The sequence below is a fragment of the Nitrococcus mobilis Nb-231 genome (genome assembly GCF_000153205.1).
Classification (GTDB): Bacteria; Pseudomonadota; Gammaproteobacteria; order Nitrococcales; family Nitrococcaceae; genus Nitrococcus; species Nitrococcus mobilis.
The window spans coordinates 3,134,842-3,189,286 of record NZ_CH672427.1; the positions used below are offsets into that span (position 1 = coordinate 3,134,842).

Genomic DNA, 54,445 nt, shown 5'->3' on the forward strand with positions numbered 1-54,445 from the left:
CAGCCGTGAACAGGCCGACTCCATCCTCAGAGCCGTGCAACGGGCCGTGATCCGCAACGCGTTGAAGCAGGAATTCGGCCTGGAGACCGAACAAATCAATGATTTCATGGTCCGTGAGCTGCGCGAAGCCGCCATGGGCAAGGGGCAAGGTGCCCCGGAATCGGCGAAGCTACTGAAACTGGACGATGCCGCTGAGGAGGCGTTCATCGCTCGCCTGCGTGAGGCCTACCGTATCAATCCGAGCATCGTTCAGTTGCAGATGGAACGACTCGGGCGGCTCGGCTTCAGTCTGGACGAACAGGCCGGCTTCGTGGGTCAGGCTCTGCGCTCCATAGGGCTGACAGAGAACTTTTCCCGTTTCATCCTGCTCGTTGGACACGGGAGTACGTCGGAGAACAATCCCTATGAATCGGCGCTCGATTGTGGTGCCTGCGGAGGCAATCCCGGGCTGGTCAGCGCGCGGGTCTTGGCGCAAATGGCAAACAAGCCGGAGGTGCGGCGCAAGCTGCGGAGCCAGGGCGTCGAGGTTGCCGACGACGCCTGGTTCGTTCCCGCTCTGCACGACACAACCACGGATAAGTTGCAGTTGTTCGACCTCGATCGCCTGCCTTCTTCGCACGTGGTCTATGTCGACCGCCTGCACAACGGCTTGGCAGCGGCTTCGCGACTTTGTACCGGAGAGCGCATGCCCACGCTGCTGGAGAAATCGGCCCGGCTGGAACCGGCGGAGGCATTCAAGTACGCGCAGCGCAACGCCATGGATTGGTCCCAGGTTCGCCCCGAATGGGGGCTGGCAGGCAACGCCTATTTTGTCATTGGGCGGCGCGCGTTGACAGAATCCTTGTCTTTAGAGGGGCAGGCCTTTTTGCATTCCTACGATTATCGCCTCGACCCCAAGCGGCGACTGTTGGGCAACATTCTTGGTGGCCCGCTCGTCGTCGGGCAATGGATCAACATGGAGCATTACTTCTCTACCGTGGATAACGAGCGATTCGGGAGTGGCAGCAAGGTCTATCACAACATTGCGGGGCGCTTTGGGGTCATGACCGGAAACTTGAGTGATTTGCGCACAGGCCTGCCCGCACAGACGGTCCTCGAGAATGGTCTACCTTACCACCAGCCGCTGCGGCTCATCACGGTAATCGAGGCCCCGTTCGAGCATGCCCGACGCGCCGTGGAGGAAGTGACGTCCGTGAAGTTCCTGGTGCGCAACGGCTGGATCCGGCTGCTGATCATCACCCCTGAGCAGGGCACCGTGTACGTCTACGCGGACGGGCAGTGGGAGACCCGACGCACTGCGTCCGCCCCCGAACAGCCACTGATCGAGGAGTCTACTGTTTCATGAAAGACCTGAATTTGAGCCCGCTAAAAAAGCTCGAGATCATTGTTGGGGGCGAGCATCAGGAGTTCGCCACCGATATTCTGGATCGGGCCGGGGTCAAAGGTTATACAATCATCAACAATCTTTCCGGCAAGGGCAGACACGGCTTCCACGAAGGGCACCTCATGTTTAACGAGGATGACGTACTCATCATGATCATCGTGGCCGTGCCGAAAGAGTTGGTCAACCCGATCCTGGAGGGGCTAGCTCCATTCTATAACGAGCACTCCGGAGTCGTTTTCATATCCGATATTCAGGTGACCCGGCTGGTGAAGTTCAGCGCCTGATCCTATCCAAGGAGCCGCGGGAGCGCGAGTGTAGTAGTGTAGCAGATGATTCAGCTTCGAACCTATGTGTATATCGATTCATTGCAGCCGCAGCTTGCAGAGTACATGGCCACGGTATCGCAAGGATTCCTGCCCGTGCCCGGCGACTCCTGTCTGTGGGTGGAAGTGTCTCCGGGTATGGCGATTCACCGTCTGACCGACATCGCCCTGAAGGCGACTCGTGTGCATCTGTCGCAGCAGGTCGTCGAGCGCGCCTACGGTTCGATGGTGATTCACCACCGTGACCAGAGCGACGTGAAGGAAGCGGGCAGAGTGATTCTTCAGCGCCTCGGCGTTGACGTAAGCGCCCGCCAGCCCTGTCAGATCGCGTGGCAGGAAGTGATTCGCGGCATGACGCCCGATCACACGGTGCTGATCAATCGGCAGAACCGTCGCGGGTCTATGATTCTGCCCGAACAGAGCATGTTCATTCTGGAGACCGAGCCGGCCGGCTACATCGTGTATGCCGCTAATCAGGCGGAGAAAGCCGCCAGCATCACGCTCATCGATGTGCCTGCCGTCGGTGCCTATGGACGCCTGATCATGGCCGGCCGCGAGATGGACATTGACGAAGCGGCTGCCGCGGCGATCACTGCGGTCAAGAAGCCGCCTGGTACCTAAGCTCCCATGCACCGTCAGAAACTCCTCGATTTGCTCGATGGGCATCGCACTCGGTTCATGGACGAAGCCGCATATATCGATCAGGCGCGGACCTTCGTGCAATTGCATCCGGATTGTTTTCACCGTGACCTCCTGCCGGCCCATGTGACAGGCTCCGCTTGGGTGGTCAACCTGGATCGTTCGCTGGTGCTGCTGATGCACCACCGGAAACACGACCAATGGTTTCAACCGGGCGGGCACGCCGATGGCGAGGCGGATATCGTGGCGGTAGCCCTGCGGGAGACCTCGGAGGAGAGCGGCATCGATCCCGAGCACATACGTTTGGTCGACGGCCGGATCTTCGACCTCGATATACACCGCATCCCGGCAGGTCTGCACAGCCCGGAGCACGAGCACATCGATGTCCGCTTTCTGGTGGAAATCGACGAGCAACTGCCCGTGCCGGGCAACGACGAATCCCACGAGGTGCGATGGGCGCCGCTGAATCAGGTATTGCGATTCAACAACAATCGCTCGACTTTTCGCATGGTGGAGAAGACCCGACAACTGCGGCCGCACTTCGGTAACACTTCATGACCTGGAAGGTTAATGGCTAGTGTCGCATCACTCATAAAGCGTCGCATGTAATCATGGTGTAATAGGCTCAGAAGCTGTCGTAACTTCTCATTAAGTCCGGGCAAGAAGACATTGAAGAGAGTGGTTCGTTGCTTACCATCAACAATAAGCGCTTGATAATTTTGCATTTAATGCACGACCGTAATCTTACCTCCGCCACCCCGCACACATTACGCCCGGACTTAATGAGAAGTTACCGCGGCACGGGATAAACCACGCCCTGAACGCAAAGGGTAACTTCGGCTTCGATCGGACAATCCCGCTCGACCGTTCCCGTTCTGTGCTTGATTTGCGTCTCAGGAGGTAATATACGTATGTCATATGTCGCGATCGACCGATACGCAGAAGGCGCAACGTCTCAATGCGGCCTATGGGTTGCTCGCGCGTGGGCTGAAGGTGGCGGAGGCTGCCGTGTTGTTGTCGCGCCAATTCACGCTGTCCCGACGTCAGGCCTATCGCTACATCGAGGCGGCCCAGGCAATCGGCCGGCCGGTGCCAGTGACCGAGCCAACGACGGCCGTGACGTTCAAGCTTCCGCCCAGTTTGGTCGACGCGATTCGAACGCGGGCTGCGGCCGAGGAGACGACGATCAGCGACATGGTCAGTCGGGCGCTGCGCGCGTTTCTCGACGAAGCCGGCGGCAATGGCTGACCGGCGCGGCGCCAGTGATCGCAGCGTCCGTCTCGAGCATGCGTTTGACCGTCTCCTCGCCGTCAAACTGGAACAGGTCTATGGGATTTTGGTACCGGAGCGGGTCCGTGTCGCCGGTGTGGGACCGTGCGTAAGGGAGGGGAGCGATGAAGATCGCCGCGATTTATGCCCGGGTATCCTCCGACCAACAGAAGGGAGCGAACACGATCGCCAGCCAAACCGCGGCATTGATCGAGTTCGCCCGCGAGCAGGGGTTCACCGTACCCGATGAATGGATAATCGAGGACGAAGGTTTCAGCGGCGCCAGCCTGCTGCGGCCCGGCTTGGAGCGGCTGCGCGACCTCGCGGCCGAGGGCCAAATCCAAGCAGTGCTCATCCACTCGCCGGATCGGCTGAGCAGAAAGTATGCCTATCAGGGTTCTGCTGACCGAAGAGTTCGCCCGCCATGGTGTCGAAGCCATCTTCATCAAGGCGCCGCATTCCGCCACGCCCGAAGATCAGCTCATGCTGCAATTCCAAGGGATGATCGCCGAGTACGAACGCGCCCAGATTCTCGAACGCTCCCGCCGTGGCAAGCGTCACCGCGCCAAATCGGGCGAGATCTCTGTGCTTGGCGGGGCGCCCTACGGCTATCGCTACATTCGCAAGATGCCCGAAACGCCGGCGCGTTACGAGATCGATGCCGCCGAGGCGGCAGTCGTGCGGCTGGTGTTTGAGAAATACACCGTCGACGGTCTGAGCATCGGCGCCATCGCCCGGCTGTTGCGGGAGATGGGCCCTCCGACACGCCGGCGAGTGACCCGTTGGGAGCGTTCGGTCGTGTGGGGGATGTTGCGCAATCCCGCCTATAAGGGCACCGCCTGCTTCAACAAGACACAGGTCGGGCCGAGGCAAAAGGTGACCAAGCCATTCCGTCTGTCGGGTCGGTCGGTCCATGGTGAAAAGACCCAGCGCACATGAGCGGCCGCGCGAGGAATGGATCGAAGTGCCGGTCCCCGCCCTTGTCAGCGAGGAAACTTCGCTTTGGCGGCCGAGCGCTTGGCCGACAACAAGCGTTTCGCACCGCGCCGGACCATCGAGCCCAGCCTTGTGCAGGGCTTGGTCTCGTGCCGCAAATGCGGCTACGCGCTCTACCGCGCGTCGACCCGCACGAGTGCACGCAAAATCCACTATTACCGCTGCCTGGGTTCGGATGGCTGGCGTCATCTCGGCGGATCCGTGTGCGACAGTCGCCCGATCCGCCAGGACCTGCTCGACCACATCGTGTGGCAGGAGGTGATGCGGCTGATCGCCGATCCGGGGCTCATCAACGCCGAGCTTGACCGCCGCCTGGATGCGGCCCGTGCGAGTGAACCGACGAAGAAACGCCAGGACGCTGTCGAACGCGACCTCACGCGCCTGAGCAAAAGCATGGACCGCCTGGTGACCGCCTACCAGGAAGACCTCGTGTCTTTGGACGAACTGCGAGGCCGCATGCCCGAACTGCGGGCCCGCGAACAGGGATTGAAATCCGAGCTGCAGGCAATCTTCAGTCAGGCCGCCGACCGCATGTCGTTCCTGCGTTTGGCCGAAACATTGACCGCTTTCCTCCAGCGACTGCGGGAATCGGCAGAGACTTTGGAAATCAGTGACCGCCAGAGAATCGTCCGCTTGCTGGTTAAGGAGGTCTTGGTTGATGATGATACTATCACCATCCGCCACTCGATCCCGGCGCAACCAACTACGCCTTCGGCCAGCACCCAACCGCCACCCTCCAATGGCAATGTGACGATCCCCGACCAAAGTTACCTTTTGCGTTCAGGGTGTCAATGCCCCACCCTGAAGGGCTTTTCCGGCGATGCGGGCTATCGTGCACGGCCGTTGACTTTGTCGAGAAGACGTTGGGATTGAAGCGGCACATCGCCCAGAAGATCAAAAATACCTTTGCCATTTTGCCAATGCCCTGGATCGTCGAGCGAACGTTTACTTGGCTCGGCAATTACCGCCGCCTGTCCAAGGACTACGAAATTCTGCCGCTCACAGCCGAGAATAGGGTGCGAATCACTATGCTGCGCCTCATGCTCGCAAAATGCGTATAGCATTTACCCAGACAGCTTCTGAGTCTGCGCCCCGGTGTGATCGACGCCACCCTTCATGATTTTGCCATCCATGGCCAACGCCTCGTCTGATGAGTTGAGCTGAGCGGCCTGCCAGGCTTGTAGGCGCCGATCCAGAGCCTTTGGGCCGAGGCGCACCAAGCAATCGCGGATCACATACAGGCTGGGTACGAGGTAATGCCCATTGACGCGCCGGCAACCGAAACGCTGGCGGGCCGCTTGACCCAATGAACTCGCCCATTCGGCCATCGCCTTGTAGCCCTGCATACCGCACAGGGAGGCGCCGGCGGTGAGTGCCGGCACCACAGGCAGGCGATGGCGCCGGCCTTGGGCGCGGCGTGGATCGGGTAGATCGGTAAAATACTGGGGCAACGCGCGCATTTGTGCGGCGGAAAGTGCCATACGAGGGTCTCCGAATAGACCAGGGGCTGCGCGATCGGGATGGTTCAACAGCCTCGCAACGTTGCGCTGTAGCGGATAGACAAACACCCGCTTGGGGCGCTCGGGGGTGTTGCTGTAGCCACCTCGGATGCGGCGAAAGCCGCGGGTCAGGCCCAATTCGAGCCAGTTCGCGGCGCGCTAGGCGCCGCCGTGGAAACGATAGGGATCGACAAAAGTCTCCAACAACAACAGCCGATGCCCGAAGCGCTGCGGCCAATCCGCGGCCGTGCGGCGGGCCACAAGAGCGAGCACGCGTGAGCCGAGGTTCGGACAGTGGCCTTCAGGAAGAATCAGGCAGCGAGTGTTGTTGGCGATGAGCTTGAGCCGGTCGAGCTGGGTGCGAAAACCCCAGCCGATCCAGTCATCTCGCACGCCACACTTGAGCGCGGCCGCCGATAGACCGATCTGGGCTAGCCACCGCCCGCGCCAGGTCGCGACGTACCGCAGCGTCTCGCCGATCTTGGGCAATGCGCCGAGGTAATGATGCGCCGCCATCTGAGCCTGATAGCGAGACTCCTCATGGCGTTCGACCGGGCGGACGATGAAATCGGATAAGATGGATGCGACGACTGGAAAGGGTTGTGTCATGCGGTCTTTGTAGCCGCCTGCAATCCAGCAACTGGCCTTAACTCTTTGCTAGGACTAGCACTGCCTGTGCAGAACAAATTAGTCCTGGATTCTATTGAGCAGCGGGTCTGGCGTGTCACCGGTCTGTGCTACGATTGACGGTACCGACGTCGATTCGAAGGTTGTCATGGGTTTGCGGCTGCGAGATTCCCAGCGCCACAGCTATGGCAATACTGCACCTGGCCGGAAAATGTGCGCTATGAGTTGATTGACGGGGTGGCTTATGCCATGTCGCCAGCGCCCGCGCGCGTACATCAGCGGCTGGTGGTAGAGCTGTTGCGCCAGATTGCCGATGCCCTGGAGGGCGGCCTATACGAGGTTAACGTGGCGCCCTTCGACGTGCGCCTGCCGGAAGCGGACGAGGCCGACGAGGACATCGTCACCGTCTTACAATCGGACATCACCGTAGTGTGCGATCCCACTAAACTCGACGCTGCGGGCTGCCGCCGGCGCCCCGGACTGGGTCGTCGAAGTGCTCTTGCCTTATACCACCGCCCACGACCAAACGGTAAAATTGGCCGCATTCGAACGGCACGGCGTAAAGGAATGCTAGTTAGTACACCCCACGGATCGCGTGGTCAGCGTTTACACCCTGTTCGATGGCGAGTACGGGCGCCCTGCGATCCGCGAACTGGAAGGGCAACTGGTATCCACGGCGGTTCCCACTGTAGAGATTAATTGGGCTCGGGTGCGGGCGGGTTTGCCTGGTACTGACGAGCAGTCCCTACAGGACCGATCCGGCGCTGGCCGACACGGAGATCGACCACATCGTAGCCCCGGATGATCAGTGCCAGATCGATCGCCGAGGCCGGAGCATAGCGCAACGGCCCCTCCGCCAGGAGGGGATGAGGTATCCGGCCAAGCGCCGGCGGCTGCGCACCGTCATCCAAGAGCTGATGATGCTCGCCGCCGCGGTGAGCGCACACGCGCGGCAACGCTTTCTCGTCTTCGGCGCGCACTGCCCGGCGCTCGGCATAGACTGTCTTGTTGCTTGCCCGCCTCGAATTTGAGGAACGGGTGAGGGGTGATCATCACATTTTTATTCGAGATGGTGCGACCGAAATTATCAATCTGCAGCCCAAGGGCAAGAAGGCAAAACCCTATCCGGTCAGACAGGTCAGGGATATTCTCGTGAAATATCGTTTGGGAGAAAGCGATGTCGATTAAATACGAACTGGTCATCTACTGGAGCGAAGAAGATCAGAGCTTTGTGGTTGAAGTGCCTGAACTGCCGGGATGCATGGCGGATGGCGAAACCTACGAGCAGGCACTCGTTGATGCGCAAAAGGTGATCGAAGAATGGATCGACACTGCTAAGGAGTTCAATCGCCCAATTCCAGAACCGCGAGGCCGCCTGATATATGCATAGCCCGCGTCCACCCCCTACCAGAACTCCTAGGGCTCGGCGAGCGCGGTGGATGGCTTGGATACGGTGATGTCCTTTGAAGGCGGTTTTAACTCGGCGGTTCGATAGATAGACGAGTCGCAATGGTTACTGGCAATCGAGGACACCACGACGGTGAGCTACCGGCATGCGCTAGCCGATGAGCTGGGTGGCACGGGAAAAGATAAATCGGCCAAGTCACGGGGTTACCTGGTGCACTCTGTTCTGGTGGTAGACCATGATACCGAATTCACCCTGGGCCTGAGCGATCAGCAACGCCGGTGCCGTGATGCGAGCAAGAAGCACAAGCGCAAGCAACGCGATTATCTCGATAAGGAGAGCTTTAAATGACAACGCTCCTCGGAGCAGATGACGCAGCGCCTGGGGAACAGGCGATGAAGCAACTCATCTCGCTCTGTGACCGGGAATCGGATGTCTATAAATACTTGCACTACAAATGTAGTGCAGGGGCAACGTTTGGTGATACGCGCCAGTGTGAACCGTCGCATCACAGAGCACACACAGCGGCTGTTTGCGACGTTGGAAGAATAGGCTGAGCACCTGGGCTGCAAAAGCGTGTCGGCCCCCGCTCAGGCTCAGGTATCGTCGGAAAAGGCTGGGGCTTGGCGCGCCACCGGCCGAAGCGCTCTAATGGAAGCGGTAATGGGTTATACGCTGAGCGATGGGTGCCGCTTTGTCTTTACGGCTCGCTGAAGCAGCGTAGCGGGGGAGGAGCACGATGGCACTGATGGATGCGGCCCGGTCCTTTTTGCTGATCGTGGACGTCCAGGAGCGGCTGATGCCGGCGGTGCACGGCAATGAGCAGGTGGTTGCCAATGTCGCCCGTCTGCTCGGTGTAGCTCGGGAGCTGGGTGTGCCGGTTCGGGCCTCAGAGCAGTATCCTAAGGGCTTGGGCCGGCTGGTCGCGCCGTTGCGGGAGCACATCCCAAACGAGGCCATCAGCGAGAAGGTTCACTTCTCCTATGCTGAGGCACCAGCCTGTCAGGCTGTGCTCGCGCAGCTCGAACAGCCACAGGTGATCATCGTTGGTGTCGAGGCGCACGTTTGCGTGCTGCAGAGCGCTATTGGGCTGCAGCAGGGCGGCCGTGATGTTTTCGTGGTGGCCGATGCCGTCGGCTCGCGTAATCCACGCGATGCGCAGCTCGCGCTCGAGCGTCTGCGAGCGGAGGGCGTAAGTGTCGTCAGTCTAGAGATGGTGGTTTTCGAATGGTTGCAGCAGGCCGGCACGGCCGAGTTCAAACGCATCAGCCGGCAGTATTTACGGTAGCCCGATGAGGTGCGTGCTGTTGGTGCTGGCCCATGGCAGCCGCCGGCACGGTTCGAACGAGGAGGTCCGCCGGTTGAGCGGGCGCCTCGGGGAGCTTCTCGGCGAGCGCTATGCGCGTGTCGCCCCCGCCTTTCTGGAGCTGGCCGAACCGCCTATTCCGGCGGCTATCGATGCGGCGGTGAGCGCCGGAGCGGATGAGGTGGTGCTGTTCCCGTATTTTTTGGCGGCCGGCCGCCACGTTTGTGACGATATTCCCCGGCTGGTCGCCGAGGCGCGTCGCCGCCATCCGCGTGTGCGCCTGGAGTTGCGGCCGCATCTGGGCGAACTGCCGGGATTGTTGCCGTTGCTCGCGGAGTACCTGCGTTAGCGAGCGGTGCAGTATTTTGCGTTTGTGGCGTGCATGGCGGCGGATATCTTGAGGAATCCGGTCCGCTTACTTCGCGCTATCGGTGCGGTTACTTGTCAGCATGGCCCGATAACCTTCCCGATAGGTCGGGAAGCGCAAAGCATAGCCGCTGGCTTTAAGGCGTGCGTTGCAACAACGTTTGCTGCCGGCACGTGGGGTGTCTTTGGCGGCCGTGGTGCGCGCTGGTTTGGGCCGGTCCAGTTGTTCGGCGAGCCAGTCCATGAGTTCGCACTGGGTGCAGGGTGCGTCATCGACCGCGATATAGATGTCCTTCGGAGAGGCGAGCCGGCCAAGATGGCACAATACACCGACGCAGTCGTCCTCATGGATGCGGTTGGTGTAGAGCGATGGCTCAGCATGGCAAGGCTCACCGGCCTGCACTTTGCGGAGCATGGCATTGCGGCCTCGGCCGTAGATACCGCCGAAGCGCACCACCAGCCCGGGAAACCTTCCTCGTTGGAGGAGGCGTTCGGCTTCCAGTAAGCGCTGCCCCGAGAAGCCGGTTGGCTCGGTAGGCGAGGCTTCGTCGACCCACTCGCCACTTTGTTGTGCGTACACGGCGGTGGACGAGACGAAGATCACCCGACGGGGAGTCTGGCCCTGATCGGCGAGCGCCTGCAAGAGATTGCGCAGCCCGTCGACGTAGGTCATCCCATAGGCTGCATCTGTGTAGGCGTTCGGTGTCGCCAGATAATAGACGCGAGTGATTCCGGCCGGAATGGCTTGCAGCGACTCCGGCACGCCTAGGTCGGCCGTCAAGCTCTTCAAGGGCGAGGGCAGTTGGACGCGCTGACGGCGTAGGCCCCACACTGCTTCCCCGCGGCTCGCCAGTTCCTCGCCCAGGCGGGTGCCGATTTTACCGCAACCGGCGATCAGAACGCGCTCATAAGAATCGCCGCTCATGTTTGCCACCTCATTTATCAAAACGGTATCCGCTGTGGATGTTGCCCTACGGTTGTGTGGCTATACAATAGCCTACCTTTGGCAGCAATCTAGGCAATGACTGCAAAACGAGTCGCACGCATGCGCGAAGCCCTGGAACGGCGGCAACCTGATTTGAGGGTTCTGCTGGACCAGGTCAACAAGCCACACAACCTTGCCGCCATTCTCAGGACTTGCGATGCGGTCGGTGTGTTTCAGGCCCACGCCGTCTGGCCGGGTGGCGTGCCAGCGGTGCATCACCATAGCTCTGCGGGTGTCGGTAAATGGGTGAACGTCGTCGCGCACCCGGATGTGTGCAGTGCCATTCAGGCACTGCATAATGAGGGTCTGCGCGTGTATGCGGCGCATCCTGTGGCAGGCGCCGTCGATTATCGGCAAGCGGATTACACGGTGCCCTGTGCCGTGCTCATGGGTGCAGAGCTTTGGGGAGTGAGCGAGGCCGCGTGCCAGCGGGTGGATGAGTTCATCACGATTCCGATGTTTGGCCTCGGTGCCTCGGTGAACGTATCGGTGGCGGCGGCCGTTATTTTGTACGAGGCACAACGCCAGCGCCTTGCCAAGGGGATGTATAATCACCCACGCTTGGCCCCTGAGGTGTTACACCGAATACTGTTCGAATGGCTCCAACCCCGCATTGCGCGCCGGTGTCGTGAGCAGGGGTTGCCTTACCCCGAGCTCGACGAGGCGGGACATCCCGCGCGCAGTCAATAGCGGGTGTGAACCGTCCATTTTTTCGTATGGTGGTGCGGGGAACGGGTCCGGTGCGCCTTGGCAAGGCTTTCCCGTTCGAATAGCAAGAGTGTTGGATGCGCGTGCTGCGTGGCCTTAGCGGCCAGCGCGGCGGTGCCCGTCTCCGGGGCTATTGCGCGAACCAACGTGTTGCGAGTGCCCTGAAGATCAGACCCGGATAGCGAGCGCTGCCCAAGCTGCCGTTATAGCGCGCGAGAGCCCGGGCGAGGTCGTCGTGCTCCTGGTCCAGGTAATAGCGCAAAATGGTGCATCCCAGCCGCAGATTGGTCTGGATATGGAAGAGATTATCCTCGGGGTGACCGATTGCCTCCAGCCAGAACGGCATCACCTGCATCAGCCCACGGGCACCGGCCGAGGAGATCGCGAATCGATTGAAACCGCTCTCAACATCGATCACGGCCAGCACCCACTCCGGTTCGAGTCCGGCCCGCCGGGCTTCGGAGTGTACCAGTCGCAGCAGGTGCAGCCGTTGGCCGGGATCGGGAATGCGATTGCGCAGCCGGCTCGACATGTCCATGAGCCAGACCTCGGCGTCGAAGCGGTTGGCGAAGCTATCCGTACTCTCGATGGCCTGTTTCAGGGCGGCTCGAAGGTGAGGATCGGGGGAGGCGGCCCGAGCACTCGAGATCCCGCCGGCAACCAAACTCACTATTAGCAACGTGATTAGCAACGTGCCTGCCAGATAGCGCAACGTTCTCGATCCGCTCATCCGCTGCCGGTTTCAGACTTCCTGGTGGAGGTCGCGCAGGAACTCGACTACCCGCTCGCAGGGCAAATGGCGGCTGGTGGGCTCGCTACGGCCGCGATATTCAACCGTGCCGGCCGATAGTCCGCGATCGCTGATCACGAGGCGATGAGGTATGCCGATCAGTTCCATGTCCGCGAACTTGACTCCCGGCCGCGCTTCGCGATCGTCCCAGAGCGGCTCCAGCCCGGCGGCGCCGAGTGCTTCATGCAAGCGTTCGGCCTCATTATGAACGGCCTCGGAGCGGTGCGCGTTGATGGAGACAATAGCGACCTGGAAGGGTGCCAGGGGAGTCGGCCAGATAATCCCGCGCTCATCGTGATTCTGCTCGATGGCGGCGGCCACCACCCGGGAGACGCCGATTCCATAGCAGCCCATGATCATGGGAACCTGGTCGCCGTGCTCGTTCAGAACGCGGGCGTCCATGGATTCGCTGTACTTAGCGCCGAGTTGAAAAACATGGCCCACTTCGATGCCGCGCTTGATCTGCAAGCTTCCCGCGCAGCTCGGACACCCCTCGCCGGAGCGGACCGTGCGCAGGTCGGCCCGCTCGGGAAGCGCGGCATCCCGGCCCCAGTTGAGATCGATCCAGTGCCAGTCTTGGCGGTTGCTGCCACTGGAGAAGTTGGGTATGGCCGCGGCCCGCTCATCGACTCGCACCGTCAGCTCCTCGGGTAGACCCTTGGGGCCGATAAAACCCCGCGGAACCCCGGTGGCGGCTTGCGCCTCCTCCGGTTCAGCCAGGCGCACCTCGCCGGCGTCGAGTGCCGATCGAGCCTTGGTGAGGTTGAGTTCGTCATCGCCGGCGAGGAAGAGCACGGCCGGTTTGCCGTCGGCGAGCACTACGATGCTCTTGACGATACGATCCGGCGTCAGCCCCAGCATTTGTGCTTGCTCTGCGACGGTCCGAATGTCCGGTGTAGGCTGCTCCTGCGCTGCTCGTTGCGGCTCTTGGCGAGGCGGAGCGGGACGGGATTGCGCGAGTTCCGTGTTGGCGGCATAGTTGCAGTGCCGGCATACAGCGATGGCGTCCTCGCCCGAGTCGGCAAGAACATGAAATTCCTCCGAGACGCTGCCGCCAATGGCCCCGGTATCCGCCCGCACGGCACGGAAATCGAGATTCAGACGCTGGAAGATACGGCTGTAAGCCGCGTGCATGGCTCGGTAGGTGGCTTCCAGCGAGGCTTGATCGAGGTGGAACGAATAGGCGTCCTTCATCAGAAACTCGCGGGCGCGCATCACGCCGAAACGGGGGCGAATCTCGTCGCGGAACTTGGTTTGGATCTGATAGTAGGTCACCGGCAACTGGCGATAGCTATGGATCTCGCGGCGGACTAAGTCGGTAATAACCTCCTCGTGCGTGGGCCCGAAGCAGAATTCGCGCGCATGACGGTCTTTGAGGCGCAGCAACTCCGGTCCATACTGTTCCCAACGGCCCGATTCCTGCCAAAGTTCGGCGGGCTGCACCGCCGGCATCAGAACTTCCAGCGAGCCGATCCGGTCCATCTCTTCTCGAACCACCCGCTCGACATTGCGTAGCACCCGCAGCCCGAGCGGCAGCCAGGTGTAAAGCCCGGCACCCAGCCGAGCGATAAGGCCGGCACGAAGCATCAGCTGATGACTGATGATCTCGGCATCAGCTGGAATCTCCCTTGAGGTAAATAGGGGAAAACCGGTTACTCGCATAGCTACCACTTGTCTCCGCACGCCGCGGCCGGGATTTGCGCACTAAAGGCAGTAAAGGGTATCTCATGACGTGTCCGGAAGCGACGGCAACCGTCCAGCATCAGGGGCTGCTCGGTGGGCAGTACTCCTCGAGGTAACGCTTGGTGGCGGCGATCTTCGCCTCCCGCTGCGCCTGGGTATAGCGCACCACCTTGCCGGAGGCATCGCGGAACCGGCGATTGCTGCCGCCTGCTTGAAGATAAAGTAGATTTTGTCGTGCGGTCGGGCACGCGAGTTGCTGATTGTGGACGTTCGGCTGGACGCGCGGATCACTTCCGCTCGGTTGAGCAGTGGTTTTCTGGCCGTTGGAACTCAGCGGTGTTCCCGGGAGGGGGGTAGGCTGGCGCGGCGCCGGCGGCGTATGTTCGGGCGGTGTTTGGATGTCGAGCGTTTGCGCACCCCGTCCTACGGGGGGGAGTTCGCTGTAATGGGTTTGTCCCTGGGAGTCGCGCCATTTATAGATTTTCGCCGCTATGGCGGCCGAAGCTGTCAGCGCTGCCAATACTGCCGTAATCCATACGATTCGCTGCATGCGCGCCTCTCCTCGAGATAGAGCGGGTATCCCGCAAGGGAGTATGAAGCATGCACAGGGGGTACGTACTAATGAGGCCGACGAACGGCGGTATTCCGCCGATGCTTGTTTGGCGCTTGATGCGCCCCTTCGTACCCAATACAATTTAGCGTTCTAATTATTTTGCGGACCATTTCGAATATCCCGCGTAGGCTCGGGACGTCGCGTCTGCTCGCGTTCCAGTATCGGGCACGCAATCTGGGTAGGGGGCCAATGCGGCATATCATCTCCATTCTCGTGGAGAACGAGTTCGGCGCTCTGTCGCGGATCGCCGGTCTGTTCACTACCCGCGGTTACAATATCGAGTGTCTTACGGTCGCCCCTACGGATGACCCTACGCTCTCGCGCATGACGTTGGTGACTTTTGGTGACGAGCGCATCATCGAACAGATCATCAAGCAGTTGAACAAACTGCTGGATGTGGTCAAGGTGCTGGACATCACCGAGGCAGCGCACATCGAGCGAGAGATCATGCTGGTAAAGGTGCAGGCCGTCACCGCGGAGGCCCGTGAGGAATATAAGCGTCTGGCGGATATTTTCCGCGGACGCGTACTCGATGTCACCGGCAAGACCTACACCATCGAGCTCATCGGTACCAGCAGCAAGCTGGACGCCTTCCTCGAGGTGATCGAGCGGCGGACGCCACTCGAGGTCGTGCGCTCCGGGGTGATCGGAATTGCGCGAGGTGACAAGCAAATGCGGCTCTAGGGCCTGTTGGCCTTAGTGCTATAGCAAGGCCGTCGCGCGGCAACAACGCCGAGGAAAAACGATGCAGGTTTACTATGACAAAGACGCCGAGCTTTCCCTAATCCAGGGCAGCCGGGTGGCTGTTCTCGGCTACGGCTCGCAAGGCCATGCCCACGCGAATAATTTGAACGAATCGGGCGTTGCGGTGGTGGTCGGCTTACGCGCGGGCTCGAGCTCCATGGGCAAGGCCCGCCAAGCCGGTCTCGAAGTCGCGTCGGTTGAGGAGGCGGTTCGGCAGGCGGACCTGGTCATGGTTCTCACTCCGGACGAGCATCAGGCACGTCTCTATCATGAGCAGATCGAGCCCAACCTAAAGCAAGGGGGCTGCCTCGCTTTTGCTCACGGCTTCAATATCCATTTCGGCCAGATCGAGCCGCGGGCGGACCTCGACGTCATTATGATCGCCCCCAAAGGGCCGGGCCATCTGGTGCGCTCGACTTACGTGGAGGGGGGGGGCGTGCCCAGCTTGATTGCCGTTCAGCAGGATGTGTCAGGGCAGGCGAGAGAACAGGCATTATCCTACGCGGCGGCCATCGGGGCGGGGCGGGCCGGAATCATCGAGACCAGCTTTCGAGAAGAGACCGAGACCGACTTGTTCGGTGAGCAAGCGGTGCTCTGCGGTGGTATGACCGCGCTGATTCAGGCGGGGTTCGAGACGTTGGTGGAAGCCGGCTATTCACCTGAGATGGCCTATTTCGAGTGCCTGCACGAGACCAAACTCATCGTCGATTTGATCTATGAGGGTGGCATCGCCAACATGCGCTACTCCATCTCCAATACGGCCGAGTATGGCGACCTTACCCGCGGTCCACGGGTAATCAACGAAACGTCGCGTCGAGCCATGAAGGAGATTCTCGCCGAGATCCAGAGTGGTAATTTCGCCAAGGAGTTCGTCTTGGAGAATCAGGCAAACGCGCCCAGTCTCAAGGCCATGCGGCGTCAGACGGCGCAACACCCTATCGAGAAGGTGGGCGAAAAGCTGCGCGGTATGATGCCTTGGATTCAAGCCAAACGGCTGGTTGACCGAAATAAAAGTTGATTTCTGTGCAGCGCTCATTCATCCAGATGGGCCGGCCGATCGCGAGGCCGCATCGTTACGAGCCAGCCACTGCGGCGCCTCTTTGGGCTTGCTGCCAGTGTTGTCACCGGCTTGGCCCGATACGCTGCGGCCGACCGACGCCACCCTATCACTCGCATGTGTTCGCCGGTCATCTATTTCTCCAGGCAGAGCGGTGTTGCGCCGCAACCGACGGTTGAACCGATGTCAGACCCGCGCGCGTTTCCATGAGTGAACCCAGCGATAGCCGCAATGGTAGGGCTGCTCGGCAGCGTCGGGGCATCTATCTGCTGCCTAACCTTCTGACCACGACGGCCTTGTTTTTCGGGTTTTATGCGATGGTTGCGGCGATTAACAATGCGTTCCAAAGTGCCGCCATCGGTGTGCTGATTGCCATGGTAATGGATGGACTCGATGGCCGTGTGGCCCGGCTGACCAACACCCAAAGCGCTTTCGGGATGCAATACGATAGCATCGCCGATATGGTTTCCTTCGGTGTGGCACCGGCGTTGGTAATGTATCAGTGGGCGCTGGCAGATCTGGCCACATGGGGCCCCGTGTGGGGCAAGCTGGGTTGGTTGGGCGCGTTCATCTACGCCGCTTGCGCCGGTTTGCGGTTGGCGCGTTTCAACACCCAGTTCGGAGTAGTCGACAAGCGCTACTTTCAGGGCCTTCCCAGCCCTTCGGCCGCCGCTGTGGTCGCCGGTATGGTCTGGGCAGGCAACCGGCTCGATATGGGCGGCGTTGGCGTTGGTCTTCCTGCTTTAGTATTGACGGTGTTGGCCGGGATTCTGATGGTGAGTAACGTTCGTTATTACAGCTTCAAAGAGATTGATTTTCGCTATCGAGTCCCGTTTATTGCCATGGTATTGCTGGTTCTGGTGCTTGCGGTGACCTCGGTGCATCCTCCTCTGGTGCTGTTTTTGGTGGCGCTCGTGTATATGGGTTCTGGTCCGGTGCTGACCGTGGTGCAACGCCGGCGGCGGCGCAATCGTGCCGTCGCCGAGCGCTCCCCGTTGGAGAAGTAAATGGGTTGTCCGGTCACGAATGGGCGTTATATAGTTAAACTTCAAAATTAGGGTCCACCGAGCGGGTGATGCAGTATGAATCATGATGATGGACTGCTCCTCACCCACTGCTCCGGCGCCTTCACTATGGGGCTGTCGCGGGTAGCTTCGTCTATCGTTATCTACGCCGATTCGCGCCGGCTGCCGTAAGGTAAGGCAGTAACTCTCCCAACTCACAATCACCCGCTGTTTCGAAACCGCGCCCAAGTCGATCCTTATAAGTTCGGTGGGGTGGGCGGATTGGCATCTATGGGATAACCAAGCGGAGCCTAAACATGAACCAGGCCGAACGTCTTATCATATTTGACACCACCCTTCGCGATGGCGAACAAAGCCCTGGGGCTTCCATGACCAAGGAGGAGAAACTGCGCATCGCCATAGCGTTGGAGCGGATGCGGGTCAATGTGATCGAAGCCGGGTTCCCGGCCGCGAGCAGCGGTGATTACGAGGCCGTGCGAGCGGTGGCGGAGGGTGTTCGAGAAAGCCGGGTTTGCGCACTGGCCCGGGCGCGCGAGGCGGATATCGATCGGGCCGCAGTGGCAATCGAGTCGGCGGCGGCGGGGCGTATTCACACCTTCCTTGCCACCTCGCCGATCCATATGCAGATGAAGCTCAAGATGGAGCCGCAAGCGGTATTGGAGCAGGCTGTGTGGGCGGTTCGGCATGCTCGGCGCTATTGCGATGACATCGAGTTCTCGCCCGAGGATGCCGGACGCTCGGAGCCGGATTTTCTCTGCCGGGTGCTAGAGGCAGTGATCAAGGCCGGGGCTACGACGGTTAATATACCCGATACCGTGGGTTACAGTGTGCCTGAGCAGTTCGGAGCGCTGATTGCGGATTTGCGAGCACGCGTGCCCAACTCGGACCAGGCCGTTTGGTCGGTGCACTGTCATAATGATCTCGGTTTGGCGGTGGCGAACTCGCTGGCAGCTGTCATGAGCGGAGCCCGCCAGGTGGAATGTACGATCAACGGGTTGGGTGAACGAGCGGGCAATGCGGCTTTGGAGGAGCTCGTGATGGCCGTGCGCACACGGCAGGATTTTTTTCCATGCGATACGAGTATCAACGCGCGCGAGATCGTTCCGACCTCAAAGTTGGTAGCCAATATTACCGGTTTTGCGGTCCAACCCAATAAGGCCATTGTTGGCGTCAATGCCTTCGCTCATGAGTCGGGCATCCACCAGGACGGCGTGCTCAAGATGCGTGAAACCTACGAGATCATGCGCGCCGAGGACGTCGGCTGGGGTACCAACCGCATGGTGCTGGGTAAGCACAGCGGTCGTAACGCCTTTCGGAGTCGTTGCCAAGCGCTGGGGATTGGCTTCGCTACCGAGGCGCAGCTCAACGAGGCCTTCGCTCGGTTCAAGGATCTCGCCGATAAAAAGCACGAGATATTCGACGAAGATCTGCAAGCGCTTGCAAGCGAGGCGAGTGCCGCATTGGTCAACGAGCGAATCCGGTTAATTTCCTTCCGGTGTTGCTCGGAAACGGGAGAGCGCCCGTTCGCAGAGATCACCCTTGTGCTCGGCGAGGAAGAGCGCAGGGCCAGCTCGAGCGGGGATGGGCCCGTGGACGCCGCTTTCAAGGCGATCGACAGTGTTGTCCAAAGCGGTACGGAATTGCTGCTGTACTCCGTGAACAATATTACTACTGGCAGCGATGCTCAGGGGGAGGTAACGGTGCGGCTGGACAAGGCCGGGCGGGTCGTCAATGGCCAGGGTTCGGATACCGATATCGTGCTTGCCTCGGCAAAGGCTTACATCAACGCGCTCAATAAACTGGAACAGGCCGATCTGCGCACGCATCCGCAAATCGCGCTGCTTTGAGGCGAGTCGCCGGAAAGGCTCGCGCAGGCGCTCTCAAATTGGTTTGAACAGAGCAGGGGAGCCGCACCGATTGTATCGAGGAGCGGGACGATTCACTGTGGCGGAGCAAAGCAGCTAGAGTTACTGTGAAGACAGGCTCAGCTCGAAGATTTGATAATGCCGAGGGTCGCGGTTCGCTGCGAAGCACGATTATGAAGACGCGCGATGGTTTATTTCGGCTGCAGTATCTTCAGCGTTTGGGTATCGACGTATGGGTTCGACGACAAGGCGGCGCGGCCGAGCAAGCGCCCGTGGAAAACACTACCGGTAGGGCGTCGATCGAGCGGCTGGTTCAGCCAGGCGTTGTGGTTGAAGACACGGCCGATACGAATCCGGCACGGCTGATAACGGCTGAGGCCGAGATTGCGCGCCTGGACTGGGAGGCTTTGCGCGAGCGGGTGCAGCACTGCGAGCGTTGTCTGCTGCATCAGACGCGAATGCAAGGGGTCTTCGGCATCGGCAACCCGCAGGCGCAATTGATGTTGATCGGCGAAGCACCCGGGGCGGAGGAGGATCGCCGGGGTGAACCCTTCGTCGGGCGTGCCGGCAAGCTACTCGATGAAATGTTGCGTGCAATCGGCCTCTCACGCGAGAGGGTCTACATCACTAACGTGTTGAAATCACGGCCTCCGAACAACCGGGATCCAACGCCGGATGAGGTGGCGGCCTGTGAGCCCTACCTGCGGCGGCAGCTGGAGTTGATCGCGCCCAGCCTGATCCTCGCCCTAGGCCGGATTGCGGCGCAGTATCTGCTCAAGAGCACCCAGTCATTGGGACGACTGCGCGGCGCCTGGCACCATTATGGACCACGCGCAACGCCGTTGCGGGTCACCTATCACCCGGCCTATTTGCTGCGCAGCCCCGCAGACAAGCACAAAGCCTGGCAGGATCTCAAGCAGGTCCGACAGTGCTTACGCCACGCGAGTCCGTCCACGGGAGTCGTGCCATGAGCGCTGAGCCCCGCGAGTTTTTCACTCTCATCCGGCCGATGCGCGAGGCCGACCTCGGCGAGATCATCGCCATTGAGCTGGCTGCCTACGAGTTTCCCTGGACCCGCGGTATATTCAGAGACTGCTTGCGCGTGGGCTACGATTGTTGCGTGCACATGTTCGCCAATCAGATCGTGGGCTATGTCGTACTGCGCTACGGCGCCGGCGAAGCTCACATACTCAACATCGCGGTTGGTCCGCAATGGCAGAACCGCGGGTTTGGTAGAAACCTTTTGCAACGCACGTTGCGCCAATCCGCTCGGTTTGGCGCGCAGACGTTATTCTTGGAGGTGCGCCCCTCCAACGCTGCGGCGTTGCATCTTTACCGCAGCGTCGGATTTTGTGTCGTAGGGCGACGACGGGATTACTATCCGAGCCGCCGGGGGCGAGAAGATGCCCTCATTCTGGGGCTCGAGCTTGTAACGCCCGCCACGGGTTGAATCGGGCCATGGCGCATGAGGACCACTCGGGTATGCGTGCTCAGGGTGGGCCAGATACCCTGGGAGATGTGGTGCCCTTCCTGCGGCCAATAAACGGGTTTTCACTGTGGTCGCGAGCGGTGTGGGGGTGGGCGCTTTACGATTGGGCCAATTCTGCGTTTGCGACCGTGGTGCTGGCCGGGTTCTTTCCATTGCTGTTCCATGATTTCTGGAATATTGGCCTCAGTGGGGCCGAGTCCAACCTCCGTTTAGGTTGGATTAACGCCGTGGCCGGCCTAGGTATCGCCTTACTCGCGCCGGTGCTTGGTGCCGTGGCGGATCGCGCCGGGGCTAAAAAGCGCTTTTTGGTTGTCTTTATGGTCTTGGGGGTGCTCGCGACCGCTCTGCTGAGCTCGGCACCGGGCGGCGCCTGGGTGCCGGCCGCAAGCCTTTATATTTGCGCCATGATCGGCTTTGCGGGGGCGAATGTGTTCTACGATGCGCTGCTGCTTGCGGTCGCTCCCCCTGAGCGCTGGCATTTCGTTTCAGGGCTGGGTTTCGCCATGGGCTATTTGGGAGGCGGGCTGCTTTACCTCGGTTGCGTACTGGCCGCCTTGAACCCGCAAGCATTCGGTTTCGCCGATGCCACAGCGGCTGCCACGACGGCTTTTCTTGCCACAGCGCTTTGGTGGGGCGTCTTCTCGATACCACTGATTCTTTTCGTTCGAGAGCCGGCCCGGGCCGCACGTGCACGTCGGCGGGTATGGGCCCGTGGGTTTGCTCAGCTCGTCGAGACCATTCGCCACCTGCGCACTTTCCGCGTGGTTGGGATTTTTTTGATCGCTTACTGGCTCTATATCGACGCGGTCGGCACGGTGATCCGGATGGCGGTGGCTTACGGCCGCTCGCTCGGCTTTGCGCAAAGTGAGCTTATCGTGGCGCTGCTTATCACCCAATTCGTTGGGTTCCCCGCGGCGATCCTATTCGGCTGGCTTGGGCAGCGCATCGGTCCTCGGCGCGGAATTTATCTCGGCTTGCTCGTCTACGTCGGGGTGTGTCTCTGGGGTGCGCTGATTCGTGAGCCTTGGGAATTTTTTTCTATTGCCGTGCTGGTGGGATTGGTACAAGGAGGTGTTCAGGCGCTGAGCCGTTCCTTCTATGCGCGGCTTATTCCGGCCGATGCAGCGGGAGAGTTCTTCGGCTTCTATAATCTCATGGGTAAATTCGCCGTACTTATCGGCCCCCCACTGTTTGGGTTGTTCGGAGTCTGGTTTGGTAATCCACGCTATTCTATGCTGGCCTTGATCCTCCTCTTGGTGGCCGGTGGCGTGCTGCTCGCACGCGTCCACGAATCCGAGGCCCCGGCGCGGGCCTTGCGCTAGTTTATGCCGCTTGGCCGGGTTAGCGGGAGCCACTCGCCGGGTAGCACCAAGCGCCAACCGAGCCGAGCGTGGCGAGTGTCTGGATCCACGGAAAACGCTATACTAATATGTAATTTGAATGAAATGCATGAGGAGGGTTACCATGAACGCGGATACCCAGAAGCAAGCCGTTCCAGCCGAGCAACCGAGGGTGAGTACCTGGCAGGTGATCAAGAGCACCCTTGCGGCTGGCTTTGGCGTGCAGTCGGAGGCGGCGCGGCAACGTGACTTTACCCACGGCCGCCCGCTCCATTTTATCATCGCCGGTGTCGTCGGCACGATTCTCTTTGTTCTGACGGTCGCTATGATCGTTCGTGTGGTCCTCCATATGGCCGGTGCTTGAGCCCTCGGGTAGGCGCCTTTTGATTTCGCTCATGGAGGAGTGCTAGTTCATTTCGGCAATGAGTTCGACGCGTTGCGCGAGCGTCGTCGACGGCCAAACGGTCAGCCATTCGCTGTGGTAGGGCTGGGCATAATGCGGGGTAACTGCACCGGCGGTGTTGGGTCGATGCTCGAAGTAGGCCACCACGTAGCCGTCGGGATGTGCCTGTGCCCAGCTCAGAACTTCGGTGGATCCAAGCACGGTGATCGGTCGGGTCAGGCGCCCGAGAAATTGGAAGCGGTTGTGGTATTTACCGACGTGAGCTACCGGTGCATCGCGGGCTTGGATCGCCGCAATATATCGTGCGGCGTCGCTGAGATCGTAATAGGGCGCGGCCGCGCGGCCGATCCCGATCAGCAAAACGGCGATTAGAGCAATGGCGGCACCGGTAAGTAGCCGTGTTTGCTTTTCAAGGCTACCCATCGGTAACAAAGTGATCAGTGCGCAGGCCACCACCAGCAGCGCTGTGTAGGGCGATATGGTGGCTACCCAGGCGGGAAGATCGTGATGGGCGGCGTTTTGCGCCGGAACCCAGAGTAGGATCCCCGCGACGATCAGTAATACCGCGCCAACGGGCCATTGATCACGCCAGCCGCGGTGGTTCGGTTCATCGTCGAGGCCGCGACTGGTCAATAAAGCAAAGCCGGGCAGCAGCGGCAACAGGTAGTGGGCCTGTTTGCCGCTGACGAGGCTGAAACCGAGGAAGGCCGGGATCAGCCACGCAAGCAACAGCCGTGTCTGCCACTCGCTGCCGTGGCGTAATCTCATCAGCGCTCGCCACACCGGCGGCCACACTGACCAAGGGAAAAGCACCAGGGGCAACCACGGCAGATACCAATAGAATGGGTGGCTGTGGGCGAAAGAATCGACTAAGCGTCCCGCGCTTTGTTTCCAGAAGATCGTCTGGGCATAGTCGCTCCCGCCCTGCAAGGCCGCCGGCACGGCCCAGGCTAGTGCAATGGCGGCACCGATCGCAAGCGCTCCGAGTAATCCCATATACCAGCCTCGCCAACCGATACGGCCACGTTGTGGATGCCAATACGGCGCGAGTACTGCCAGCGGCAGAGTGTGGAGTAGAACGACCGGCCCCTTGGCGAGGACGCCAAGCCCGATACCAAGGCCTGCCAGCAACCAACTGCTGGGCGTTTGGTCGCGCGCCGCTGTCACGATCCCGGTGACGGCGAGGAGCACGCAAGCGGCGAGTAGGACATCGAACATGACGATCGGGGTCCACAGACTCCAGAGCAGGCTCCCGAGCAGGATCGTCGGTGCCAGATAGGCGATGGTTTCGCGCTGCGGCCACAGCCGCCGCGCCAGGCGCATGGTGAGGAACAGGCTGAGCAGCGAGCACAGCCCGGTGGCTAGGCGTGGCCACCAATCGCTGACCCCGAATGCCAGCCAACCGGCCTGGAGGAGCCAGAACAGCAGTGGCGGTTTTTGTGCATACGGTGCGCCGTTGTTGAGCGGCACGAGGTACTCGCCGCGGTGAAACATCTCCCAGGCGACGCCGGCATAACGGGTTTCATCCACGGGCAGCAGGGTAAAGCTCGACAGCATAGCAGTGAGTAGAACACCCCCGCCTGCAAGCCATAGAGCGGGATAGTCGACGCGGCGGCTCATTCGCTCGCCTGCTTCGTCTCGGCTGCTGGGTAGCGCTCGCAGTGTAGGAAATAGAGGTTGCGGGCATAGATGAACAAACCGCCGAGCTGTCCGACGATGAACACCGGGTCCTGGCGGTGCAGCGCGTAGGTGAGTAAAGTCGCCCCGCCGGCGATGCTGAAATACCAGAACTCCACCGGAACCACGCTGCGGCGGACTCGTTCGCTGCGCAGCCACTGAACCAGAAAGCGCATGGAGAACAAGGCTTGGCCGGCGAAGCCGACCGCCAACCAGGCCATGGATTCGTTGCTCACGGCGTTTCCTCCTCGATCGCGGCGATGCAAGGCCGATGTTGGAGCCACAGCACACCCGCCAGATCCACGAGTCCGACCCACAGCCGATCGAACAAACCATATTTGGAGCAACCGTGCAGCCTGGGTCGATGGCGCACCGGCACCGTGATCACCACGCCGCCGTCCCGGCGGATCAAGGCGGGGAGAAAACGGTGCATGTGGTCAAAATGGGGTACGTTCAGCAGCGCATCACGGCGAAACAGTTTGAGTCCACAGCCGGTGTCCACAGTGGCGTCGGCGAGGATGCGTCGGCGTACCGCGTTCGCTAGCCGGGAGGCGAAGCGTCGCCGCCAGCTGTCGGCTCGGTTCAGGCGTTGGCCGGCGACCATTCGCAGCTCGCCCGGCAGATTCTGCACGCTATCCCGTACCCTGATGAGCTTTGGGATATCGATCGGATCATTCTGGCCGTCGCCGTCCAAGGTAACGATCCAGTTGGCGCGAGCGGCACGAATTCCACTAAGCAAAGCCGCACTTTGGCCGCAGTTGCGCAAATGACGGATTACGCGCAGCCGTGGATAATGCAGGCGCAGGGTACGCAAGCGTTCACGGGTGCGATCAGTGCTCGCGTCGTCGACGTAGATCACCTCATAGTCACCGCAGACAGCCAAAGCAGTGGTCACTTCCCTGAGCAGCACTTCGATGTTGTCCTCTTCATTGTATACGGGGATAACGACACTCAGGTCCATGCCTAGACCTCGATTACGGGTTTTGCACTCCATTGGATCAGGCCGATCCGGCTCGGCGAGGACGCGTCGTTGCAGAGCTTGTTATCGGGTCATGACTACTATCTTGATGTGGCAGATTGCCACCGTGGCGGTTGCGCACGTTCGCCTGTCAACCTTTGGTTTAAATGGCGCGCACGCGCTGATACTGTTGGTCGAGCCGGCTCAGCGCCGAGCGCAATTCAGCGAGCTTGGTGCGTTCCTTTTGCACCACCGCGGCTGGTGCTTTGGCCACGAAGTGCACGTTGGCCAATTTCTGCTCGGTTCGATCGAGATCTCGGGTTAGCCGTTGCCGTTCTTTGTCCAAGCGTAGCAGCTCGGCCGATTTGTCGATCAGCCCGGCCATCGGCACCAATATCTCCAGCTCGCCGACCAGTGCCATGGCGGATTCCGGAACGGTGTCCTCGTGTGTCAGATAGGTGATGGACTCGAGCCGAGTCAATGCATCTACGAAGGCGCGGTGGTCGGTCAATCGCTCCCGCTCGACTCGGTTTGCATGGCGCAGCAGCACTGGCACGGCTCGACCCGGTGGTATGTTCATCTCACCGCGAATACGACGCACACCGAGGATAAAGGATTGCAGCCAGGCAAGCTCGGTTTCGGCCGACTCGTCTAGGCGCTCGTCCGCGGGTTTGGGGTAGGGTTCCAGCATAATAGTTGTGCCGGTTCGCCCGGCCAGGGGTGCGACGCGTTGCCAGATCTCCTCGGTAATGAAGGGTATGAACGGATGCGCCAGGCGCAGCACGGTTTCCAGCACGCGCACCAGAGTGCGTCGGGTCCCTCGCAGTTGGGCTGGGTCATCCGAATGCTGGAGGGTGGCTTTGGATAGTTCCAGGTACCAATCGCAATACTCGTCCCAGACAAACTCGTAGAGCGCTTGGGCGGCATGATCCATCCGGTAGCCGTGGATGCCGTCGATGATCTCCTGTTCCGCTCTTTGCAGTCGTGAGATGATCCAGCGATCGGGCAGCGCAAGCTTGATTGCGCCACCCTCGAGCCCGGCATCGTGGCCTTGCGTGTTCATGAGCACGTAGCGAGCGGCATTCCAGAGCTTGTTGCAGAAGTTGCGGTAGCCTTCCACCCGGCCCCGATCGAAGACTATGTCACGGCCGGTCGTGGCGAGCGAGGCGAAGGTGAAGCGCAGCGCATCGCTGCCGTGCGCGACGATACCACTCGGATAATGCGTTCGCGTAGCGCGTTCGATCATGGGCGCGAGCTGCGGCTGCATCAACCCGGTGGTGCGTTTGGTGATCAGCGCGTCGAGCTCGATGCCATCGATGATATCCAGCGGATCCAGGACGTTACCCTTGGATTTGGACATCTTCTGGCCGTCGGCATCGCGCACCAGCCCATGGATGTATACTTCCCGGAAGGGTACGTCGCCCATGAACCGCAGGCCCAGCATGATCATGCGGGCCACCCAGAAGAAAATGATGTCGAAACCGGTGACCAGCACACTGGTGGGGTAATAACGCCGCAAGGCCTCGGTCTGCTGCGGCCAACCCAGGGTAGAAAACGGCCAGAGGGCGGAGGAGAACCAGGTATCCAGAACGTCCTCATCCTGGCGCAGTGCAATGTCACCGAGCTCGTGCTTGTCTCGTACCGCCGCTTCGCTGTGACCTACGTAGACGTTGCCCTCGGCATCGTACCAGGCGGGTATCCGATGGCCCCACCAGATCTGGCGGCTGATACACCAGTCCTGAAGATTGCGCATCCATTCGAAGTAGGTTTTGCTCCAGCTCTCCGGTAGGAAGCGGATCCGTCCGGATTCCACGGCGGCGATGGCGGGACCGGCCAGTGTCTCGGTCTTCACATACCACTGATCGGTGAGATAGGGTTCGAGGACGGCACCGCTGCGGTCACCGCGCGGGACCGTGAGCCGATGGGCGTCGACGCGTTCCAGCAGACCGAGTGCCTGCAAGTCGTGCACGATTTTCTCGCGCGCCTGGTAGCGATCCAGGCCACGATAAGTCGCGGGAGCAGTGTCGTTGATCTGTGCCGCCGCGGTGAAGACGTTAATTAACGGCAACGCGTGGCGCTCTCCTACGGCGTAATCGTTGAAGTCGTGCGCCGGGGTGATTTTCAAGCAGCCACTGCCGAATTCGGGGTCGACATAATCATCACCGATGATCGGGATCTCGCGTTCGGTAAGCGGCAGGCGCACAGACTCGCCAATAAGGTGTCGATAGCGGGGATCCTGCGGATGCACCGCCACGGCAGTGTCACCGAGCATTGTCTCCGGGCGAGTGGTCGCCACCACGAGATGGGCTCCGCCCCGCGCCAATGGGTAGCGGATGTGCCATAGATGCCCCGCCTCCTCCGCTGCAACCACCTCGAGGTCGGAGACGGCCGTGTGCAATACCGGATCCCAATTGACCAGACGCTTGCCGCGATAGATGATTCCTTCGTCGTACAACTGCACGAAGACCTCACGCACGGCGGCGGAGAGTCCGGCGTCCATGGTAAAGCGCTCGCGTTGCCAGTCCACGGAGGCGCCCAACCGGCGCAGCTGTTGAGTGATGGTGCCACCGGATTGTGCCTTCCACTGCCAGATTCGGTCGATGAAAGCCGCGCGGCCGAGGTCGTGGCGCGTCATGTCCGCGGCGTTGAGCTGGCGTTCAACCACCATTTGCGTTGCGATGCCGGCGTGGTCGATGCCCGGCTGCCAGAGGGTATCTCGACCTTGCATGCGATGATAGCGGATCAGGATATCCATGATGGTATCCTGGAAGGCGTGCCCCATATGTAGGGTGCCGGTGACGTTGGGGGGCGGGATCATGATGCAATAGGGCTCACCCTGACCTGACGGCGCAAAATAGCCACTGGATTCCCACAGTTCGTACCAGCGTGCCTCGATTTTGCTAGGGTCGTACGTCTTCTCCATGGATGCCCCGGTTGCCTTTGTGTTCGAGGAAAGCAGTACTATAACCCACTGTTCCCGGTAGCGGGCGCCAATAGGCGCCTACGCCGCCCGTGCCGCACGGCCGCAGGGCTTAGGGCGGCGCCAGCCGATGGTAGGTGGGCTGCGCGCCGTCGTTGCGGTAACAGCGAAAGCGCTCCCGTGCAAGCTCCAAGCTTTCCGGCTGTTGTGTGACGATTTCGGCTATCCGGCTGAGCCGCTGCCAATGATTTGGGCAGTGCGCCGCTAGGTTGATCAGCAGATCGACGGCAAGGCGTGGCGGTTGCTCGCCAAGTACCACGGGCTCGTCGTCCGCTTGCCCGAGCGTCGCATGTGGCACGAAGCTTCCGGCTCGAAAGGTCCACAACTGCAGATCCAACGCTTGCGTCAGCGCTTTGTCGCCGGTGAGTATAAATACCCGGTAACCCTGCCGATAGGCTTTCTCGGTGAGCCGACAGCAGAAGAGCTCGCGTGCTGCAGCCGCGACTGTGGTCAGCACGTAGAAATCGATACGCGGTGTTTGCGCCATATCGACTAGGCTTGCATTCGAGTGCGATCAAGAAGGTATTGGACCAGCAGAGGCACCGGTCGGCCGGTTGCCCCCTTTTGTTCACCGCTTTTCCAGGCGGTGCCGGCAATATCCAGATGCGCCCAGCGCTGCTTCTTGGTGAAGCGGGACAAAAAGCAGGCGGCCGTGATGGTGCCTGCGCCCCGTCCACCAATGTTCGCCATATCGGCGAAGTTACTCTTGAGCAGCTCCTGGTATTCGTCCCACAACGGTAACTCCCAGGCCCGATCACCGGTGCTGTTACCCGCTGCCAATAGCTCGTGTACCAGAGCTGGATGATTGCCGAGTAAACCGTGCGCGTGATGCCCCAGCGCAATGATGCAGGCTCCGGTGAGCGTGGCGAGGTCAACGATCGACTCGGGCTCGAATCGCTCGGCGTAGGTGAGCGCATCGCATAGCACCAGACGTCCTTCAGCGTCGGTATTGAGAATCTCCACCGTCTGCCCCGATAGTGTGGTGACAATATCGCCGGGCTTGCTGGCGTTGCCGTCCGGGAGATTTTCGCTCGCCGCCACGACGCCGACTACGTTGATCGGCAGCGCCAGCTCGGCGATGGCCTGGAGCGTACCGAATACGCTGGCGGCTCCGCACATGTCGAACTTCATTTCATCCATGGCCTGGCCCGGTTTGAGCGAGATGCCGCCGGAGTCGAAGGTTATCCCCTTGCCGACCAGGACATAAGGGCGCGTTTCCGCCTCCGCGCCCCGGTAGTGCAAACTTATGAGCCGCGGTTCCTGCTGGCTGCCGCGTGCCACCGAGAGTAAAGCGCCCATCCCTAGGTCTTTCATCTCCTTGGGGCCGAGGATTTCGACGTGCAGCTTCTGGGAGCGATCGGCTAGCTCCCGCGCCTGCTCGGCGAGATAGCTCGGTGTACAGATGTTGCCGGGCAGGTTACTCAAATCCTTTGCGAGCGTCATGCCTCCAGCAATGGCGCTGCCGATTTGCGCCGCCCGCTCTCCGGCACCGAGTTCGCGGCGGTTCGGTACGCTCAAAGTGAGCTTACGTAGCGGTCGCCGCTGGGTCTCCTGCTTGCTTTTGAGCTGATCGAACCGATACAGCGCGTCGGTAACGCTGATTATCGCATCGCGAACCCGCCAGGCGGCGTCGCGGCCTTTGACGTTGAGATCGGTTAAGTAGGTGACCGCTTCCACTGCGCCACCATCCTGCAATTGACTCGCCATTGTGGCAAGCGCCTGGCGATAAGCGCGGTCGTTGAACTCTCGCTCGCGACCACAGCCGATTATCAGCACACGATCACTCAGAACGTTTGGTACATTGGTCAGCAGCAGGCTCTGGCCCAGCTTTCCTTCCAGATCGCCGCGGCGCGCGAGACCGGAGATAAAATTGTTGCTCACCTTGTCCAGTTGAGCGGCGGCCGAGGAGAGTCGACGGGGCTCGAAAACACCAACAACGACGCAGGCAGAGCGCTGTTTTTCCGGATTGCCGCTTTTGACCACGAATTCCATCGCCGACTCCTTGTGTTTATTGAAAAAATACTGTAATGGCAGCGCACGCTGTAGCGATGCAGCAATCGCCCGGAAAGGGGGCGAAATGGCCTTTAAACTCTATCGTACTGCAGTTAGGGATGCATTTTGCAGGGTAATGCATATTCAGGCAGGTTTGTGAATATAACTCGGATTAGCCGTTATGTGGTGGCAGAGGTCGGTTGGAGCTGGTTAGCCGTAACCGTAGTCCTGCTGGTGGTGCTTTTGACCAATCGGCTGATTCGTTTTCTAGCCGATGCCGCTAGCGGTGATATCCCGGCCAATCTCCTCTTCACCCTGTTGGGCCTGAAGGCCCTGGCCAATTTGGGCACGGTGCTGCCGGCCAGCTTTTTCCTGGCCATCGTGATGGCGATGGGACGCTTGTATCGCGACTCGGAGATGGCCGCTTTAGCGGCCTGCGGAGTCGGACCGCGGGAGCTCTGCCGGGCGTTGTTGCTGTTGGCCGTACCATTGGCTCTCCTGGTGGGCTATCTGTCGCTGGTATTCGGTCCCTGGGCTGAGGGTACGGCACAACGAATCGTGGCTGAGGCTCAGCAGTCGAACCGTCTTCAGGGTGTGCGCCCTGGGCGGTTTCTCGATTTGGGAGCCGGCTCGGCGGTGGCCTACGTCGCCTCGATCGATGCCGAGGGGATCATGCATGGCATCTTCGCTCGGGCCGAGCAGGACGGGCAGCCGGTGTTGATTGCGGCCGCCCGGGCTCGGCGGGAAGTAGATCCCGAGACGGGGGCGAGATTTTTGGTGTTGCTCAATGGGCAGCGTTATCAGGGCGTACCTGGGCAGCGCGCGTGGCGGGTGATCCGCTTTGGTCAGCACGGCTTGAGTCTGGGTGGGTCGGAGCCAGCGCAATTCAGCGCCGCCCGCGATGGACTCACCAGTTGGCAGCTTTGGCACTCCGAGGATCGGGCCGCCTGGGCGCAACTGCAGTGGCGGCTGTCTATGCCACTGGTCACCCTGGTGCTCACGCTGTTTGCCCTGCCGTTGAGTAAAAGCGCACCGCGGGACGGGCGCTACGCGAAGTTGCTGTCTGCCGTGTTGGTCTATGTGCTCTATTTCAACCTCCTCAAGGTGGCCCAAGGTTTGTTAAGTCAAGGACGTTACCCAGTGGGCCTTGGTCTTTGGTGGGTGCACGCGCTCATGTTGGGCGCGGCCTTGGCGGCACTGCAGCTGCGATTTCAGATCCTGCATCGAGTGCCGGTCGGCTCTGGGAGGAGGCGATGAAACTGATCGACCGTTATATAGCGCGCAACGTAACCGCCGGCACGCTGATCGTGTTGTTGGTGATCGTCTCACTCGATCTGCTGTTCAATTTTCTCAAAGAAAGCCAAGACAGTGGGCAAGGGGATTACACTGTGTGGCTGGCGCTGCTCTATGTGCTGCTTACGACGCCTTACAGCGCCTACCAGGCGTTTCCTTTCGCCACGCTCATCGGTAGCCTGATCGGGCTGGGCGGACTGGCGGCCCGCTCGGAGCTGGTGGTCATGCGCGGCACTGGGATGTCGGCGTTGACTATCGCGCGCCCTCTAGTCATGGCGGGCCTGTCGCTTGCGCTGCTGGCCATGGGGGTCGGTGAGTGGCTGGCGCCGCGAACCGACCGGTTGGCTACGGAGCTGCAGACGCGCGCCGTCGGCGGGCAGTTATCGGCGGGCGGTGAATCGGGCTTTTGGGCACGCGACGGGGATCGTTATGTCCATGCTCGGCAGGTGCCCGAGGCGGATGTGCTGGAAGATCTCCAGATCTATGCTTTCCAAGGCGTTCGTTTAGACCACATTACTACGGCGTGGCGCGCTCATTACGAGCAGGGAGTTTGGATGTTGCTTGCTCCGGTTACCACGCATTTCGCCGCCGATGGCAGCGTTCGTGTCAGCCGCGCAGCCAGCGCCCGCTACCGCAGCGAGCTCAAGCCCGATATGCTCGATGTGGTGGTAGTCGAACCCGAGGTTCTTCCCATTACGCAGCTGTGGATCTACACGCGTTATCTAGAGCGCAACGGGCTCGACAGCAGCCGTTATCGGTTGGCTTTCTGGGTGAAGGTGGCTACGCCGCTTGCTACCGTAACCATGTTGTTGTTGACGGTGCCGTTGGTATTCGGCTCGTTGCGTAGCGCCAACATGGGTCAGCGCATATTCATCGGCGTGCTGATCGGCATTGCTTTTTTTCTGTTGAACCGGCTGCTAAACCGAGCCGCAATGGTCTTTGGTCTGCCGCCGCTGGTGAGCGCGCTGGGGCCGACGGTCTTGTTCTTAGGCATTGCGCTCGGTAGCCTCGTGCGGCTGTCGCGGCGTAGCGTGTGAGCGGGCTCAGTGGCGTTTGATAATCACTCGCGTGCCGGAGAGACGGTCATGCCAGGCGAGATGATCACGGTCCACCAGCGACCAAAAGACCCCGACACCGAGTGGCAACCAAGCGGCCAGCGCCGCCAGGAAGCGCACTGCGGCGTCGCGCCAGCGCAGCCGCCCGCCATCGGCCCGGATCAGGTGCAGACGCCAGGCTTGCATGCCGAGGGTACGGCCGGCACGGCCCCAAAAACCCACGAAAAAGACAAATGCGACCAGCAATAGGCTGATCTGGTAACAATGGTAGACGGGAGAACCGCCGGGGGTGATCGCCTCGCCGTGGCGGGCGAGGAGCCACAGCACCGTGGTGATCATCCACAGCGCAAGCAATACCAGGGCATCGTAGAATCCCGCCGCCAGGCGCCTGAGTAGGCCCGCTGTTGGCAGTTCGAGTAAGCCTTGGTGGGTTGGGGTGTTGCTTGCCATAATGGGCGGCATCATTGCAAAGACCACACGCTGGCAGGTGTGCTGTCGGAAAATGGCGCTCCCACGGGGATTTGAACCCCGGTTTCCGCCTTGAGAGGGCGGCGTCCTAAACCACTAGACGATGGGAGCGTGGTTGAGCTTGGCGGTATCCGCGCCGCCTTGTTCGCAAACGAAGCCTGCACCTTGCTACAAAGGTTGGTATTATACGCGCACCTTGCGAGCGGACAAGTCGTGGGAGTACGTGACGGAGCTTGCTGCCATTCACCACGATCCTGTCGTCATTTCCCGATCCGAGCATGGCATTTCGCGGGCCAATATCAGTCGAAACGCGCTGAAGGTGCTGTATCGGCTGAACAAGGCCGGCTATGCCGCTTATCTGGTTGGTGGCGGGGTTCGTGATCTCTCCCTCGGCCGTGAGCCGAAGGACTTCGATGTTGCCACCGACGCGCGGCCGGAGCAGGTCAAGCAGTTGTTCCGCAACTGCCGTCTGATCGGCCGGCGCTTTCGCTTGGCGCACGTGTATTTTGGCTCTGAAATCATCGAAGTGGCTACGTTTCGGGCTCTTCAAGAGGCCGGAGAGGCGGATGAGCAAGCCCGTGTGCTGGAGAATGGGCGACTCCTGCGTGACAATGTCTTCGGTACCATCGAAGAGGATGCGTTGCGCCGCGATTTCACCGTCAACGCCCTCTACTACCACATTGCCGATTTTACCTTGGTGGACTATGTAGGCGGCATGGCCGATCTGCGCTGCGGTGTGCTGCGGCTGATCGGCGCTGCCGAGGTGCGCTATCGTGAGGATCCGGTGCGCATGCTCCGAGCCGTGCGTTTCGCGGTGAAACTCGGCTTTCGCATGCACCCGGAGACGGCTGAGGCGATTCCTCGCATGGCGCATCTTTTGGGCCATATTCCGCCGGCACGGTTATTCGATGAAACGCTCAAGCTCTTTGTCACCGGCATGGGGCTCGAGGCTTTCGAGTGCCTGCGTCACTACGGCTTGTTTGGGTACCTGTTCCCCGCTACCGAAGCGGTGCTGTCGGGCGATGAGTTCGGTGCTGCGCTCGGGTTCCTCGCGCGCGCGCTCGCCGATACCGATCGTCGGGTCGCCGAGGGCAAATCGGTGACGCCCGCTTTCTTGTTCGCCGCGCTGTTGTGGCCATCGATTGCGCAGCGCTTCACTGCTGCGGAGCCTCATGCGGTTGGCTCCATCCAAGAGATTCAGGAAGCCGCCGGCGAGATTTTGCAAGACCAGACGCGGTGCGTGAGCATTCCCAAGCGTTTTTCGATCCCCATGCGCGAGATATGGTCGCTGCAACCCCGTTTCGAGCGGCGCACGGGTAAGCGGGCGCTGCGGCTGCTGAGCCATCCGCGGTTTCGCGCCGCCTATGATTTCCTGTTGCTGCGCGCTGAGGCCGGGGAGGTGGAGGCGGAGCTGGCGCACTGGTGGACGCAGTTGCAGCAGGCCCCGGTCGAGCAGCGTACGGAGATGGTCGGGCGTCGCCGGCGCTCCGGCACTCGGCGTGGCCGGCACAAGGGCAGCGATACCGTCTGATGGCTGCCAAGGCACCGACGCGGGTGTTCATCGGTCTGGGCAGCAATCTTGCCGGGCCGGTGCAGCAAGTGCGCCAAGCATTGCGTGCGCTCGCCGGCCTGCCGGCGACTCGGCTGCAAGCACATTCCTCGTTGTATCGGAACCCTCCGATGGGTCCGAGGTGGCAGCCGGATTACGTCAATGCGGTTGCCGAGTTGCGCACCGCCCTCAGGCCACGCGCACTGCTCGCGGCGTTGCAGCGGATCGAGTCACACCAGGGGCGCAACCGTAATACGCTGCATTGGGGGCCGCGCACGTTGGACCTCGACATACTCCTGTGGGGGAAGCGACGGCTGAAATTGCCGGAGCTCATCGTGCCCCATCCCGGTGTTGCGCAGCGCGCTTTCGTACTCTGTCCGCTTGTCGAGCTGGCGCCCGGGCTCGATATACCAGGTTACGGCCGTATCGAGCAGTTGCTTGCCGACGTCGATGGCGAGACGTTGACGCGGGTCGGCTGATCGATGCAGAGAGTCCCGCCCGTATCTATGGATGCGGCTTCAATGCACCACCTTATGCGCTGTACAGTAGCTTTTTCCCGCGATAGGGAGCGATGTGTGATGGCCGTCGAGAAATCGAATAAGCGCGCCGCGCCGAGCGTGAATGTTACCCGTTTGCTGCAGATGAAAGCCGCCGGCGAGGTGATTGCGTGCCTTACCGCCTACGATCACAGCCTGGCCTGTGTGGTGGACGAGGCCGGCGTCGACGTGATCCTGGTCGGTGACACGCTCGGTATGGTCATTCAAGGGCATGAGACGACGCTCTCAGTGAGCGTCGACGACGTCATTTACCACACCCGGTGTGTGGCCGCCGCCCACCGGCGGGCGTTGATCATGGCCGATATGCCGTTTATGAGCTATCTCGATGAAGCCACTGCGCTGCGCAACGCCGGGCGACTCATGCAAGAGGGTGGCGCCCGCATGGTGAAATTAGAAGGTACGGCCGATCAGGTCAGTATCGTAGCCGCCCTCGCGCGGGCGGGCGTCCCGGTCTGCGCGCACCTGGGCTTATTGCCGCAGCGCATTCATAAGCTCGGCGGCTATAAGGTCCAGGGTCGTGACCGAACGAGCGCGCACGCCATGATCGACGATGCCCACGCCCTGGAGGCGGCGGGGGCGGATTTGTTGTTGGTGGAGTGCATCCCCGCTGCGCTTGGGGAGCGATTGGCGCATGAATTGCGCATCCCTGTCATCGGAATCGGGGCGGGGTCAGGCTGTGATGGCCAAATTCTGGTGCTCCAGGATCTGCTCGGTATTACGCCGGGTCGACCACCGCGGTTCGCCAAGGATTTCATGACGGGGGCGGGTAACGTTCAGACCGCGGTGCAGGAGTATGTGGCGGCCGTCAAGGCGCGCCGCTTCCCGGACGAGGAACATTGTTTCTAATGTGCTTTAAATAAGGGCATTGGCGCATGCGGATCGTGCGGCGAATCCCCGAGCTGCGCTCGCTGGTACGCTCTTGGCGAGCGCAACGGCTCACGGTCAGCCTCGTGCCGACGATGGGCAATCTGCACGAAGGTCATTTGGCGCTGGTGAAAGTGGCGCGTGAGCATGGCGATCGGGTGGTGACGAGCTTATTCGTCAACCCCACCCAATTCGGTGCGGGAGAGGATTATGCGACCTATCCGCAGAGCCTGGAAATCGACTGTGCGCAGCTCCGGGCGCTGGCAGTAGACGCCGTATTCGCACCCGCCGTGCAGGAGATGTATCCGGCGGGCATCATGGGGCACACCCAGGTGGATGTTCCGGCGCTCTCCGGGATTCTCTGCGGTGCTTTCCGTCCCGGCCATTTTACCGGTGTGGCGACCGTAGTGGCCAAGCTGCTCAATGTTGTCCAGCCGGATAGCGCCGTGTTTGGACGTAAGGACTATCAGCAGCTGTTGGTGATCCGGCGCCTGGTGGCGGATCTCGATCTGCCCGTGCGGGTCATCGGGATGCCGACCGTGCGTGAGCCGGATGGACTGGCCCGCAGCTCACGCAATGCCTATTTGAAGCCCTCGCAGCGTGCGCTGGCGCCCGAGCTTTTCCGCACATTGACAGCGCTGAGGCAGGCATTATTCGAGGGGGAATCGAACTTCCGGTTGCTGGAGGCGCGCGGCAGCAAGATGTTGATGGACGCGGGCATGCGCCCGGAGTATGTGGCTATTCGGCGCGGCGCGGATTTGCGTGAGCCATGCCGGGACGATCTCGAGCTAGTGGTGCTCGCGGCGGCCTGGCTCGGCGAAGCCCGGCTGATCGATAATGTGGAGGTGTCGTTGAACCGCTGCGGCTGACCGTGGATAATATGCTGCCCTGCAATATGCAGCGGGTTGCCGGCTGCGAAGCAACCAGCTGGGATGCTGACAGAGGCGAACGCTATGTATTTGACTATGTTGAAATGTAAGCTCCATCAGGCGCGGGTGACCCATGCTGAGCTGGAATACGAAGGATCATGCGCCATCGACGCCGATCTGCTCGCGGCGGCCGGTATTCATGACTACCAGCAGATCCATATCTACAACATGGCCAACGGCGAGCGGTTCGCGACCTACGCCATTCGCGCCGAGAGCGGATCGCGAATCATCTCGATGAACGGTGCAGCCGCGCACAAAGCCAAACCCGGCGATCGGGTGATTATTTGTTGTTATGCCCTCATGCCCGAGGCCGATCTGGAAGGCCATCAGCCGGTGCTGGTCTATTGTGACGAGCAAAATCGCATCAGCCACACCCGCAACCCCATCCCTCGACAAGTCGCCTGAAGCCAGTGCGTGCTGGTGAGCTTTGCCCTTGCCTAGCGCGACTTGGTCTTCTCTGCGACCCGGCGTGACCGTTACGACTTATCGCTCTGCCGGGCGAGGGCCCAAGCGACATGCTCGCGCACCAAGGCAGAAGGGTGCTGCGAGCGTGCGCGCAGGACGTCGCGCGCGGCCTCATCGCACGGCGAGTTGCCCAAGGCGACCGCCAGATTGCGTAGCCAACGTACGTGGCCCAAGCGGTGAATTGCCGAGCCTGCGGTACGTTCCAGAAACTCCGCCTCATCCCAGCGCATGAGCGCGGTGAGCGCAGCGGTATCCAGGCCGTGACGGGGGCGAAAGTCGGCCTCGTCGGTGGGGCGGGCGAATTTGTTCCACGGACAGACGGCTTGGCAGTCGTCACAGCCGAACACCCGGTTGCCGATCAAGGGGCGCAATGACTCGGGGATGCTCCCTTGGTGCTCGATCGTGAGATAGGAGATGCAGCGGCGGGCGTCAAGCTGGTAAGGCCCAACAATCGCCCCGGTCGGACAGATGTTCAGGCAAGCCCGGCAACTGCCGCAGTGCTCGCTACTCGGGGCGCTTGGTGGCAGGGGTAAGTCCGTGAAAAGCTCGCCGAGAAAGAAATAGGAGCCGGCCTCTCGGCTCAGCAGTAGGGTATGCTTACCGATCCAGCCCAAGCCCGCATCACGGGCCAGCGCCTTTTCCAGCACCGGGGCACTGTCGACCAACGCCCGGTAGCCGAATGGCCCGGCGGTGGCTTCGATCCGGTGTGCAAGCCGTTGCAGGCGTTTGCGCATGAGTTTGTGATAATCACGCCCCAAGGCGTAGCGGGCAATAAAGGCACGGCGAGCGTCCTGCAGGACCCGCGCGTCGGGCTCGATTCCCGGTGGTCGGTAGTTCAGCCGCACAGAGATCACCCGCAAGGTGCCCGCTAGCAGGCGCTGGGGACGCGCCCGCTTGACCCCGTGTCGAGCCATATAGGCCATCTCACCGTGGAAGCCACGGCGCAGCCACTGCAGTAGGCGTGCCTCGTCGACGGCCAGGTTGGGTTTGGCGATACCCACCCGGTCGAAACCAAGCTCCTGGCCCCAGCGTTTGATGTCTCGGGCCAGGGCGTGGAGATCGAGAGCCGGCCGTGCGTCGTTCATCGGCTTATTGTACTGGGGCCTGTTAACAATTATCCGCGGCGTCGCGGGTAATTGTTAACAGGCCCTGAAGACTTGCCTAAGTAAAGCCCTCCTTGTGATTGGGGTAAAAGACTACTTACGATAGCCGTTGTTCGTTCTGCGCAGTGGCTGGATTCGCGGATGGGGTGGCTATAATGGCACCTATGAACGATCTGCCGCGTGAGCTCTATCGAACTGAGCAGAGCCGAGAGCTGGACCGACTTGCCATCGAGGTGTACGGCATCCCCGCCTATACGCTTATGGAGCGAGCGGGCCGTGTGGCCTATCGAGTGCTGCGCCGGTGTTGGCCGCAGGCGCGGCGGATTTGTATCGTCTGCGGCGGGGGCAACAATGCCGGCGATGGCTATGTGGTGGCTCGCTTTGCGCTGCGCGACGGTTTGACTGTGCGCGTACTGACGCTGGTTGACCCGGAGCGCTTGCAAGGCGCAGCCGGCACGGCGGCCAAGGCCTACCTCGAGCTCGCTCGAACCGAGCCGTTTACGGCGGAGGCGCTCGGTGAGGCCGAAGTCATTGTCGATGCCTTGCTCGGCACCGGGCTGGATCGTCCGGTGGAAGGGCGTTTTGCGCAGGCGATCGCGGCGATCAATGCAAGGCATCTGCCGGTGCTGGCCGTCGATATCCCATCCGGTATTCATGGCGATACCGGGCAAATCCTGGGCCTGGCGATAGGCGCCAGCGTCACGCCGACCTTTATTGCCCTCAAGCAGGGCTTGTTTACCGGAGCTGCACCGGATTGTACGGGCGAGGTGATATTCGGCGATTTGGAGGTGCCGCCGGCGGTCTTGATCGGTATCGAGCCGGCTGCGCGCCGAATTACCGCCGCTGACGTGAATCCTCATCTTGCGCCAAGGCAGCGCACGGCCCATAAGGGACGGTTTGGGCACGTTCTGGTCGTGGGTGGCGACCGGGGCATGGGAGGCGCCGTGCGCTTGGCCGCGGAGGCGGCTTGTCGGTTGGGCGCAGGGTTGGTCAGCGCAGCGACCCGGGCAGAGCATATAGCACCGATTCTCGCCGCGCGCCCAGAGATCATGTGCCGCGCTGTAGCCGGCCCGGAGGATCTGGAGCCGCTGTTGGCTCGGGCAACGGTGGTGGTGCTGGGTCCTGGTTTAGGAAGCAGCACCTGGAGTCAAGCGCTGTTTGAACGCTGTGTTGCCTTCGACGGTCCGCTGGTGATCGATGCCGATGGCCTCAACCGCCTCGCGCAGGCACCGCCGCGACGCGGTGCTTGGGTTCTGACGCCCCATCCCGGCGAGGCGGGTCGCTTGCTCGGCTGTTCTGCTGCCGAGGTGCAGGCCGATCGGTTTGCAGCTGTGGCAGCGTTGCAGTCCCGCTGGGGCGGAGTGGTTGTTCTCAAGGGGGCCGGTAGCTTGATCCGCAGCCCGGCGCTAACGTGGCTTTGCGATCGCGGCAATCCGGGGATGGCGAGCGGTGGCATGGGTGATGTGCTCAGCGGGGTTGTTGGTGGGCTGCTGGCCCAAGGTTTGAATTGCGAAGCGGCAGCTGTGAGCGGGGTCTGGCTGCATGCCCGCGCCGCCGACCAGGCAGCGGGGGATGGGGCGCGTGGTCTGTTGGCCACGGATCTGTTCGAACCTCTGCGCCGCCTCGCCAATCCGAAATGACTCGCCAGCGCTGGTTGCCCCGGCCGCAGGCCACGGAGGCGCTCGGTGCCCAACTCGCGGCGGCTCTGCCGATGCGCTGCCGTATCGATCTCACCGGCGAGCTTGGTGCAGGGAAAACGACCCTGGTCCGGGGCTTGCTGCGGACGTTGGGCCATATCGGGCCGGTGCGCAGTCCTACCTATACTTTGATCGAGCCCTATCAAGTGGCCGAGCGCCGCCTTTATCACCTGGATCTGTACCGTCTTTCAGACCCCGAGGAGCTTGAATACATTGGCCTGCGCGACTTGCTGGGCGAGTCCGCCGTACTGTTGGTCGAATGGCCTGAGCGGGGAGGGCGGGTGTTGCCGATGGCTGATCTGGTCATCGCGCTGAGCGTCGTCGAGTCGATGCGACTTGCGCAGTTGACGGCTCACACGCCGGTCGGCATGGCGCTACTCGCTCGCTTGCCGAGTGGTTGAGAATAAACACAAAAACATGAGCCTATCTATAGGCAAATACGGAAAAAATAGATTGAAAACACCCGCGCGTTATGGCTAGCTACCGGGAAATGCCGCGGCATAACAACACGGCCGGAAATGAAACGTTGGTTGATATTCGCCTTATTATACTGCGTTTGTACGGGAGCGCTGGGTCGACAGGCGAGCGTCGAGCGAATCCGCACCTGGGCCGATTCGGATCATACGCGGGTGGTTTTCGATCTCTCGCAACCGGTCGAATATCGTCTGTTTACGCTCAGTAATCCCAGCCGCGCGGTGCTCGACATCCAATCTGCTGCATTTGCCGAAGATTTGCTCGAAGCCACCGAGCCGGTCGGTGTGCTGGGGGGGATCCGCAGCGCCATCCGCAACGGCTCTGATCTACGAGTGGTCTTTGATCTCATGCAGGCCGCTCGGCTCAAGAGCTTTTTGGTCAAACCGAATAAAACCTACGGCAACCGTCTCGTGGTGGATTTCGAAAAGCCCCAGGGTTTGCGCGAACCAGTAAAGACCTTGGTTCAGCAGCGCCGGGAGCTGGTGGTCGCCATCGATGCCGGTCATGGGGGAGTGGATCCCGGAGCCATCGGGCAGCGCGGAACATTCGAAAAAACGATCACCCTGGCCATCGCCCAGAAGCTTGCTGAGTTGATTTCCGCGCGCTCGGGTATGCGCGCGGTGTTGACTCGCGAGAGCGACGACTACGTCGGCTTGCGTGAGCGCACCCGGCTGGCCAGGCAGGCCCACGCCGATCTTTTTATATCGATCCATGCCGACTCGATCGGTGATAGCAGGGCGCGAGGGGCGTCCGTCTATGTGCTCTCGCCCCATGGCGCCTCGACCGAGGCCGCACGGCTGCTGGCACAGCGGGAGAATTCTGTGGATCGCATCGGTGGGGTTTCGCTGGACGGCAAGGATGACCTGGTCGCTACCGTGCTGGTCGATCTCTCCCGAGCGGCCACGATCGAGTCGAGCACTCATCTTGCGCAATCCATGCTTGCGGTTCTCGATGACGTTGGGGAGTTGCACAAGAGCTCGGTGGAACGGGCTGGCTTCGCCGTACTCAAATCACTGGACATGCCCTCGGTGCTGGTTGAAAGCGCATTTATCTCTAACCCCCGCGAGGAGCTTCGGTTACGTAGCAGCCGTTTTCAGTGGAAGCTCGCTCGAGCGTTGGAGCGAGGCGTCAGCGATTACATCGAGGAATTCATGCCGGGTAGGCGCATCATGGTCAGCGCCCATGAGTACGTTGTGCGTCGCGGTGATACCTTGAGCGCCATCGCGCAGGAGTACAACGTAAGCGTCAAACAACTGCGTAAGCTCAATGATCTGAACGGCGACATCATTGCGATCGGCAGTCGATTGGTAATCCCTTAACGAAACACTTTCTTTTGCGCCGATGCGCGCGGGTGTCTTGCCGAACCGCTCGGGCGGACGTTTGGCGCCGCGCCGAAAATCCACTCCGCGAGCTGACTCGACCCGCCGATCTTCGGCATAATGCCGTCTATGAGTCAGTTAAGCGACGATACTCCCTTACCTCAGATACGGGTCCAGCGTTTACCGCCCCAGCTCGTCAATCAGATCGCGGCCGGCGAAGTCATCGAGCGCCCGGCGGCGGTTGTAAAGGAATTGGTGGAGAATGCGTTGGATGCCGATGCGGGTCGGATCGAGATTGTGGTTGAGGGCGGCGGCAAGCGACTCATACGTGTTCGCGACGACGGTGTCGGTATGGGGCGCGAAGATTTGCGCTCGGCCGTCGGCCGCCATGCGACCAGCAAGATTCGGGATCTGATCGATCTTGAGCGCATCGCCAGCCTCGGATTTCGGGGTGAGGCCCTGCCGAGTATTGCCTCGGTGGCGCGTTTGACGCTCACTACCCGTAGCCGCGCTGAGGATCATGGTTGGCGTCTGGAGCTGAACGGCGGGGAACTGCTCGATGAGGTGGCGCCAGCGCCGCATCCGCCGGGGACCTCAGTGGTGGTTCGTGATCTGTTTCACAATATTCCGGCCAGGCGCAAGTTTTTGCGCACGGATCAGACCGAGCTGCGCCATATTCAGGGCCTAGTCAAGCGAATCGCTCTGAGTCGGCCCGACGTGGGATTCGAACTGAACTGCCATGGTCGCTGTAACTATCGACTTGCGCCGACCGGCACGAGCGTTGAGCAGGAAGCCCGGTTGGCGGAGCTGTTGGGGCGTGAGTTTGTCGGCCAGTCGCTCGTTCTGGATGCCGAGGCGGCGGGATTGCGGCTCCACGGATGGATCGGTTTGCCGAGTGCGGCCAGAGCGCAGACCGATTTGCAGTATCTCTATCTCAATGGGCGCATGATTCGGGATCGTCTGGCCGGCCATGCCATTCGCCGCGCTTATGCCGATCTCCTATATAAGGAAAAACACCCCGTTTATGTCCTCTACCTCGGGATGGATCCGGCGGAGGTGGACGTAAATGTCCACCCGAGCAAGTATGAAGTGCGCTTTCGCGAGCCGCGTCTGGTCTATGATTTTCTGTTTCATCAGTTGCATCGGGCGTTGGCTCACCCCAATGGCGCCGCCGAAGGCCGGCGCTACCGGGCTGCACCCAAGCGTACCTGCGTCGACTCGCCGCAGGAGCAGCAACCCACTTGCCACTCACCATGGCAGTCTTCCATCGCTTTCCCAGTAGCCGAGGCAACCCAGCTTTATGCGGCTGCTGGTGAGGCACGGTCGGCCGGTGAGCCGATCGGTAACGGCGAATCAACCTGGGGGAGTGAGGGTGATTCTCTAGCATTATCGCGCGCGCTACCTCAGCACCCGGTGCCAGCGGCAGGGCGGGGCGAGGAGGCCACCCCACCGCTGGGTTATGCAGTGGCTCAGCTGCATGGTGTTTACGTGCTCTCGGAGGATGCCGCCGGGCTCATTCTGGTGGATATGCATGCTGCTCATGAACGTATTGTCTACGAACGGCTCAAAGACGAGCTTGATCGAGAGGGTCTTGCCGGGCAGGCGTTGCTGGTGCCACTGCGGGTTGGTGTGACGCCGGCGGAAGCGGATGCGGCCGAAGACTGTGCCGCTCTATTCAGGCGCTTGGAGTTCGAGGTTGATCGAGCCGCTCCGGACGTGCTGGTCGTGCGCCGCATCCCGGCGCTGCTGGGGCAGATCGACATCACGGCTTTGTTGCGCGATGTGCTAAGCGGCCTTTTGATCCAAGGGGTGGGTGGTCAGCTCGAGGCGGTGATCAATCAAGTGCTGGCCACCATGGCTTGCCACGGTTCGGTGCGCGCGCAGCGTCGCCTCACGATCACGGAAATGAATGCGCTGCTGCGCGACATGGAGCGAACCCGTAATATCGGTCAATGTAATCACGGTCGACCGACCTGGACGCGGCTTACCTTGGCGGAGCTGGATCGACTATTCCTGCGCGGTCGTTGACGCACATGTCCACGCCCATTCCGGTTGTTTTCCTCATGGGCCCGACCGCCTCCGGCAAAACAGCGGTGGCGGTGGAACTCGTTGCGGCGCTGCCTTGTGAGATCATCAGTGTCGACTCGGCACTGGTCTATCGGGAGATGAATATTGGTACCGCTAAACCCTCCGCGGAGACTCTGGCGATCGCCCCGCATCAATTGATCGATATTCGCGATCCCGCTCAATGTTATTCCGCAGCGGAATTTCGTGATGAGGCGTTGTCCTTGATTAAAGCGATTCACGCCCGGGGGCGCATCCCGCTGCTGGTGGGCGGCAGTATGCTGTATTTTCGTGCTTTGGTCGGGGGGTTGGCGGATCTTCCGGCGGCCGATCAGCAGCTTCGAGCCTCTCTTGAGAGGGAGGCGCAGTGCGCCGGCTGGCCTGCACTGCATGGGCGCCTGGCGCGGCTGGATGCAAAGACCGCGGCCCGCTTGCACCCCAACGACGCGCAACGCATTCAGCGGGCCTTGGAGGTGTACGAGTTGACAGGGGAGACACTGAGTGATCTGACCCGCAGGCACGCCTCGGAACAATTGCCTTTCCCATTGATCAAATTCGTTATGGCACCGGCCATGCGCGAGGTGCTCCACCGGCGTATCGAGGCGCGGTTTCGGCGAATGTTGGCCAGTGGTTTCGTGGACGAAGTAGCCGAGCTACGTGGTCGGGGCGATCTCGATTTAAGTAAGCCGTCGATGCGAGCGGTGGGTTACCGACAGATATGGCGCCACCTGGAGGGGAGCTATGATTATAATACGATGATTGCGTGCGGGGTTAGCGCCACCCGGCAGTTTGCCAAGCGGCAGCTCACGTGGCTACGGCGTGAGCGCGGTGCGGAATGGTTCGATGCGAACGGACCTTACGCTCGTGTCGTGGCCAGGCTGAAACAAAGGTTAGATACCGTTTTAGGGTAAAATCAAGCCAATACTGCTATGCTAACTCATACTCATAAAAGTTCGGATGCGACGGTGTCCAGGCAAGGATGCGACGGTGGGCATGCTGCGATGGGCCCGGATAACAACAAGCTGCCAAGTGCACGAGGAGTCACTGGAATGGCCAAGGGGCAATCACTTCAGGAGCCGTTTCTTAACGCCCTTCGCAAGGAAAAAGTACCAGTTTCTATTTATTTGGTGAACGGCATCAAATTGCAGGGCCAAATCGAGTCTTTCGATCAATTCGTGCTTTTGTTGCGCAACAGCGTCAGTCAGATGGTCTACAAGCATGCCATCTCCACCATCGTACCGGTGCGTAACATCAGGCCCCACCAAGCGGATGATCGCGGTAGCAACGATATCGGCAACAAATACTGAGCTGATGGGAATGGATGCGGCGCCGGCCCGGCTCTTTGCCCGTCCGGACGGGGGAGAGCGGGCGATCCTGGTTCAGCTCGACAGTGGTATCGTCGACCTCGATGAAGCTTTTGTGGAGCTGGCCGCGCTGGCAGAAACTGCCGGTGCTGTGGTGGTGGATAAGCTTGTCAACCGCCGCGCGGCCCCTGACCCGCGTTACTTTATCGGCAAGGGTAAGGTGGGTGAGCTCGCCGCGCGGATTCGCGAGACGGATGCCAATCTGGTTTTGATCAATCACGGGCTCTCGGCGGTCCAGGAGCGTAATCTGGAACAGGCGTTCGGCGCTCGGGTATTGGATCGTACCGGTTTGATCCTGGATATTTTTGCTTTGCGCGCACGCTCTCACGAAGGCAAGCTGCAGGTGGAGTTGGCCCAGTTGCGCCATATCGCAAGTCGTTTGGTCAGAGGATGGAGCCATCTGGAACGCCAGAAGGGCGGTATCGGCTTACGAGGCCCCGGAGAGACCCAGCTCGAACTGGATCGGCGCCTACTTGGGCAGCGTATCAAGCAGCTCGAAAAGCGGCTTACGAAAGTGCGCCGCCAGCGCGAGCAGGGCCGCCAGGCCCGGCGCAAGCGCGAGTTTGTGACGGTCTCCTTCGTAGGCTATACCAATGCCGGGAAATCCGCTCTGTTCAACCGCTTGACCGAATCGCATGTCTATATCGCGGACTTGTTGTTTGCGACATTGGATACGACACTGCGTCGAATCGAGCTGCCGGGCTCGGAACAGGCCATCATCGCCGATACGGTCGGCTTTATCCGTGAGCTTCCACATCAGCTGATTGCCGCTTTCCGTTCGACGTTGGAGGAGGTGGCTCAGGCGGATTTGCTGCTGCACGTGATCGATATCGCCGACCCTCTGCGCGAACAGCGGCGGTGGGAGGTGGAGCGGGTTTTGTCAGATATCGGTGCCGGCGATATTCCCGCTCTGCTGATTTTCAATAAGCTCGATTTGAGTGGCGGTCCGGCTCGACTCGAACGCGACGGAACCGGTCAACCCGTTGCTGTCTGGGTTTCGGCTCAGACTGGCGAGGGCATGGAGTTGCTCAGAGCGGCGATCGCAGAACGCATTGGCCTCACGCGAGTGCATGGCCGGGTCCGGCTCTCGCCCACCGAGGGTCGTCTGCGCGCTCGGCTCTATGCGCTTGGCCAGGTGCGCTGTGAGCGTATCAGCGAGCAGGGTGTCTGTGAGCTGGAAGTGGATCTGCCGCAACGAGAATGGGCCCGGTTGCGTCGGCAGGATGGGGCCAGCATCGAGCTATGGCCGGCGGATCATTGAGCGGATGTTGCGACGACAGCGCCGGGCTCTTTAACATGGGCGGCTTGTCCCAATGTCCGGGGTGTCGATTGCCTCGGCAATAAGTCTCGATCTCTCTTACATGTGGCAAAGGGCAGCTCGATCTCCCTTAAGAGCGGCTGCCTGCTGCCTGCGAGTCAAGCCAGAAAATGCCAGCCCGCCGGGTCGGGTGCGTGCAAAGCAACTACGGAGTGGTACATGAGCTGGAACGATCCGGGGAGCGGAAACCGAGATCCATGGGGGGGGCGCCGCGACGATCAAGGGCCGCCTGACCTCGACGAACTCGTCCGCAAGCTCAAGGAACGCTTCAAGCAGCTGTTTCGCCGGGGCAATGACCGTGGCGATGGCGGTGATGGTGGTGGGGCGCCTCGTCGAGGGGGGGGCGGAGTAATCGGTATTGCCATTATTTTGGCAATTGGGGCGACCATTTGGCTGCTGTCCGGTTTCTACATCGTTGACCAGGGCTGGCGGGGTTTGGTGACCCGCTTCGGGAAATACACGGCAACCACTTTGCCGGGGCCGCACTGGCATCTGCCCTATCCCATCGAGCAGGTGTCTCAAGTCAATGCGGAGCAGCGGCGTCGGCTCACGATCGGCTATGGCGTTATCGGCCCTGGGCGCGCTCGGCCGGTACTCAGCGAGGCGCTGATGCTTACCGAGGACGAAAACATCGTCAACGTGCAGCTCGCTGTTCAGTATCATGTCTCCGATCCGGCCAAATACGTCTTCAACTTTAGCGATGCGGATCAGACACTAAAAGACGTTACCGAGAGTGCCTTGCGTGAGGTGATCGGCAAACATGATATGGACTTCGTCCTGACCCGCGGTCGAGCGGAGGTGGCCGCTGAGACGCAGTCGATGATCGAGAGTATCATCGATCGTTACGAACTCGGTCTTGAGGTGGTGACTGTAGCCATTCAGGATATCCGGCCTCCCGAGCAGGTTCAAAGCGCTTTCTCCGATGTCAACAAGGCACGCGAGGATGAGCAACGCTTGATCAATCAGGCACAAAGCTATCGTAATGCCGTCCTTCCCAAGGCCCAGGGCGAGGCGGCGCGAATCAGCGAGCAAGCAGCCGGCTACCGGGCCGAGGCGATTGCGCGTGCCGAGGGTGACACCAGCCGTTTCAGCCAGATCGCCAGCGAATACGCCAAAGCGCCGGAAATCACGCGCGAGCGGCTCTATCTTGAGACGATGGAAGGGGTGTTCTCCAGTGTTGGCAAGGTGGTAGTGAGCGATACGAAGGGCGGCCAGCCCTTTATGTACCTACCATTGGATCGCATGCTGGAGCGTGCCCGCAGCCAGCAGCAGAGCAAAGTTGGAACGCGCGCGCCGGCGGCGAAGGCTGCTCCTGCGGCACCGTCCGCCGCCAAAGATAACGAGGCGGCTGCCAGCCAACAGAGCAACCGGTCGCGCTCGAGAGAGGTTCGCTAATGCAGAAGCTCATGTCTAGTATCGTGTTCGTGGCACTGTTCGCGCTGGTACTTTTCTACACTGGGACTTATACCGTCGGTCAGGCGCAAAAGGCGATCAAGTTTCGTCTGGGCGAGATTATCGACACCAATATCGCCCCGGGCTTGCATTTTCAGTGGCCTCTTGTCAACAACGTCAAGAAGTTCGATGCCCGCGTCCAGACGTTGGACGAGGAGCCGCAGCGATTCATGACGGTGGAAAAAAAGAACGTAATCGTCGATTCGTTTGTGAAGTGGCGGATCGAAAATGTCGGTGACTACTACACCACCGTTGGGGGGCAGCCGGCGCGCACCAATCTGCGTCTATCAGAGATTCTTAGGAACGGCCTGCGCAGCGAATTCGGCAAGCGTACCATCAACGAGGTCGTCTCCGGTGATCGCGCCCAGCTTATGAAGATTTTGCAGCGCGAGACCGATCAAGCGGCCGAGTCGCTTGGTGTGGAGGTGGTGGATGTGCGCATCAAACGAGTCGATCTGCCGGAGGACGTCAGCGATTCAGTATATCAACGGATGAGTGCCGAGCGAGAGCGGGCGGCGCGTCAGTATCGGGCCGAAGGCAAGGAGGCTGCCGAGCGCATACGGGCGGAGGCGGATCGGCGTCGGCAGATCATCCTGGCCGATGCCCACCGCGATGCCAAGAAGATTCGCGGCGAAGGTGACGCTAAGGCGGCGGAAATTTATGCTCAGACCTACAGTCGCCATCCGGATTTCTATTCGTTCTATCGAAGCCTGACCGCGTATGCTAAGGCTTTTGATCGTAAAGACGATCTGTTTGTGTTGTCGCCGGATGCCGAATTCTTCCGGTACTTCGATCTGGGCGAGAAAAAGCCGTAATTGGGGTTGGTTCGTAGTCTACGTTATAGATGATATAAAGCTGGATAAAAGGGCAAATGGGGCAGGAGCTGATCACTGCGGTTGCGCTGGTGCTGGTCATCGAGGGGATTCTCCCTTTTCTCAGCCCCAACCTGTTGCGGCGTATGATGTTTCAAGTGGTCCAGCAGAACAATCGAACGCTGCGGATCACCGGCTTAGTGACCATGCTGGCCGGCTTGATCCTGCTGTATCTGGTACGCCATTGAGCCGACCCATGGAGCTGTTCCGCCGTGACCGAGCATGATTTCGCCAAGGTCAACCGCTGGCTGTTGCCCGATGGGGTGGACGAGATTCTCCCGCCCCAGGCTTTTGCTCTGGAGCGCCTGCGCCGGGAGCTGCTCGATTGTTATTATCGTTGGGGTTACGATTTGGTAATGCCACCGACGATCGAATATTTGGAGGCATTGCTCACGGGGGCCGCGCACGATCTCGATCTCCAGACCTTCAAGCTCACCGATCAGCTGACCGGGCGGATGATGGGTGTGCGGGCTGATATCACACCGCAGGCCGCCCGCATCGATGCCCATCAGTTGCGGCGCGATTGTCCGGTGCGTTTGTGCTATCTGGGCGCAGTGCTGCAGACGCGACCAGAGGGACCGGGGAGTTCTCGCAATCCGCTGCAGATCGGCGCCGAATTATACGGTCATGCCGGGTTTGAAAGCGAAGCCGAAATCATCGCCTTGATGCTGGAGACACTGCGAATTGCCGGTGTCGTGCAGCCGCATTTAGACCTTGGACACGTAGGTATTTTTCGCGGCCTCACTTCCCAGGCGGGGCTGGGTCCAGATGCCGAGATGCGCTTGTGGGATGCCTTACAGCGCAAGGCCGGAACGGAGATCGAGGCCATTCTCGCCGAGTTCGATGTAGCGGAGTCGCTGTACAGTATGCTCGCGGCGTTGCCGGAGCTCAGCGGTGGTCTCGAGGTTTTGGAACGGGCGAATGCCGAGCTGATGCCCGCGCAGGATTGTGTACACCAGGCGCTGCGTGAACTTCGCAGCATCGCTAACGCTCTGCAACACTGGCTGCCCGATGTGCCACTGCATTTTGATTTGGGTGAGCTGCGTGGCTATCAATACCACACGGGGGTCGTGTTTGCCGCGTTCGTTGCTGGGCACAGCCATGAGGTAGCGCGTGGGGGCCGCTATAATCACATTGGCCGTGTATTCGGGCGTTCCCGGCCCGCAACAGGGTTTAGCGCCGATCTCAAGACTCTGTTTGCGCTTAGCGATCGCGGTCAGCAGCCGCCAGTGCTCGGCATCGCCGCACCATGTGATGACGATGCGGCGTTGTTGGCGGAGGTGAGTAAACTTCGCCAGGCGGGTGAGCGGGTGGTCTGGTTGCTGCCGGGGCACGAGGCTGAGTTGCACGAGCTGGGTTGTAATCGCAGGTTGGTCAATCTGGGCGGCTGTTGGCAGGTGAAACCGGCTTGAACGTTTGTGGTACAGTACGCGGCTCTTGCGGCAAGCCCGCTCGGCCTGAGTAAATAGGTAAGAGAGCTTAAGGTCTATAACCTTGGCTGAAATCGGCAGGCTCTGACTTGCCAAATCGGATACGATCTTGTAATGCGTTGGTCTGTAGCTCGAGGAGCGAGCTGAACGGAAGAGCGAATGGGTAAGAACGTAGTCGTTGTCGGCTCGCAGTGGGGCGATGAGGGCAAGGGGAAAGTCGTCGACCTGCTTACTGACCGAGTGGCAGCGGTGGCGCGATTCCAGGGCGGCCACAATGCCGGCCATACGCTGGTGATCGAGGGCGAGAAAACCGTGCTCCACCTGATCCCAGCGGGGATCCTACGCGAGCAGGTGCTCTGCCTCATTGGCAACGGCGTGGTGCTCTCTCCGGATGCATTGATGGATGAGATCATGACGTTGGAGTCCAAAGCGGTTCCAGCGCGTGAGCGCCTGCGCATCAGTCCAGCCTGTCCCGTTATTCTACCGTCACATGTGGCGTTGGATCAGGCACGTGAGCGGGCCAGGGGTAAGGCGGCTATCGGCACCACCGGACGAGGCATCGGTCCAGCCTATGAAGACAAGGTCTCCCGTCGTGGCTTGCGGGTAGACGATCTCTTTCACCGCGAGCGTCTGGCTGCCAAGCTTGGCGAGTTGTTGGACTATCACAACTTCGTGCTCCAGCGCTATTTTTCAGAGTCGGCGCAGGATTTCCAGCGCATCTTGGAGCGGTGCTTGGCACTGGCGGGAGAGCTTGAGCCCATGGTGGCCGACGTTGGCGCCTTGCTGCACAAGAAACGCCAGGCCGGTGAGAATCTGCTCTTCGAAGGCGCCCAGGGGACGCTGCTCGATATCGACCACGGTACATATCCGTTTGTTACCTCATCGAATACGACCGCCGGTGCGGCTGCGACCGGTACCGGTATCGGACCCTGTGAGCTCGACTACGTGCTCGGTATTACCAAAGCGTATACAACGCGGGTCGGTGCCGGTCCTTTCCCGACCGAGCTGTTCGATGAGCCGGGCGGGCGCATCGCTGCCCGCGGTCTCGAGTTCGGGGCGACCACCGGGCGGCCACGGCGGTGCGGCTGGTTCGATGCTGCAGCGATGCGTCGGGCTGTACAAATCAATAGCTTGTCGGGTTTGTGCATGACCAAACTCGATGTCTTGGATACGCTGGATACATTGCGAATCTGCACCGGCTACCGATGCAGCGCTCAGAGCTGGGATACTCTGCCGTTCGGAGCCGAAGCCGTTGCCGAGTGTACGCCCGAATACCTCGAGCTGCCAGGTTGGCAGACGTCGACGCTGGGGATGCGCCGTTACCAGGATCTACCCCAAGCCGCACGTGCTTACTTGGAAAAGATCGAAGATCTGGTCGGGGTGCCGATCGATCTTGTCTCGACCGGCGCCGAGCGTAACGATACGATCATTTTGCGCCATCCGTTCGAGTCCTGAAGTGCGCGGGTAGGCGTGGCCCCGTGTACCGGCGGCCCAATAAGTCCGACAGTCGATTTGCGCCTCGACCTCGTTCAGCGGTCGTGCTGCTTGGCAAGTACGTCGTTCACTGTATCCAGGGCGAGGGTGGAGTGAGCATAAGCGCCGCCCGCACGCATTTCGCAGGCAACCCAAATCGCTTCCATGATTTCCTCCGCGCTGGCGTTCTCGCGCAGTGCCGCCTTGGTATGGCCGCGGATGCAGTATGGGCATTGGGTGACATGAGCAACCGCGACGGCGATCAATTGTTTGCTCTTGGTGGATAGGGCGCCGTCGGCGAACACTTGCTTGCTGAAAGCTTGAAACGCCTGGTGTGTATCGCAGGCCAATTTGGCGCGTTGCTGAGTGATTTCAGCCGATGCATGGGGATAAAGCTCCTGCGTCATGCGCTTTCTCCAGATTAGGGTAGAGAGGCTGCGTCTTTAACTGATCTGTTGTTAATTCCTCTGTCAGGCCAACAACCACCCCATTTTAATTTTACGCGGTGGGCCGAGCCTTTGATAGGGCTGCAATGAAGCCGATCTGCTGCGGGGGTGGTTTCTCTAGTCTTTGGATGGTGCGTTGCAGCGATGTTTGCAATTAAGTATCCGATAGCGCAACTGCCGACGAAGAGGGGTGCGGTGGCGGCACTACGCCAGCGGCAGCCACAAACAGCGGAGTTAGCGTTTGCGCAAAACTTTGCCGGCAAACGCAAATGAGCGGCGTGGCACCCGGCGGGCCACGAGCCAACACAGCGAGGCCCAAGCCGCGCCCGCCGTCCAGCCGGCCAGCACGTCGGTGGGCCAATGGATGCCGAGGTAGACACGGCTTATTCCCACGAGCACCGTAACGAGCGCCGCGACCAGCAGCAGGTAGAGCTTCAAGCGCCACTCCGGTTCGATCCGAGCAAGCAGCGCAGCCAAGGTGAGGTAAGTGACCGCGGCCATCATCGAGTGGCCGCTGGGGAAACTGGCCGTATAGACACTGACTTCGGTGGGTACCAGGTCGGGGCGCGGCCGTTCGAAGCTCGTCTTGAGCAAGTTACTCACCAACAAGCCACCCGGCACTGCGACCGTGATGAACAAAGCCGTACGAAAGCGCTGCGAGAGCAGCAGATAGCCGGTTGCTCCCAAGATGATCAATGTCACCATCGGAATGCCGCCGAGCGCCGTAACATCGCGCACGGCCTCCTCCACCCAGGCGGGTCCGAGCGGATCCGAGCGATCGGCTGGATTGCGCAGAGCGAGCAGGATGGCCTCGTCGAGGCGATGGGTATCGCCTTCGACGACGTCCTCGGCCAGTTCTACGAACCCCCACGTCCCGCCGGCGCAGACCATAACGGACAAGAGCACGGCCAATTCGTGGCGAGCGAGCCATGTTAGCCACGATAAGGCCACGCTGCCAAATTGTCGGGTTTTATTCATGAGCTACCTCCTCCGGGCGTTCCCATTGCGGTGGACCTGTCGGGGTGGGGGGTGTGAGCGATACGAGCCATCCTGTTGACGATCTCAACCGGGCCGCTGAAAGTGTGTTGTCCTCTCGCTAGGCCAGGTAAGGCGATAATAGCGGCAGAGGTGCTTGGTGTGGGGGTGGCGGCTTGTTTTTTCGTCGCCTCAATATGGAACCGATCTCTGGCACAATGGTTCGAGTCCATTTGGCGGAGGGCAGCATGGTGGCAACGCAAGGCGCCCCGGAAACGACGCTCGACGGCGTTCTCGCCCTCGACGAGGCGCAAATACTCGTCCTCGTTGATAACGAAACCGATACCCTATCCAGTGTCGATGAAGGTGTACCTCAGATCCCCGAGGTCATCCAGCATGTGACGAGGATGCCGGTGAGCCGGATTTATCAAGGGCAGGCGGGCAAAGTCGTATTCGATCGACTGTGCTGTGCCTGCCACGGCCTCTCCGTTTTGGTCACTGGGCGGCGTGGTAACGAGACACGCACGCTGCTCTTCGATGTCGGCCCCTATCCGGATGTTTGGTTGGACAATGCCCGGCGTCTCGATGTCGAGCTGGCGGCCATCGAGTGCGTCTTTCTCTCCCACTGGCACTTCGATCACAGCGGCGCTCTACCCGAGGTCGTTGCCGCGATCAGTCGAGCCCGCGAAGTGGCCGGCTTGGATGCCCCGGTAGTCGTGGACTTGCATCCGGATCGCCCCGACCAGCGCGGCGTGCTCTTGCCGAGCGGGGAGATGCTACTCTTACCCGAAGAGCCGCGCTTCGATGAAATCGCCAGCGGCGGCGGGCGGATTGCCACTCACGCCGATGCGCATACGCTAGGCGGGGGCTTTTTTTTCGGCAGCGGCGCCATTGCGCGCGTCACGGATTATGAAACCGGTCTTGCAGGCCATCACACTTTTCGAGGCGACGCGGGCATGGCCGATCCGCTGATCATGGACGAGCGTTATGTCGCCGTCTGGGTTAAAGGGCGGGGCGTGACGGTGCTCTCGGCCTGTTCCCATGCGGGCATCGTCAACGCCTGTCTGAGTGTTCAGGAACAGTTCCCGAATACACCCCTCGACGTGGTGCTCGGCGGCTATCACCTCGCCGGTAAGGCGATGGAGCCGCGCATTG

General features: G+C 60.8%; 59 protein-coding genes, 1 tRNA gene and 2 pseudogenes (2 of these 62 running past the window's edge). 44 read left to right on the forward strand and 18 right to left on the reverse strand.

Going from position 1 to position 54,445, the window contains the following annotated elements; all coding sequences use genetic code 11:
• The 9 genes and pseudogenes from NB231_RS14250 to NB231_RS20090 form a co-directional block, all read left to right on the forward strand.
• Positions 1–1,345: the end of a DUF2309 domain-containing protein gene (locus tag NB231_RS14250; protein ID WP_005004183.1), read on the forward strand. The gene continues 1,772 nt to the left of window position 1, outside the view; only the last 1,345 of its 3,117 coding nucleotides appear in the window; its start codon lies off the left edge, out of view; it ends in the stop codon at positions 1,343–1,345.
• On the forward strand, positions 1,342–1,668 hold the full coding sequence (locus tag NB231_RS14255; RefSeq protein WP_005004185.1) for a P-II family nitrogen regulator: 327 nt from the start codon (positions 1,342–1,344) through the stop codon (positions 1,666–1,668). The genes NB231_RS14250 and NB231_RS14255 overlap by 4 nt, the downstream gene beginning before the upstream one ends.
• A 45-nt stretch (positions 1,669–1,713) precedes the next feature.
• Positions 1,714–2,328: a hypothetical protein gene (locus NB231_RS14260; protein ID WP_005004186.1), complete on the forward strand. Its 615-nt coding sequence runs from the start codon at positions 1,714–1,716 to the stop codon at positions 2,326–2,328.
• A gap of 6 nt (positions 2,329–2,334) precedes the next feature.
• Complete coding sequence (locus tag NB231_RS14265) at positions 2,335–2,904, forward strand: NUDIX hydrolase (protein WP_005004188.1); 570 nt, start codon at positions 2,335–2,337, stop codon at positions 2,902–2,904.
• A 360-nt stretch (positions 2,905–3,264) separates the two neighbouring features.
• A complete protein-coding gene (locus NB231_RS14270) occupies positions 3,265–3,594 on the forward strand; it encodes a ribbon-helix-helix protein, CopG family (protein ID WP_005001121.1) in 330 nt (109 codons plus the stop codon).
• 146 nt (positions 3,595–3,740) lie between these two features.
• A pseudogene (locus NB231_RS20080) lies at positions 3,741–3,941 on the forward strand (recombinase family protein); the annotation flags it as partial.
• Positions 3,942–3,999: 58 nt separating this feature from the next.
• Complete coding sequence (locus NB231_RS20085) at positions 4,000–4,554, forward strand: recombinase family protein (RefSeq protein WP_005004191.1); 555 nt, start codon at positions 4,000–4,002, stop codon at positions 4,552–4,554.
• Positions 4,555–4,569: 15 nt separating this feature from the next.
• Positions 4,570–5,484 (forward strand): zinc ribbon domain-containing protein, encoded by a 915-nt coding sequence (locus tag NB231_RS19860; protein WP_005004193.1) that lies wholly within the window; start codon positions 4,570–4,572, stop codon positions 5,482–5,484.
• Entirely contained in the window at positions 5,481–5,672 is a 192-nt protein-coding gene (locus NB231_RS20090) for a transposase (protein ID WP_005004195.1), read from the forward strand. Before NB231_RS19860 ends, NB231_RS20090 begins: the two co-directional genes overlap by 4 nt.
• 3 nt (positions 5,673–5,675) lie before the next feature.
• Here the strand turns inward: NB231_RS20090 and NB231_RS17100 are convergent, their stop codons facing one another.
• Positions 5,676–6,248, reverse strand: a complete 573-nt coding sequence (locus NB231_RS17100; protein ID WP_005004196.1) for a transposase family protein — start codon at positions 6,246–6,248, stop codon at positions 5,676–5,678.
• A gap of 21 nt (positions 6,249–6,269) precedes the next feature.
• Complete coding sequence (locus NB231_RS14285) at positions 6,270–6,719, reverse strand: Druantia anti-phage system protein DruA (protein ID WP_005004197.1); 450 nt, start codon at positions 6,717–6,719, stop codon at positions 6,270–6,272.
• A gap of 267 nt (positions 6,720–6,986) precedes the next feature.
• Between NB231_RS14285 and NB231_RS20175 the strand changes: the two genes are divergently transcribed.
• Positions 6,987–7,436, forward strand: coding sequence for a PDDEXK family nuclease (locus tag NB231_RS20175; protein ID WP_332247710.1), 450 nt, complete (start codon positions 6,987–6,989; stop codon positions 7,434–7,436).
• Here NB231_RS20175 and NB231_RS19250 read toward each other — a convergent pair.
• Complete coding sequence (locus NB231_RS19250) at positions 7,433–7,717, reverse strand: hypothetical protein (RefSeq protein WP_005004198.1); 285 nt, start codon at positions 7,715–7,717, stop codon at positions 7,433–7,435. The genes NB231_RS20175 and NB231_RS19250 overlap by 4 nt on opposite strands.
• Before the next feature lie 28 nt (positions 7,718–7,745).
• On the opposite strand from NB231_RS19250, the gene NB231_RS19875 reads away from it, so the two are divergent.
• The 5 genes from NB231_RS19875 (at position 7,746) to NB231_RS14315 (ending at position 9,797) form a co-directional block, all read left to right on the forward strand.
• Entirely contained in the window at positions 7,746–7,925 is a 180-nt protein-coding gene (locus NB231_RS19875) for a hypothetical protein (protein WP_232210484.1), read from the forward strand.
• Positions 7,915–8,127 (forward strand): type II toxin-antitoxin system HicB family antitoxin, encoded by a 213-nt coding sequence (locus NB231_RS14300; RefSeq protein ID WP_005004201.1) that lies wholly within the window; start codon positions 7,915–7,917, stop codon positions 8,125–8,127. The genes NB231_RS19875 and NB231_RS14300 overlap by 11 nt, the downstream gene beginning before the upstream one ends.
• Positions 8,128–8,277: 150 nt before the next feature.
• The gene (locus tag NB231_RS14305) at positions 8,278–8,493 is read left to right on the forward strand and encodes a hypothetical protein (protein WP_005004204.1); all 216 of its coding nucleotides are present in this window, start codon (positions 8,278–8,280) and stop codon (positions 8,491–8,493) included.
• A 388-nt stretch (positions 8,494–8,881) separates the two neighbouring features.
• Positions 8,882–9,430, forward strand: coding sequence for an isochorismatase family protein (locus NB231_RS14310; RefSeq protein WP_005004210.1), 549 nt, complete (start codon positions 8,882–8,884; stop codon positions 9,428–9,430).
• Between the two features lie 4 nt (positions 9,431–9,434).
• Positions 9,435–9,797 carry a CbiX/SirB N-terminal domain-containing protein gene (locus tag NB231_RS14315; protein WP_040662483.1) on the forward strand — a complete coding sequence of 121 codons (363 nt, stop codon included), beginning with the start codon at positions 9,435–9,437 and terminating at the stop codon, positions 9,795–9,797.
• A 66-nt stretch (positions 9,798–9,863) separates the two neighbouring features.
• On the opposite strand, the gene NB231_RS14320 is transcribed toward NB231_RS14315, so the two are convergent.
• Complete coding sequence (locus tag NB231_RS14320; RefSeq protein ID WP_005004218.1) at positions 9,864–10,739, reverse strand: SDR family oxidoreductase; 876 nt, start codon at positions 10,737–10,739, stop codon at positions 9,864–9,866.
• A 96-nt stretch (positions 10,740–10,835) separates the two neighbouring features.
• Between NB231_RS14320 and trmH the strand changes: the two genes are divergently transcribed.
• Positions 10,836–11,489: a tRNA (guanosine(18)-2'-O)-methyltransferase TrmH gene (gene trmH, locus NB231_RS14325; RefSeq protein WP_040662486.1), complete on the forward strand. Its 654-nt coding sequence runs from the start codon at positions 10,836–10,838 to the stop codon at positions 11,487–11,489.
• 148 nt (positions 11,490–11,637) lie between these two features.
• On the opposite strand, the gene NB231_RS14330 is transcribed toward trmH, so the two are convergent.
• The 3 genes from NB231_RS14330 to NB231_RS14340 form a co-directional block, all read right to left on the reverse strand.
• Entirely contained in the window at positions 11,638–12,237 is a 600-nt protein-coding gene (locus NB231_RS14330; protein ID WP_005004230.1) for a transglycosylase SLT domain-containing protein, read from the reverse strand.
• A 12-nt stretch (positions 12,238–12,249) separates the two neighbouring features.
• Positions 12,250–13,959 (reverse strand): proline--tRNA ligase, encoded by a 1,710-nt coding sequence (locus tag NB231_RS14335; RefSeq protein WP_005004233.1) that lies wholly within the window; start codon positions 13,957–13,959, stop codon positions 12,250–12,252.
• A gap of 100 nt (positions 13,960–14,059) precedes the next feature.
• Complete coding sequence (locus NB231_RS14340) at positions 14,060–14,530, reverse strand: DUF4124 domain-containing protein (protein ID WP_005004235.1); 471 nt, start codon at positions 14,528–14,530, stop codon at positions 14,060–14,062.
• A 252-nt stretch (positions 14,531–14,782) separates the two neighbouring features.
• On the opposite strand from NB231_RS14340, the gene ilvN reads away from it, so the two are divergent.
• The 8 genes and pseudogenes from ilvN to NB231_RS14380 all read left to right on the forward strand — a co-directional run bounded on the left by ilvN (position 14,783) and on the right by NB231_RS14380 (position 22,477).
• Positions 14,783–15,277 carry an acetolactate synthase small subunit gene (ilvN, locus tag NB231_RS14345; protein ID WP_005004236.1) on the forward strand — a complete coding sequence of 165 codons (495 nt, stop codon included), beginning with the start codon at positions 14,783–14,785 and terminating at the stop codon, positions 15,275–15,277.
• Positions 15,278–15,323: 46 nt separating this feature from the next.
• Positions 15,324–16,355 (forward strand): annotated as a pseudogene (ilvC, locus tag NB231_RS14350) (ketol-acid reductoisomerase); the annotation flags it as partial.
• Between the two features lie 245 nt (positions 16,356–16,600).
• On the forward strand, positions 16,601–17,401 hold the full coding sequence (gene pssA, locus NB231_RS14355) for a CDP-diacylglycerol--serine O-phosphatidyltransferase (RefSeq protein ID WP_005004239.1): 801 nt from the start codon (positions 16,601–16,603) through the stop codon (positions 17,399–17,401).
• Positions 17,402–17,715: 314 nt separating this feature from the next.
• Entirely contained in the window at positions 17,716–19,266 is a 1,551-nt protein-coding gene (locus tag NB231_RS14360; protein ID WP_005004242.1) for a 2-isopropylmalate synthase, read from the forward strand.
• A gap of 191 nt (positions 19,267–19,457) precedes the next feature.
• Positions 19,458–20,255, forward strand: a complete 798-nt coding sequence (locus tag NB231_RS14365; RefSeq protein ID WP_005004244.1) for a uracil-DNA glycosylase — start codon at positions 19,458–19,460, stop codon at positions 20,253–20,255.
• Positions 20,252–20,734 carry a ribosomal protein S18-alanine N-acetyltransferase gene (rimI, locus tag NB231_RS14370; RefSeq protein ID WP_005004245.1) on the forward strand — a complete coding sequence of 161 codons (483 nt, stop codon included), beginning with the start codon at positions 20,252–20,254 and terminating at the stop codon, positions 20,732–20,734. Before NB231_RS14365 ends, rimI begins: the two co-directional genes overlap by 4 nt.
• Positions 20,735–20,742: 8 nt before the next feature.
• Positions 20,743–22,095 carry an MFS transporter gene (locus NB231_RS14375; RefSeq protein WP_232210485.1) on the forward strand — a complete coding sequence of 451 codons (1,353 nt, stop codon included), beginning with the start codon at positions 20,743–20,745 and terminating at the stop codon, positions 22,093–22,095.
• Positions 22,096–22,237: 142 nt separating this feature from the next.
• Positions 22,238–22,477: a DUF2970 domain-containing protein gene (locus NB231_RS14380; RefSeq protein ID WP_005004248.1), complete on the forward strand. Its 240-nt coding sequence runs from the start codon at positions 22,238–22,240 to the stop codon at positions 22,475–22,477.
• Positions 22,478–22,519: 42 nt separating this feature from the next.
• On the opposite strand, the gene NB231_RS14385 is transcribed toward NB231_RS14380, so the two are convergent.
• From NB231_RS14385 to NB231_RS14410, 6 genes are all read right to left on the reverse strand, one after another.
• Positions 22,520–24,136 (reverse strand): ArnT family glycosyltransferase, encoded by a 1,617-nt coding sequence (locus NB231_RS14385; protein ID WP_050756118.1) that lies wholly within the window; start codon positions 24,134–24,136, stop codon positions 22,520–22,522.
• Complete coding sequence (locus tag NB231_RS14390; protein WP_005004252.1) at positions 24,133–24,429, reverse strand: lipid-A-disaccharide synthase N-terminal domain-containing protein; 297 nt, start codon at positions 24,427–24,429, stop codon at positions 24,133–24,135. The genes NB231_RS14385 and NB231_RS14390 overlap by 4 nt, the downstream gene beginning before the upstream one ends.
• On the reverse strand, positions 24,426–25,154 hold the full coding sequence (locus tag NB231_RS14395) for a glycosyltransferase family 2 protein (RefSeq protein ID WP_005004253.1): 729 nt from the start codon (positions 25,152–25,154) through the stop codon (positions 24,426–24,428). The genes NB231_RS14390 and NB231_RS14395 overlap by 4 nt, the downstream gene beginning before the upstream one ends.
• A gap of 160 nt (positions 25,155–25,314) precedes the next feature.
• Complete coding sequence (locus NB231_RS14400; RefSeq protein ID WP_005004255.1) at positions 25,315–28,074, reverse strand: valine--tRNA ligase; 2,760 nt, start codon at positions 28,072–28,074, stop codon at positions 25,315–25,317.
• Between the two features lie 109 nt (positions 28,075–28,183).
• Complete coding sequence (locus tag NB231_RS14405; RefSeq protein ID WP_005004256.1) at positions 28,184–28,618, reverse strand: DNA polymerase III subunit chi; 435 nt, start codon at positions 28,616–28,618, stop codon at positions 28,184–28,186.
• 5 nt (positions 28,619–28,623) lie between these two features.
• Complete coding sequence (locus NB231_RS14410; protein ID WP_005004258.1) at positions 28,624–30,123, reverse strand: leucyl aminopeptidase; 1,500 nt, start codon at positions 30,121–30,123, stop codon at positions 28,624–28,626.
• Between the two features lie 156 nt (positions 30,124–30,279).
• Between NB231_RS14410 and lptF the strand changes: the two genes are divergently transcribed.
• Both lptF and lptG read left to right on the forward strand, forming a co-directional pair.
• Positions 30,280–31,380 carry an LPS export ABC transporter permease LptF gene (lptF, locus tag NB231_RS14415; RefSeq protein WP_040662490.1) on the forward strand — a complete coding sequence of 367 codons (1,101 nt, stop codon included), beginning with the start codon at positions 30,280–30,282 and terminating at the stop codon, positions 31,378–31,380.
• On the forward strand, positions 31,377–32,453 hold the full coding sequence (gene lptG / locus NB231_RS14420) for an LPS export ABC transporter permease LptG (RefSeq protein WP_005004264.1): 1,077 nt from the start codon (positions 31,377–31,379) through the stop codon (positions 32,451–32,453). Before lptF ends, lptG begins: the two co-directional genes overlap by 4 nt.
• Before the next feature lie 6 nt (positions 32,454–32,459).
• Here the strand turns inward: lptG and NB231_RS14425 are convergent, their stop codons facing one another.
• Positions 32,460–32,921, reverse strand: coding sequence for an RDD family protein (locus tag NB231_RS14425; protein WP_156777036.1), 462 nt, complete (start codon positions 32,919–32,921; stop codon positions 32,460–32,462).
• A gap of 53 nt (positions 32,922–32,974) precedes the next feature.
• Positions 32,975–33,050 (reverse strand) — tRNA-Glu (locus NB231_RS14430).
• Between NB231_RS14430 and pcnB the strand changes: the two genes are divergently transcribed.
• The 5 genes from pcnB (at position 33,043) to panD (ending at position 37,243) form a co-directional block, all read left to right on the forward strand.
• Positions 33,043–34,470 (forward strand): polynucleotide adenylyltransferase PcnB, encoded by a 1,428-nt coding sequence (pcnB, locus tag NB231_RS18030; RefSeq protein WP_005004267.1) that lies wholly within the window; start codon positions 33,043–33,045, stop codon positions 34,468–34,470. The genes NB231_RS14430 and pcnB overlap by 8 nt on opposite strands.
• A complete protein-coding gene (folK, locus tag NB231_RS14440; protein WP_005004269.1) occupies positions 34,470–34,967 on the forward strand; it encodes a 2-amino-4-hydroxy-6-hydroxymethyldihydropteridine diphosphokinase in 498 nt (165 codons plus the stop codon). The genes pcnB and folK overlap by 1 nt, the downstream gene beginning before the upstream one ends.
• Positions 34,968–35,066: 99 nt before the next feature.
• Complete coding sequence (gene panB, locus NB231_RS14445) at positions 35,067–35,891, forward strand: 3-methyl-2-oxobutanoate hydroxymethyltransferase (protein ID WP_005004271.1); 825 nt, start codon at positions 35,067–35,069, stop codon at positions 35,889–35,891.
• A gap of 26 nt (positions 35,892–35,917) precedes the next feature.
• A complete protein-coding gene (panC, locus tag NB231_RS14450) occupies positions 35,918–36,778 on the forward strand; it encodes a pantoate--beta-alanine ligase (protein ID WP_005004273.1) in 861 nt (286 codons plus the stop codon).
• Between the two features lie 84 nt (positions 36,779–36,862).
• On the forward strand, positions 36,863–37,243 hold the full coding sequence (gene panD / locus NB231_RS14455; RefSeq protein ID WP_040662493.1) for an aspartate 1-decarboxylase: 381 nt from the start codon (positions 36,863–36,865) through the stop codon (positions 37,241–37,243).
• 71 nt (positions 37,244–37,314) lie between these two features.
• Here the strand turns inward: panD and queG are convergent, their stop codons facing one another.
• Positions 37,315–38,388 (reverse strand): tRNA epoxyqueuosine(34) reductase QueG, encoded by a 1,074-nt coding sequence (gene queG / locus NB231_RS14460; RefSeq protein ID WP_005004277.1) that lies wholly within the window; start codon positions 38,386–38,388, stop codon positions 37,315–37,317.
• A gap of 182 nt (positions 38,389–38,570) precedes the next feature.
• Here queG and NB231_RS14465 point away from each other — a divergent pair, with 182 nt between their 5' ends.
• The 12 genes from NB231_RS14465 to NB231_RS14520 all read left to right on the forward strand — a co-directional run bounded on the left by NB231_RS14465 (position 38,571) and on the right by NB231_RS14520 (position 51,851).
• Complete coding sequence (locus tag NB231_RS14465) at positions 38,571–40,046, forward strand: NAD(P)H-hydrate dehydratase (RefSeq protein WP_005004283.1); 1,476 nt, start codon at positions 38,571–38,573, stop codon at positions 40,044–40,046.
• Positions 40,043–40,504: a tRNA (adenosine(37)-N6)-threonylcarbamoyltransferase complex ATPase subunit type 1 TsaE gene (gene tsaE / locus NB231_RS14470; RefSeq protein ID WP_005004284.1), complete on the forward strand. Its 462-nt coding sequence runs from the start codon at positions 40,043–40,045 to the stop codon at positions 40,502–40,504. Before NB231_RS14465 ends, tsaE begins: the two co-directional genes overlap by 4 nt.
• Positions 40,505–40,621: 117 nt before the next feature.
• Entirely contained in the window at positions 40,622–41,896 is a 1,275-nt protein-coding gene (locus NB231_RS14475; protein WP_005004286.1) for an N-acetylmuramoyl-L-alanine amidase, read from the forward strand.
• A 129-nt stretch (positions 41,897–42,025) separates the two neighbouring features.
• Complete coding sequence (gene mutL / locus NB231_RS14480; protein WP_005004287.1) at positions 42,026–43,924, forward strand: DNA mismatch repair endonuclease MutL; 1,899 nt, start codon at positions 42,026–42,028, stop codon at positions 43,922–43,924.
• A 5-nt stretch (positions 43,925–43,929) separates the two neighbouring features.
• Complete coding sequence (gene miaA, locus NB231_RS14485; RefSeq protein WP_040662496.1) at positions 43,930–44,871, forward strand: tRNA (adenosine(37)-N6)-dimethylallyltransferase MiaA; 942 nt, start codon at positions 43,930–43,932, stop codon at positions 44,869–44,871.
• A gap of 138 nt (positions 44,872–45,009) precedes the next feature.
• On the forward strand, positions 45,010–45,267 hold the full coding sequence (gene hfq, locus NB231_RS14490) for an RNA chaperone Hfq (protein WP_005004290.1): 258 nt from the start codon (positions 45,010–45,012) through the stop codon (positions 45,265–45,267).
• A 10-nt stretch (positions 45,268–45,277) separates the two neighbouring features.
• Positions 45,278–46,585 (forward strand): ribosome rescue GTPase HflX, encoded by a 1,308-nt coding sequence (hflX, locus tag NB231_RS14495; RefSeq protein ID WP_005004291.1) that lies wholly within the window; start codon positions 45,278–45,280, stop codon positions 46,583–46,585.
• A 216-nt stretch (positions 46,586–46,801) separates the two neighbouring features.
• Positions 46,802–48,037: an FtsH protease activity modulator HflK gene (gene hflK / locus NB231_RS14500; protein ID WP_005004292.1), complete on the forward strand. Its 1,236-nt coding sequence runs from the start codon at positions 46,802–46,804 to the stop codon at positions 48,035–48,037.
• A gap of 11 nt (positions 48,038–48,048) precedes the next feature.
• Positions 48,049–48,909: a protease modulator HflC gene (gene hflC, locus NB231_RS14505; protein ID WP_050756175.1), complete on the forward strand. Its 861-nt coding sequence runs from the start codon at positions 48,049–48,051 to the stop codon at positions 48,907–48,909.
• Between the two features lie 56 nt (positions 48,910–48,965).
• Positions 48,966–49,154 (forward strand): DUF2065 domain-containing protein, encoded by a 189-nt coding sequence (locus tag NB231_RS14510; protein WP_005004297.1) that lies wholly within the window; start codon positions 48,966–48,968, stop codon positions 49,152–49,154.
• 24 nt (positions 49,155–49,178) lie between these two features.
• A complete protein-coding gene (locus NB231_RS14515; protein ID WP_005004298.1) occupies positions 49,179–50,378 on the forward strand; it encodes an ATP phosphoribosyltransferase regulatory subunit in 1,200 nt (399 codons plus the stop codon).
• Positions 50,379–50,555: 177 nt separating this feature from the next.
• On the forward strand, positions 50,556–51,851 hold the full coding sequence (locus tag NB231_RS14520) for an adenylosuccinate synthase (RefSeq protein WP_005004300.1): 1,296 nt from the start codon (positions 50,556–50,558) through the stop codon (positions 51,849–51,851).
• Between the two features lie 74 nt (positions 51,852–51,925).
• On the opposite strand, the gene NB231_RS14525 is transcribed toward NB231_RS14520, so the two are convergent.
• Entirely contained in the window at positions 51,926–52,276 is a 351-nt protein-coding gene (locus NB231_RS14525) for a carboxymuconolactone decarboxylase family protein (RefSeq protein WP_005004302.1), read from the reverse strand.
• Between the two features lie 273 nt (positions 52,277–52,549).
• Positions 52,550–53,293 carry a phosphatase PAP2 family protein gene (locus NB231_RS14530; RefSeq protein ID WP_005004303.1) on the reverse strand — a complete coding sequence of 248 codons (744 nt, stop codon included), beginning with the start codon at positions 53,291–53,293 and terminating at the stop codon, positions 52,550–52,552.
• A gap of 245 nt (positions 53,294–53,538) precedes the next feature.
• Between NB231_RS14530 and NB231_RS14535 the strand changes: the two genes are divergently transcribed.
• On the forward strand, positions 53,539–54,445 hold the 5' portion of the coding sequence (locus NB231_RS14535) for an MBL fold metallo-hydrolase (protein ID WP_156777037.1). Its footprint extends 167 nt past the window's final position; only the first 907 of its 1,074 coding nucleotides appear in the window; it begins with the start codon at positions 53,539–53,541; its stop codon lies off the right edge, out of view.

Excerpts from the sequence above, each read along its gene's own strand:
- NB231_RS14255 (WP_005004185.1), top strand. The coding sequence starts at position 1,342 with ATGAAAGACCTGAATTTGAGCCCGCTAAAAAAGCTCGAGATCATTGTT.
- NB231_RS14260 (WP_005004186.1), top strand. The coding sequence starts at position 1,714 with ATGATTCAGCTTCGAACCTATGTGTATATCGATTCATTGCAGCCGCAG.
- NB231_RS14265 (WP_005004188.1), top strand. The coding sequence starts at position 2,335 with ATGCACCGTCAGAAACTCCTCGATTTGCTCGATGGGCATCGCACTCGG.
- NB231_RS14270 (WP_005001121.1), top strand. The coding sequence starts at position 3,265 with ATGTCGCGATCGACCGATACGCAGAAGGCGCAACGTCTCAATGCGGCC.
- NB231_RS20085 (WP_005004191.1), top strand. The coding sequence starts at position 4,000 with ATGCCTATCAGGGTTCTGCTGACCGAAGAGTTCGCCCGCCATGGTGTC.
- NB231_RS19860 (WP_005004193.1), top strand. The coding sequence starts at position 4,570 with ATGGATCGAAGTGCCGGTCCCCGCCCTTGTCAGCGAGGAAACTTCGCT.
- NB231_RS14285 (WP_005004197.1), bottom strand. The coding sequence starts at position 6,719 with ATGACACAACCCTTTCCAGTCGTCGCATCCATCTTATCCGATTTCATC.
- NB231_RS20175 (WP_332247710.1), top strand. The coding sequence starts at position 6,987 with ATGTCGCCAGCGCCCGCGCGCGTACATCAGCGGCTGGTGGTAGAGCTG.
- NB231_RS14300 (WP_005004201.1), top strand. The coding sequence starts at position 7,915 with ATGTCGATTAAATACGAACTGGTCATCTACTGGAGCGAAGAAGATCAG.
- NB231_RS14310 (WP_005004210.1), top strand. The coding sequence starts at position 8,882 with ATGGCACTGATGGATGCGGCCCGGTCCTTTTTGCTGATCGTGGACGTC.
- NB231_RS14315 (WP_040662483.1), top strand. The coding sequence starts at position 9,435 with ATGAGGTGCGTGCTGTTGGTGCTGGCCCATGGCAGCCGCCGGCACGGT.
- NB231_RS14320 (WP_005004218.1), bottom strand. The coding sequence starts at position 10,739 with ATGAGCGGCGATTCTTATGAGCGCGTTCTGATCGCCGGTTGCGGTAAA.
- trmH (WP_040662486.1), top strand. The coding sequence starts at position 10,836 with ATGACTGCAAAACGAGTCGCACGCATGCGCGAAGCCCTGGAACGGCGG.
- NB231_RS14330 (WP_005004230.1), bottom strand. The coding sequence starts at position 12,237 with ATGAGCGGATCGAGAACGTTGCGCTATCTGGCAGGCACGTTGCTAATC.
- NB231_RS14335 (WP_005004233.1), bottom strand. The coding sequence starts at position 13,959 with ATGCGAGTAACCGGTTTTCCCCTATTTACCTCAAGGGAGATTCCAGCT.
- NB231_RS14340 (WP_005004235.1), bottom strand. The coding sequence starts at position 14,530 with ATGCAGCGAATCGTATGGATTACGGCAGTATTGGCAGCGCTGACAGCT.
- ilvN (WP_005004236.1), top strand. The coding sequence starts at position 14,783 with ATGCGGCATATCATCTCCATTCTCGTGGAGAACGAGTTCGGCGCTCTG.
- pssA (WP_005004239.1), top strand. The coding sequence starts at position 16,601 with ATGAGTGAACCCAGCGATAGCCGCAATGGTAGGGCTGCTCGGCAGCGT.
- NB231_RS14360 (WP_005004242.1), top strand. The coding sequence starts at position 17,716 with ATGAACCAGGCCGAACGTCTTATCATATTTGACACCACCCTTCGCGAT.
- NB231_RS14365 (WP_005004244.1), top strand. The coding sequence starts at position 19,458 with ATGAAGACGCGCGATGGTTTATTTCGGCTGCAGTATCTTCAGCGTTTG.
- rimI (WP_005004245.1), top strand. The coding sequence starts at position 20,252 with ATGAGCGCTGAGCCCCGCGAGTTTTTCACTCTCATCCGGCCGATGCGC.
- NB231_RS14375 (WP_232210485.1), top strand. The coding sequence starts at position 20,743 with ATGGCGCATGAGGACCACTCGGGTATGCGTGCTCAGGGTGGGCCAGAT.
- NB231_RS14380 (WP_005004248.1), top strand. The coding sequence starts at position 22,238 with ATGAACGCGGATACCCAGAAGCAAGCCGTTCCAGCCGAGCAACCGAGG.
- NB231_RS14385 (WP_050756118.1), bottom strand. The coding sequence starts at position 24,136 with ATGAGCCGCCGCGTCGACTATCCCGCTCTATGGCTTGCAGGCGGGGGT.
- NB231_RS14395 (WP_005004253.1), bottom strand. The coding sequence starts at position 25,154 with ATGGACCTGAGTGTCGTTATCCCCGTATACAATGAAGAGGACAACATC.
- NB231_RS14400 (WP_005004255.1), bottom strand. The coding sequence starts at position 28,074 with ATGGAGAAGACGTACGACCCTAGCAAAATCGAGGCACGCTGGTACGAA.
- NB231_RS14405 (WP_005004256.1), bottom strand. The coding sequence starts at position 28,618 with ATGGCGCAAACACCGCGTATCGATTTCTACGTGCTGACCACAGTCGCG.
- NB231_RS14410 (WP_005004258.1), bottom strand. The coding sequence starts at position 30,123 with ATGGAATTCGTGGTCAAAAGCGGCAATCCGGAAAAACAGCGCTCTGCC.
- lptG (WP_005004264.1), top strand. The coding sequence starts at position 31,377 with ATGAAACTGATCGACCGTTATATAGCGCGCAACGTAACCGCCGGCACG.
- NB231_RS14425 (WP_156777036.1), bottom strand. The coding sequence starts at position 32,921 with ATGGCAAGCAACACCCCAACCCACCAAGGCTTACTCGAACTGCCAACA.
- pcnB (WP_005004267.1), top strand. The coding sequence starts at position 33,043 with ATGGGAGCGTGGTTGAGCTTGGCGGTATCCGCGCCGCCTTGTTCGCAA.
- folK (WP_005004269.1), top strand. The coding sequence starts at position 34,470 with ATGGCTGCCAAGGCACCGACGCGGGTGTTCATCGGTCTGGGCAGCAAT.
- panB (WP_005004271.1), top strand. The coding sequence starts at position 35,067 with ATGGCCGTCGAGAAATCGAATAAGCGCGCCGCGCCGAGCGTGAATGTT.
- panC (WP_005004273.1), top strand. The coding sequence starts at position 35,918 with ATGCGGATCGTGCGGCGAATCCCCGAGCTGCGCTCGCTGGTACGCTCT.
- panD (WP_040662493.1), top strand. The coding sequence starts at position 36,863 with ATGTATTTGACTATGTTGAAATGTAAGCTCCATCAGGCGCGGGTGACC.
- queG (WP_005004277.1), bottom strand. The coding sequence starts at position 38,388 with ATGAACGACGCACGGCCGGCTCTCGATCTCCACGCCCTGGCCCGAGAC.
- NB231_RS14465 (WP_005004283.1), top strand. The coding sequence starts at position 38,571 with ATGAACGATCTGCCGCGTGAGCTCTATCGAACTGAGCAGAGCCGAGAG.
- tsaE (WP_005004284.1), top strand. The coding sequence starts at position 40,043 with ATGACTCGCCAGCGCTGGTTGCCCCGGCCGCAGGCCACGGAGGCGCTC.
- NB231_RS14475 (WP_005004286.1), top strand. The coding sequence starts at position 40,622 with ATGAAACGTTGGTTGATATTCGCCTTATTATACTGCGTTTGTACGGGA.
- mutL (WP_005004287.1), top strand. The coding sequence starts at position 42,026 with ATGAGTCAGTTAAGCGACGATACTCCCTTACCTCAGATACGGGTCCAG.
- miaA (WP_040662496.1), top strand. The coding sequence starts at position 43,930 with ATGTCCACGCCCATTCCGGTTGTTTTCCTCATGGGCCCGACCGCCTCC.
- hfq (WP_005004290.1), top strand. The coding sequence starts at position 45,010 with ATGGCCAAGGGGCAATCACTTCAGGAGCCGTTTCTTAACGCCCTTCGC.
- hflX (WP_005004291.1), top strand. The coding sequence starts at position 45,278 with ATGGATGCGGCGCCGGCCCGGCTCTTTGCCCGTCCGGACGGGGGAGAG.
- hflK (WP_005004292.1), top strand. The coding sequence starts at position 46,802 with ATGAGCTGGAACGATCCGGGGAGCGGAAACCGAGATCCATGGGGGGGG.
- hflC (WP_050756175.1), top strand. The coding sequence starts at position 48,049 with ATGTCTAGTATCGTGTTCGTGGCACTGTTCGCGCTGGTACTTTTCTAC.
- NB231_RS14510 (WP_005004297.1), top strand. The coding sequence starts at position 48,966 with ATGGGGCAGGAGCTGATCACTGCGGTTGCGCTGGTGCTGGTCATCGAG.
- NB231_RS14520 (WP_005004300.1), top strand. The coding sequence starts at position 50,556 with ATGGGTAAGAACGTAGTCGTTGTCGGCTCGCAGTGGGGCGATGAGGGC.
- NB231_RS14525 (WP_005004302.1), bottom strand. The coding sequence starts at position 52,276 with ATGACGCAGGAGCTTTATCCCCATGCATCGGCTGAAATCACTCAGCAA.
- NB231_RS14530 (WP_005004303.1), bottom strand. The coding sequence starts at position 53,293 with ATGAATAAAACCCGACAATTTGGCAGCGTGGCCTTATCGTGGCTAACA.